At 45.3% G+C, this 57,671-nt stretch carries 35 protein-coding genes (1 of these 35 cut by a window edge); 19 read left to right on the top strand and 16 right to left on the bottom strand.

Translation table 11 applies throughout. From position 1 onward, the window contains the following. The 6 genes from FEM55_RS17070 to FEM55_RS17045 all read left to right on the top strand — a co-directional run. Positions 1–304: the end of an alginate export family protein gene (locus FEM55_RS17070; protein WP_138282540.1), read on the top strand. 1,052 nt of this gene lie to the left of the window's left edge; only the last 304 of its 1,356 coding nucleotides appear in the window; the start codon falls outside the window, past its left edge; its stop codon occupies positions 302–304. Between the two features lie 190 nt (positions 305–494). Further along, positions 495–1,808: a NarK family nitrate/nitrite MFS transporter gene (locus FEM55_RS17065; RefSeq protein ID WP_138282539.1), complete on the top strand. Its 1,314-nt coding sequence runs from the start codon at positions 495–497 to the stop codon at positions 1,806–1,808. Between the two features lie 20 nt (positions 1,809–1,828). Continuing rightward, on the top strand, positions 1,829–5,392 hold the full coding sequence (locus FEM55_RS17060) for a nitrate reductase (protein ID WP_138282538.1): 3,564 nt from the start codon (positions 1,829–1,831) through the stop codon (positions 5,390–5,392). 13 nt (positions 5,393–5,405) lie between these two features. Next, on the top strand, positions 5,406–6,872 hold the full coding sequence (locus FEM55_RS17055; RefSeq protein ID WP_138282537.1) for a rubredoxin: 1,467 nt from the start codon (positions 5,406–5,408) through the stop codon (positions 6,870–6,872). 6 nt (positions 6,873–6,878) lie between these two features. Further along, positions 6,879–7,346: a nitrate reductase associated protein gene (locus FEM55_RS17050; RefSeq protein ID WP_138282536.1), complete on the top strand. Its 468-nt coding sequence runs from the start codon at positions 6,879–6,881 to the stop codon at positions 7,344–7,346. A gap of 209 nt (positions 7,347–7,555) precedes the next feature. Continuing rightward, complete coding sequence (locus tag FEM55_RS17045; protein WP_138282535.1) at positions 7,556–8,173, top strand: NTP transferase domain-containing protein; 618 nt, start codon at positions 7,556–7,558, stop codon at positions 8,171–8,173. 69 nt (positions 8,174–8,242) lie between these two features. Here the strand turns inward: FEM55_RS17045 and FEM55_RS17040 are convergent, their stop codons facing one another. After that, a complete protein-coding gene (locus FEM55_RS17040; protein ID WP_138282534.1) occupies positions 8,243–11,110 on the bottom strand; it encodes a PVC-type heme-binding CxxCH protein in 2,868 nt (955 codons plus the stop codon). A 233-nt stretch (positions 11,111–11,343) separates the two neighbouring features. On the opposite strand from FEM55_RS17040, the gene FEM55_RS17035 reads away from it, so the two are divergent. The 4 genes from FEM55_RS17035 (at position 11,344) to FEM55_RS17020 (ending at position 14,609) form a co-directional block, all read left to right on the top strand. After that, complete coding sequence (locus FEM55_RS17035) at positions 11,344–11,595, top strand: hypothetical protein (protein WP_138282533.1); 252 nt, start codon at positions 11,344–11,346, stop codon at positions 11,593–11,595. 667 nt (positions 11,596–12,262) lie between these two features. After that, on the top strand, positions 12,263–13,312 hold the full coding sequence (locus tag FEM55_RS17030) for a chemotaxis protein CheB (RefSeq protein ID WP_229209307.1): 1,050 nt from the start codon (positions 12,263–12,265) through the stop codon (positions 13,310–13,312). Between the two features lie 166 nt (positions 13,313–13,478). Further along, the gene (locus FEM55_RS17025; RefSeq protein WP_308420204.1) at positions 13,479–14,060 is read left to right on the top strand and encodes an HPP family protein; all 582 of its coding nucleotides are present in this window, start codon (positions 13,479–13,481) and stop codon (positions 14,058–14,060) included. 234 nt (positions 14,061–14,294) lie between these two features. Then, positions 14,295–14,609 (top strand): hypothetical protein, encoded by a 315-nt coding sequence (locus FEM55_RS17020; RefSeq protein ID WP_138282532.1) that lies wholly within the window; start codon positions 14,295–14,297, stop codon positions 14,607–14,609. A 71-nt stretch (positions 14,610–14,680) separates the two neighbouring features. Here FEM55_RS17020 and FEM55_RS17015 read toward each other — a convergent pair whose 3' ends face one another. Beyond that, on the bottom strand, positions 14,681–15,082 hold the full coding sequence (locus tag FEM55_RS17015; RefSeq protein ID WP_138282531.1) for a response regulator: 402 nt from the start codon (positions 15,080–15,082) through the stop codon (positions 14,681–14,683). A 151-nt stretch (positions 15,083–15,233) separates the two neighbouring features. Between FEM55_RS17015 and FEM55_RS17010 the strand changes: the two genes are divergently transcribed. Beyond that, positions 15,234–16,316: a GAF domain-containing protein gene (locus FEM55_RS17010; protein WP_138282530.1), complete on the top strand. Its 1,083-nt coding sequence runs from the start codon at positions 15,234–15,236 to the stop codon at positions 16,314–16,316. 169 nt (positions 16,317–16,485) lie between these two features. Here FEM55_RS17010 and FEM55_RS17005 read toward each other — a convergent pair whose 3' ends face one another. From FEM55_RS17005 to FEM55_RS16985, 5 genes are all read right to left on the bottom strand, one after another. Further along, positions 16,486–16,896, bottom strand: a complete 411-nt coding sequence (locus FEM55_RS17005) for a hypothetical protein (protein WP_138282529.1) — start codon at positions 16,894–16,896, stop codon at positions 16,486–16,488. Between the two features lie 1,118 nt (positions 16,897–18,014). Beyond that, positions 18,015–18,980: an alpha/beta fold hydrolase gene (locus FEM55_RS17000; protein ID WP_138282528.1), complete on the bottom strand. Its 966-nt coding sequence runs from the start codon at positions 18,978–18,980 to the stop codon at positions 18,015–18,017. A gap of 217 nt (positions 18,981–19,197) precedes the next feature. Further along, positions 19,198–20,364 carry a glycan-binding surface protein gene (locus FEM55_RS16995; protein ID WP_138282527.1) on the bottom strand — a complete coding sequence of 389 codons (1,167 nt, stop codon included), beginning with the start codon at positions 20,362–20,364 and terminating at the stop codon, positions 19,198–19,200. A 17-nt stretch (positions 20,365–20,381) separates the two neighbouring features. After that, entirely contained in the window at positions 20,382–22,007 is a 1,626-nt protein-coding gene (locus FEM55_RS16990) for a RagB/SusD family nutrient uptake outer membrane protein (protein ID WP_138282526.1), read from the bottom strand. A gap of 68 nt (positions 22,008–22,075) precedes the next feature. Beyond that, on the bottom strand, positions 22,076–25,240 hold the full coding sequence (locus tag FEM55_RS16985) for a SusC/RagA family TonB-linked outer membrane protein (protein WP_171036590.1): 3,165 nt from the start codon (positions 25,238–25,240) through the stop codon (positions 22,076–22,078). Between the two features lie 635 nt (positions 25,241–25,875). Between FEM55_RS16985 and FEM55_RS16980 the strand changes: the two genes are divergently transcribed. Continuing rightward, positions 25,876–29,940, top strand: coding sequence for an FG-GAP-like repeat-containing protein (locus tag FEM55_RS16980; protein ID WP_138282524.1), 4,065 nt, complete (start codon positions 25,876–25,878; stop codon positions 29,938–29,940). Positions 29,941–30,084: 144 nt separating this feature from the next. Here the strand turns inward: FEM55_RS16980 and FEM55_RS16975 are convergent, their stop codons facing one another. From FEM55_RS16975 to recD2, 5 genes are all read right to left on the bottom strand, one after another. Beyond that, entirely contained in the window at positions 30,085–34,236 is a 4,152-nt protein-coding gene (locus FEM55_RS16975; protein WP_138282523.1) for a two-component regulator propeller domain-containing protein, read from the bottom strand. Positions 34,237–34,531: 295 nt separating this feature from the next. Then, positions 34,532–36,262 carry a CBM96 family carbohydrate-binding protein gene (locus FEM55_RS16970; RefSeq protein WP_138282522.1) on the bottom strand — a complete coding sequence of 577 codons (1,731 nt, stop codon included), beginning with the start codon at positions 36,260–36,262 and terminating at the stop codon, positions 34,532–34,534. Positions 36,263–36,566: 304 nt separating this feature from the next. After that, complete coding sequence (locus FEM55_RS16965; RefSeq protein WP_138282521.1) at positions 36,567–41,111, bottom strand: T9SS type A sorting domain-containing protein; 4,545 nt, start codon at positions 41,109–41,111, stop codon at positions 36,567–36,569. 340 nt (positions 41,112–41,451) lie between these two features. After that, positions 41,452–43,275, bottom strand: coding sequence for a mechanosensitive ion channel family protein (locus FEM55_RS16960; RefSeq protein WP_138282520.1), 1,824 nt, complete (start codon positions 43,273–43,275; stop codon positions 41,452–41,454). Between the two features lie 159 nt (positions 43,276–43,434). Continuing rightward, complete coding sequence (gene recD2 / locus FEM55_RS16955) at positions 43,435–45,927, bottom strand: SF1B family DNA helicase RecD2 (protein WP_138282519.1); 2,493 nt, start codon at positions 45,925–45,927, stop codon at positions 43,435–43,437. A 275-nt stretch (positions 45,928–46,202) separates the two neighbouring features. On the opposite strand from recD2, the gene FEM55_RS16950 reads away from it, so the two are divergent. The 6 genes from FEM55_RS16950 (at position 46,203) to FEM55_RS16925 (ending at position 53,013) form a co-directional block, all read left to right on the top strand. Continuing rightward, on the top strand, positions 46,203–46,682 hold the full coding sequence (locus FEM55_RS16950; protein WP_138282518.1) for a hypothetical protein: 480 nt from the start codon (positions 46,203–46,205) through the stop codon (positions 46,680–46,682). 988 nt (positions 46,683–47,670) lie between these two features. Then, entirely contained in the window at positions 47,671–49,569 is a 1,899-nt protein-coding gene (locus tag FEM55_RS16945) for an acyltransferase family protein (RefSeq protein WP_138282517.1), read from the top strand. 361 nt (positions 49,570–49,930) lie between these two features. After that, complete coding sequence (locus FEM55_RS16940; RefSeq protein ID WP_171036589.1) at positions 49,931–50,734, top strand: tetratricopeptide repeat protein; 804 nt, start codon at positions 49,931–49,933, stop codon at positions 50,732–50,734. A 24-nt stretch (positions 50,735–50,758) separates the two neighbouring features. Next, entirely contained in the window at positions 50,759–51,424 is a 666-nt protein-coding gene (locus FEM55_RS16935) for a YiaD family glycine zipper/OmpA-like lipoprotein (protein ID WP_229209311.1), read from the top strand. 21 nt (positions 51,425–51,445) lie between these two features. Further along, the gene (locus FEM55_RS16930) at positions 51,446–51,973 is read left to right on the top strand and encodes a hypothetical protein (RefSeq protein ID WP_138282514.1); all 528 of its coding nucleotides are present in this window, start codon (positions 51,446–51,448) and stop codon (positions 51,971–51,973) included. Between the two features lie 98 nt (positions 51,974–52,071). Then, positions 52,072–53,013 (top strand): hypothetical protein, encoded by a 942-nt coding sequence (locus FEM55_RS16925; protein ID WP_138282513.1) that lies wholly within the window; start codon positions 52,072–52,074, stop codon positions 53,011–53,013. Positions 53,014–53,053: 40 nt separating this feature from the next. On the opposite strand, the gene xth is transcribed toward FEM55_RS16925, so the two are convergent. From xth to FEM55_RS16905, 4 genes are all read right to left on the bottom strand, one after another. Beyond that, on the bottom strand, positions 53,054–53,830 hold the full coding sequence (xth, locus tag FEM55_RS16920; RefSeq protein WP_138282512.1) for an exodeoxyribonuclease III: 777 nt from the start codon (positions 53,828–53,830) through the stop codon (positions 53,054–53,056). 445 nt (positions 53,831–54,275) lie between these two features. Beyond that, positions 54,276–54,710: a MarR family winged helix-turn-helix transcriptional regulator gene (locus FEM55_RS16915; RefSeq protein ID WP_138282511.1), complete on the bottom strand. Its 435-nt coding sequence runs from the start codon at positions 54,708–54,710 to the stop codon at positions 54,276–54,278. 44 nt (positions 54,711–54,754) lie between these two features. Beyond that, positions 54,755–55,174: an organic hydroperoxide resistance protein gene (locus tag FEM55_RS16910; RefSeq protein ID WP_138282510.1), complete on the bottom strand. Its 420-nt coding sequence runs from the start codon at positions 55,172–55,174 to the stop codon at positions 54,755–54,757. 148 nt (positions 55,175–55,322) lie between these two features. Beyond that, complete coding sequence (locus FEM55_RS16905; protein WP_138282509.1) at positions 55,323–55,880, bottom strand: maltose acetyltransferase domain-containing protein; 558 nt, start codon at positions 55,878–55,880, stop codon at positions 55,323–55,325. A 358-nt stretch (positions 55,881–56,238) separates the two neighbouring features. Here FEM55_RS16905 and porV point away from each other — a divergent pair, with 358 nt between their 5' ends. Further along, the gene (porV, locus tag FEM55_RS16900; protein ID WP_138282508.1) at positions 56,239–57,342 is read left to right on the top strand and encodes a type IX secretion system outer membrane channel protein PorV; all 1,104 of its coding nucleotides are present in this window, start codon (positions 56,239–56,241) and stop codon (positions 57,340–57,342) included. Positions 57,343–57,671: the final 329 nt, after the last annotated feature.

Below are 57,671 nucleotides of genomic sequence, written 5' to 3'. Positions count from 1 at the left end.
TACCGACTTTTACATTCATTCCAGCATCCGCGCCTCTGCAAAACTTTCCATTCAGGCCGACCTGCACCAGTTTTCCGGCGCAGCGGACATTGTGAATGCAAATGACGAAAAAATGCCGGGCAATTTCGGAAGCGAACTGGATATCATCGGAACCTATAATCTGACCAAATCCGTCAGTTTCCAAGGCGGCTACTGCACTTTCCTGCCGACAAACACTTTGGCACAGGTAAAATCGGTCAGTAATCCCCGGAAAATGGCGAACTGGGCATATGTCATGATCAATATCCGGCCGGAGTTTTTTTAGCGGTTAGCTTTTAGCGGTTGGCTGTTTGGGAGGAAGGAAAAAGGGAGGAAGGAGGATAGGAAAAGGGAATTACAACCAGAATCTAACAGCTAACAGCCAACAGCTAGAAAACTCCCTTCCTCCCTACTCCTTTCCTCCTTTTATCCCAAAACTCATTTCGCATCTCACATTTTACCAAACCACATTCCACATGTACAGTAGCAACAAACCACTTGAAAAATTAAACATTTTCAGTTTCAGAGGCATTCAGATGCGGACGTTTCATCTGACCTGGATGGCGTTTTTTCTTTGCTTTTTCGGCTGGTTCGGACTGGCGCCGCTGATGACGGTGATCAAAACGGACCTTGGCCTGACCAAAGAGCAGATCGGCAATATTGTGATTGCGTCGGTTGCTGCGACAGTAATTGCACGCATTGCAATCGGGAAACTTTGCGATTCGTGGGGTCCTCGGAAAACGTATGCGGCGTTAATGGGAATTTGTTCCGTTCCGGTAATGACAGTCGGGCTTGTGCATTCGTACGAAGGTTTTTTACTGTTCCGGCTTGCTATCGGCGTAATCGGCGCATCGTTTGTGATTACGCAGTTTCACACATCGGTGATGTTCGATAAAAAGATCGTGGGAACGGCCAATGCGGTGGCGGGCGGCTGGGGAAATCTGGGCGGAGGCGTTACCAATATGGTGATGCCGCTTATTTTCACAGGATTTATCGGAGCGGGTTATCTTCCTGAATCTGCATGGCGGCTGGCGATGATCGTTCCGGGTGTGATGCTGCTGATATTCTCCTTTTTGTATTACCGCTTCACTAAAGACACGCCCGCCGGAAACTTTGATGAAGCAAGCATTTCCGGTGCTTCTGTCGTCAAAACGAAAGGCACACTGGCACTGGCTGCCAAAGATCCGAGAACGTGGGCACTTTTCCTGGCTTACGGCGCATGTTTCGGCATAGAAATCACTTTTGACAACATCGCTGCTTTATACTTTTTTGAAAACTTTGACACAACACTTGCAGTGGCCGGTATGCTGGCCGGAACATTTGGTTTCATGAACCTTTTTGCGCGTGCTGTCGGCGGGATTGTTGCGGATAAAGTCGGCAGAAAATTCGGCATGGCGGGCAAAGGCCGTCTGCTTGCGCTTTTGCTGGCGCTGGAAGGAATCGGTATTGCCATTTTTGCACAAAGCGGCAGTCTTGCAGTGGCGGTTATCACGATGCTTGCTTTTGCCATGTTCCTGAAAATGGCGAACGGCGTTACGTATGCCATTGTACCTTTTATCAATCCGAAAGCCATCGGCTCGGTAAGCGGAATTGTGGGCGCAGGCGGAAATGTAGGCGCGGTACTTGCAGGCTTTTTGTTCAAATCCAGCTCCATCAGTTATTCACAGGCATTTGTATACATCGGCGTCGCCATTGCCTGTGTTGCCGCCGTTGTGGCTTTGATCAATTTTAACAAAAATACAGAAACAACCGCCAGCGAAACGGCTGCGCTGGAAACCGTCAAAGCCTGATTTAAAACAGATTCATAACCATGAAAACCTCTGTCAACTCATTCAAATCGACGTGCTGTTACTGCGGTGTGGGTTGCGGCGTCGTTGTGCACAAGGAAAACAACGGCAGGCTGACGCTGGAAGGTGACGTAACGCATCCGTCGAACAAAGGCATGCTGTGTTCCAAAGGCATGAACCTGCATTACACGGTTATGGACCAATCGGACAGGCTGCTTTTTCCGCAGATGCGGCTGAGCCGTTCCATGCCGATGCAGCGTACAAGCTGGGACGAGGCACTGGAAAGAACAGCAGCCGTTTTTAAAGCTTTGATCAGGAAATTCGGTCCGGATTCGGTTGCGTTTTACGTTTCCGGACAATGCCTTACAGAAGAATACTATCTTGTCAACAAGCTGATCAAAGGATTTATCGGTTCCAACAACATGGATACCAATTCGCGTCTTTGCATGAGTTCGGCAGTAGTAGGCTACAAGCTTTCGCTGGGCGAAGACAGCGTTCCGGTCTGTTATGACGACATGGAAGAAGCGGACGTTTTTTATGTGACGGGCGCCAACCCGGCATGGTGCCATCCGGTTTTATGGCGGCGCATTGAAGCACACAAAGCGGCAAATCCGGATGTAAAAATCATTTGTGCCGATCCGCGGCGGACAGACACGGCGCGTTCAGCCGATCTGCATCTTGCGATCAATCCGGGAACGGACATCGTCCTGAACAATGCGATCGGCCGTTTGCTCATTGAAAAGAATTATATTGATTCTGATTTCATAGAAAACCATACGAACGGTTTTGATTCATTTCAGGCTAAAGTATTTGAAAGAACCACTGAAGAATCCGCTGCCATTTGCGGCATTGCTGCCAGCGACATTGAACTGGCGGCAGACTGGATCGGAAAGTCGACAGGGTTTCTCTCACTCTGGACCATGGGCCTCAACCAATCGGTTATCGGAGTAAACAAAAACCTTTCGCTCATTAACCTGCATCTGATTACAGGCCGAATCGGCACGCCGGGAAACGGGCCTTTTTCCCTGACCGGACAACCCAATGCCATGGGCGGACGCGAAACGGGCGGATTGGCCAACATTCTTCCGGCGCACCGCGAAGTGACCAATCCGGCGCACCGGGAAGAAATGGAAACGTTCTGGAACAGTCCGGTGAAAATCGCGGACAAACCCGGACTGACCGCAACGGAAATGTTCGATGCGCTCGCTGACGGACGTCTGAAAGCGATCTGGATTATCAATACCAATCCGCTCGTGAGTATGCCGGACCTGAACATGGCAGAAAAGGCCCTGAAAAATGCGCGGTTTGTTGTCGTACAGGACGTTTCCAACCGTGCAGACACGGTTGCCTATGCCGACGTAGTCCTGCCCGCCGCGGCGTGGCTGGAAAAGGAAGGCACCATGACCAATGCCGAAAGAAGAATCACGCATTTACCCAAAGTACTGGACGCACCCGGCGAAGCATTGCCCGACGCTGAAATTATCTGGCGGTTTGCAGAGAAAATGGGATTCGGGAACGAATTCAACTACAACAATCCTTCGCAAGTTTACGATGAGTATGTGAAAGTTACAGCCGGCACGAATGTGGATGTTTCGGGTGTCAGTTATGATTTGCTGCGAGAGCAACGAAGTGTGCAGTGGCCTTTTAAAGGAAGAAAGGAAGAAGGAGGAAAGGAAGATTTGGCAAGTGCTGAATTTTACGATTCTACTGGTACTAAAAGATTGTTTGCGGATTGGCGGTTTTTTACGGCTGACAAACGGGCGCAGATTTTTGGTGTGGCGGATGAAAATACTTCGGAACCGGTTGATCCTGATTTTCCGCTCGTGCTTACCACGGGCCGGATACGCGATCAATGGCACACGATGACCAAAACCGGACGGGTAGCCAAGCTTAACCAGCATATTCCGCAGCCTTTTCTGCAGATTAACCCGCAAGATGCCCAAATGAGAAATATTTCGGATGGACAGCTTGTAACCGTACTTGGACGGCGCGGCGAAGTGCGTGTGAAAGCACAGGTTACCGAAGATGTAAAGCCGGGATTGTGTTTTATGCCGATGCACTGGGGAAAAATCCTCGGCAGCAGCCTGAACCGTGCCAATAACCTGACGAACACGTTGGTGGATCCGAAATCAAAAGAACCGGATTTCAAGTTTTCCGCCGTTGAAGTTGTTGCTTATCAAAAACCGGCTGAAAAAATCATCATCATCGGGGCGGGTTCTGCCGGGCTGGGGTTTATCAATTCGTACCGCATGCTGAATCAGGAAGATGAAATCCATGTCTTCTCGAAAGAAATTTACCCGTTCTATAACCGCGTGCTCCTGCCCGACTACATCAGCGGCGTGCAATCCTGGGAACAACTGGTGAAGCTGCGCGAAGATCAGTTTAAAGCCAATCGCATCATTGTTCACAAAGGCGTAAGCATTGTTCATATTGACCGTAAAAACCGGGTACTTACGGACAATAACGGCGAAGAACATCATTACGACAAACTGATTCTGGGCATGGGAAGCCGTGCCTTTATGCCGAAAGGCGTTCCTGATCTTGCCGGAATATTCAACATGCGCTCCCGGCTGGATGCGGATTCGCTGCTGCCGTTACTGAAAGAGCCGGATGCCCATGCGGTAATCGTCGGCGGCGGGATTCTCGGTCTTGAACTGGCTGCTTCTTTCCGGGAAATGAATGTAAAGGTTTCCGTTATCCAGCGGAGCGGACGATTGATGGAACGCCAGCTTGATCCGGTTGCCAGCGAGCTGCTTTATCAGGACCTGAATGAACGCGGCGTGAATGTTTACTTCAACGACGAGGTTTCCACTTTTACAGGAACAGGAAAAATAGACGGCATCCGCTTGAAATCAGGACGGAAAATCGCTTGTCAGGTTGCCGTAATGACCATCGGAACCGTGCCGGCAATTGAACTCGCAACAGCCTCGGGGATTGAATGCAAACGCGGAATTGTTGTCAACGATTACATGCAAACGTCTGATCCCGACATTTTTACAGCAGGAGAAATCGCGGAATGGCACGGACAAATGTGGGGCATCACCCTTGCCGCAGAACAACAGGCATCCGTCATCGCACATTACCTTGCCGGCGATATTTCGCAGCCGTATAAAGGCAGCACGTCCATGAATATCCTGAAAATGGAAGGACTGCATCTGTGCAGCATCGGCCTGACCGATGCACCGGCCAATGATCCGGCGTACGAGGAAATCGTGTTTCTCGACAAATCAAAGAAGTATTACAAGAAGTGTATTGTACATCAGGATAAGCTCGTAGGCGCGATCCTGATCGGGGACAAAAATGAATTTCTTGAATTTAAGGATTTGATTTCCAACGGTATAGAGCTTTCCGAAAAGCGCCTGCAACTGCTGCGTTCCAGCCAGAAAGCCGAACCGGTGGAAGGCAAACTGGTTTGCTCGTGCAACAGCGTGGGGAAAGGGAATCTGGAAGCGGCGGTCAGGAACGGATGCCAGGATTTCCAGTCACTATGCCAGAAAACAGGCGCCGGTACGGGCTGCGGTTCGTGCCGTCCGGAGGTAAAGGAAATCCTTGAAAAGATGAAAGAAGCAGCTTTGGTAGGAGCCTGACAAAGAGATATATATGCGCGATTATTATTCAATCAAAATCAATTTGCCCGGTGGCATTGCCTCGCCCGGATATTTAAAGAAAATACTGACAGCCGCACAGCATGCACAGGTTGCAAAAGTACGTTTCGGCGCGCGCCAGCAACTGCTGATGACGGTGCATTATGAGGATATGAAATCCTTTGAAAAAGAACTGAAGCAACTGGAAATTAGCTATGAAGTGAATACCGAACGCCTGCCGAACATCATCAGTTCCTATTGCGGCGAAGACGTTTTCCGTACCGGCCAGTGGCTTCATGCCGATGAATACCACACGGTGCTCGACAGCTTTGACTATACACCTACTTTAAAAGTCAACATTTCCGACTCGCACCAGAGTTTTACGCCGTTTTTTACCGGTAACCTGAATTTCATTTCTTCCGGCGATCCGCATTTCTGGTATTTATACATCCGTCCGCGTCAGCATAATATTTTGTACAAATGGCGTGATCTGATTTACACCAACGAAATCGGCGCTGTTTCCAGAGCTGTGGAAGATTGTCTTTTATCGGGAATCAATCCGGAGGACGAATCCTTTTATCAGGAAGTGCGGAGCAAGATCCATTACATTTCCCTGAGTGCTTCGCAGGAACTGGAACTGCCGTCTTTTGCGCTGCCCTATTATGAAGGATTTAACCGCTACGAATCCAGAACGTGGCTTGGGCTGTACCGCCGCGACGAGCTTTTTTCTGCCGATCTGCTGATGGATATCTGCAATCTGTGCCTGAGAACAAGAATTGGTGAAATATGCACAACACCTTGGAAATCAATTATTATAAAAGGAATAGAAGATCAGCACCGGAAAGAATGGAGCCATGTTCTGGGAAAACACAACGTGAATGTAAGGCACGCAGCCAATGAACTGGCGTGGCAAACGGAAGATCATACCGAAGAAGGCATGGTCCTGAAAAAAGACCTGACGCGCTACCTTGAAAAGAACGACACGCGCACGTTCGGGCTTTGTTTTGCAATTCAGACGCGCCCCAAATCCGAAGTTTTCGGCTCGGTACTGATTCGTAAACGGCCATTGCTTTCCATCGGGCAGCTTGCCTTGTTCAGCGTTTACGATCTGTTCTATACCGAAAATTTCAATCCGAACAGCCGCGTACAGATTCCGTTTGAAAAAGGGCTTTTCCACATTCATTTGCCCGGACAGCTTGAAAGACTTTGCAGGAAGTTCAATAAAAAGCAGTTATCCGAAAATCTGCCCGTTTTTAAAACAGAACCGGAACCGGCAGATAATTTGTCCGATGCCATGCGCGTGCATCAATGCCTTCATTGCTTTACTGTTTATGATCCGGATTACGGCGATTTGTTACGAAACATTCCCGCCGGAACTCCCTTTGAAGATCTTCCGGAAACCTATACCTGCCCGACCTGCGACGCGGAAAAAACAGCCATGCAGGAAATCCTTTTATCCAGTCCAAAGCTTAAAACTTCGTAAATACATATGAAAACGGTACAGATCCATCCCGAATTTTTCAGATTTGAAAGTGATTTTGTCAGCACGCTGAAATGCATTCCGATGATTGTCAGATACAAGCTCGACAGTTGCGGTGTGAAGCTGAAACTGCATGAATGGGTAAAATTCACACTGGCGGACAAGGAAACACTTGCTTTTCTACCTTGCTATTCGGAACAGGAAATCGAGCAGTACGGAGTATTTGTAAGCGGCCTTGTTCAGCAATATTTCGGGATCAGTGCCAGTTTGCTGACGCATGTGGACGATTCCTGGAACGAGCTCCATCAAGTTCCTGCCGAAGTTCAGCAAAAAGCTTTTGAATATCATTGCGGAGAAATTTTATTGAAACACTGGATTGCAATGCCTACGCTTCAGCGTTTTGCGCTGGTAAAATTATGCCGCTCCGGACATGAAGGAAAGAATTTTCCGGTGGCTGTGAAGGAGTTTTTGGGGTGATTGGGAGGATTGTAATTTTTTTTGTCATGGGATGTTGTTTTTTGTCATTTTTAGTCATGTGTTGTCATGTGTAGTCATGTATAGTTACTGTTTGTGATTTATGGTGATTGGCTGTGAAAAATGGGGTTGAGGAGTTGATTGAGTAATTAAATTGAGGAGAGAATATTGCTAATTGCCGAAAGCTGTTTGCGGAGTTAATATTATCAAAAATGATCAGAAAAGGGCTTTATGGAATGGTGGTTTGTGGCGGTCAAAGTACGCGGATGGGAACGGATAAAAGTGAAATGGTTTACCATAAAAAACCGCAGCGGGAACACGTTTCGGAAATGCTGTCTGATTTCTGCGAAAAAGTTTTTGTTTCCTGCAACAGCAAACAGGCAGGCCGTATTTCAAATCCTGATTCTTTATTGATTGATTTGCCTGAATTCAGCAATATTGGCCCGATGGCTGCTTTACTGACTGCGAATTTCTTTTTCCCGGATCGTGATTTTGTGGTTCTGGCCTGCGATTATCCGTTTATTATAAAGAAGGATTTGGCATCGTTTCTTCAAGCCATTGATGAAAAAAGTTTTGCAGCGGCTTTTTACAATGAACAACATGGCGTTTACGAACCTTTAATCGCGTGGTATTCAAAAGATGCGTTACTTGAAATTCAAAACCGTTTTCACAGCCAGCAGTATTCATTGCAAAAATTCCTGAAAGATTCCGAAGCACAGCAATTCAAACCTTCAGACACGGAACATATGAAAAGTGTGGATACGCCGGAAGATTCATTCCAGGCCAAGCAAATTATCTATCATAAAATGCATTTTCAAACTTGCCTCTGATTCAAAAAAGCAACACCGGATTTCAGCATTGCTTTTTGATTTTTGTAATATCATTCGGAATTCAAATTTTTACTTTTCCAGCACTTTCCCGATCAGCATCCGGCTTTCGTGGTTTTCATGCGAATCCGATTTACCGAGACGTTCGTTTAATTCTTTCAATGCTTTTTTGGAATCCTCCGTTCCCAGCGCAGCCACACGCTGAATGGTGTAAGGCAGGAATTTGGGGAACTTTGATTTTTCGGCCATTTCCATGAATCTTTTCATATCCAGTGCAGCCAGCGGTTCGGCCGCATACCAGACCATCAGCGGCAGATTGTGATCATCCTTGTCCTGCGCTTTCTGAACGAGTTCATTCATGACGTCCCAACGCTGGCCGGGTTCAAGCCGCAGCATGGCCGATGTCAGATACAGTCTTACCAAAGCAGAACTGTCGCTTTGTGCCAGTGCTGTAAAGCGTTTCAATGTTTCGGGTGACACTTTCCTGCCTTCTGCCAGCAACTGAATGGCCCAGCTGCGAACGTACTCATTTTCATGTGCCAGCAAGTCCGTGAGTTCTTTTTCCGTAAACCCTTTGGTTACATGCAGCGCCCACATGGCGCGGAGTTTACGTGTAACGTCCGGATTGTTTGCCAGCATTTCCTTCAATGCCTTGTGCACTTTCTTGTTCGGGCCGCGTTCCTGCAAAATAGTCCTTGCCTGCCTTACGTACCAGTCATTGTTGTTGAGCTGATAATTTACCAGTTCCATGTCCGTTGCTTTGCTCAGATCCACCTGCACCCATTTGTCATTTTCGTGCGTGATCTTGAAAATACGGCCCATGGTTTTGTTATGAACGTCCGGGTTCGGGCTGTGACACTGATTTTTATCGTACCAGTCGATGGCGTAAACGGAACCGCTCGGATCGTATTTCATATTCAGCCACTGCGACCAGGAATCATTCATTGCCAGGAAATCGTTTTTGTGCGTCGCTGCATAACCCGAGCCGGCGCGTTCGAAATGATCAATATTCAGCCGGGCGCCGTTGATGTTGTTCATAAATATTTCATTGCGGTATTCTTTCGGCCACGTATCGCCGCCCAGATAAATCATTGCGCCGGCATGTGCGTGGCCGCCGCCGGCCGAAGCCGAACGGAAGTTGCCGGCATGCGGGCCGCGTTCTCCTACCCAGTGCACATGGTCTGCAATGGTTTTTATATCGTCAAACGTATAAGGATTGAAATGCTCGCCTGCCTGCCGCTGATACCGTGCACCCTGAATGACGTGATACATATGCGGAATCACGCAAACGGTAATAAAAGGATGACCGTAATCATTGAAATCGATTCCCCACGGATTGCTCGAACCTTCTGCAAATACCTCGAATTGCTGTGTAACCGGATGAAACCGCCATACGCCCGCATTGATCTTCGTCCGCTGCGCGTCGGTTGCACCGGGCTTTCCTACGTTGGAATGCGTAAAAACGCCGTGTGTTCCGTAAAGCCAGCCGTCCGGGCCCCATCGTAAATTATTGAGCACTTCATGCGTATCGTCCAGCCCCCAGCCATCGAGCAGCTTTTGTACGGGGCCGGCAGGTTTGTCGTTTTTGGCATCCATCGGTATAAACAGAAGATACGGCGCTGCGCCGAGCCATACGCCGCCCATTCCGACTTCAATTCCGCTCACGAGATTGAGCCCTTCGGCAAAAACTTTCCTTTTATCCAGCGTTCCGTCTCCGTTGGTATCCTCAAAAATCAGGATGCGGTCTTTACCCTGACCTTCCGGCGCGGGCACCGGATACGTATGTCCTTCCACTACCCAAAGCCTGCCGCGCGCATCGGTTGTAAAACTGATCGGACGTATGATTTCCGGTTCGGCGGCGGCAAGTGTGATTTTAAAACCTTTCGGCAAGGTCATCACTTTGGCTGCTTCAGTGCCCGAAAGTCCGGCATGCAGAACAGGATCAAGCGGCGGAAGTATAATGATATCTTTTTGTTTCAGCTCATTGGGAAACTCCGGACGACTTGGATAAAACATAAAATCATCGAAGTTAATATGCGCCCATTTGTCGTTCGGAATGTACGGAATCTGTGAAATACCGGTTTCGTTATCAATGATACGAATGAAAATTTCCTTGTTCAGATAAGGCTGCAGATCCACAACGGCCGGCTGAAGCGTAGCCCGTCCCTGTCCGGTAATATGAAAAATCACGCTGTCGAAACCTGCCAGCACCAATTCCACGCGGGTATCCTGCAGTGCCCCGCCTGAAACCCGGAAAGCGGCAAACGGCTGCGTTACTTTGAAAGGTACTGAAGTCAGCGTACCGGTCAGCTTGTAATTGGTGGTGCCGCCGCTGCTGATGAAATGCTTTCCTTCCAAACCGATATGCATTTCTTTTTCGTGAACGGGCGAAGGATCGGCCGAGAATACCGGATTGACGAATGCATCGCCCGTTGCGGTCCAGTCTTTCAGCGTTCCCGCTTCAAAGTTCAGGTTCAGCGGCTGACCGTTTTTTTCGGGCAACCGGCCTGCAATGGTAACATCGGAAATGGCACCTTCCACAACTTCAAAATTCCCCACCATGCCCGCGGCACGATGCCCGGGTACGGAACAAAAATACGTATCGCTCTGGTCCGCCTTGAAAATGATGCTTGTGCTCGCACCTTTTTCCATGATCGTCTTGCTCTTGATCCCCATTTTTTCCAGTGAAATATCATGCGTCATCAGCTCGCCGTTTGTGATCTTTATCCTGACACGGTCGCCTTTGTTGGCGCGGAGAACCGGATTGCGCGACCCGTCCTTTGCAAAATAACCCAGCATGGTAGCTTCCAGCGCATAATCGCGGTCAAACCGGGTTGTATCCTGAACGCCGGAACTCTTGCTTTGCTGCGCCTGAACGCAGTTTCCGGGATGTATGAAAAGTAAAACAAGTATGAAGACAAACAGTCGAATAAGGTTCATGATTTCCGGATTTTCATGTTAAAAATGTGCATATAACCTAGCAAAGAAAAAAGAGCACTTATTTTACTATATCCATTTTCAAACGGTATCAGCAGCACTTTCGGCCTGTGAATTTCCATGATCCGGTCTGCTGCAAGTGCAACGGACAAGCCTGTTTTTGCCTTAAAGCATTTGTTTAAAACACCGGAAAACGTATTTTATGTTTAGCTTTAAGCTTTTTCACATAAAAACCCATGGACAAAAAAACACTTCAGGAAAAATACCGGCACATGCTGGAATGGCATCAGTACAGACTGGAACAAAATCAGGAATCGCTGGACCGGCTGACGGAGCTTTTGCCTAAACTCGATCATGAACCGGGCGAGGACGCCGTATACCGTGCAGATTATGAAGAATTGCTGTCGCTCAAATTGATTTACGAAACCAGTCTGAGGAATTTCGAAGGTAAAATAGCCAAATACGAGCAGTTGCTTTCCGAACTTTAAAAGGCGTTTTGCTTTATGTCATTCATTGCCAGGCATTGATCGTTCCTTGTCAGGTAGCTGTTAATTGGCAAATGCGTGACAAACAGACCCTGCTGATTGAAATCAGTTCATGTTCTTTCTTCCATATTAACCGGCATATCAAACAGTTCCGGTAAAATCTACACTATTGCACGAATGTAACCCGGGACGATTTTTAAGGTTATATGAATAAAAATCCCTGTGCTGACCTTTACAGCTGCATTCACAAAAACCACCTCCGATTCGGTCATGTAGCGAATGTTCCTCATGCTGCGCTTTCAAACAGGACTGTATACAAAGCAATTAACCTATACGTTCGGGGCTTGTTTCATATCTGGGGTTCGGCATTCCCCAATATGTGGCGCAATGCGGCTGGCATTACAATTGTAAATGCGGCGCCATTGACTGATGTAATTGTTAATTTGGTATAAGGAGGGTTAATACATAGATGCCGGGCGTCATGCGCCCGGTTTCTTTACTGTCCTGTTTATGCTTCAAACAACTTGTAAATGGCTACCTTCCGGTAATTACTTGTCCATTTCTGAAAGGAAGGCAATTTAAAATACCGGTCTGCCTGTTTAGACAACTGATAAAATGGTGCGGATGGCAAGTATAGCGACCGGAATTGTTACTTGTAACCTTTTTACGGGTGAGTTATTTCAAAAATATGCAGAGACGGGACATTATAGTAATCGGCGCTTCGAGTGGAGGTGTTATGGCTTTGAAAGAACTGGTAAGCAATTTGCCTGCCGATTTCAAAGGTTCTGTTTTTATCGTTTTGCATATACCGGCCTATTCAGAATCACGACTTCCCTGGATCCTTGAAAAAGCAAGCAAACTGCAGGCCGTACACCCGAAAGACGGCGACCAGATTGAGCCGGGTAAAATATATGTGGCTGTCAATGATCATCACCTGATCGTGGAAGAAGGAAAGGTCAGGGTTAAAAGAGGGCCGAAAGAAAACCGGTTCCGGCCTTCCATCGATGCGTTGTTCAGGTCTGCCGCATATGTATACGGCTCCCGCGTTATCGGAATTATCCTCTCCGGCGTGCTGAATGATGGCGTTTCCGGATTGTGGACCATTCAGCAGCAGGGCGGCATGGCCATTGTTCAGGACCCGGATGATGCCGAGCAGCCGCAGTTGCCCGAAAACACACTGGAATACGTTCATGCGGATTATACCATTTCTGCCCTGGACATGGGACCGATTATTTCGGCACTGGTTACGGAACCCGCACCGGAGCGAAACAAATTCACATCTCAGCAGTTAAAACTACTGGAGTTAGAAGTCATTATTGCCACCAAAGGAAATGCTTTTGAAATGGGAATCATGGATATGGGAGAATTTACACCCTTTACGTGTCCGCAATGTCACGGAGCACTGGTCAGACTGGTTGAAAATAAATTTATCCGATTCAGATGCCATACCGGACATGCCTACACAGCCAGTTCGTTGCTTGCCGAATTATCGGAAGTGGTGGAAAACAAATTGTGGCAAACCATGCGCGGACTGGAAGAAATGGATATGCTGCTCTCCAGCATCGCAGACCAGTATAAAGAACTTGGCAATGTGCAGGCTTCCAACCTCTTCCGAAGCAAAGCCGATGAAAGCGGCAAGCGCGCACAGCTCATACATGACTTGGTATTTGAGCAGGAACAATACAGTGAAGATGTAAGGCTGAACAAAGAGGACGTTTGATAAAAGCCACTTGCATCTGGTAATTCACCCGGCACGTTTTATTGCCGAAAAAATCATTTGTCTTACATTTGCTGCCATTTGCAACGGCATCCCCGGATCGTTACTCCGGCAGAACTATTCAGGATCCGTTCTAGTTTTCAGAAAAAGATTAACCGGCTTAGAAGTTTTGCGAAGACGATTCAGAAAGCACATGCGCATGGCGCGCTATGTCGTATACAAGGAAACCCTTATTGATTTCAGGGAACATTTTTGGACTTTCATCGGCTCATTTCTGGGCATAGCACTCATCGGGTTTATAAATAAGGGCAGTTTCAGTGCAACGGATAACATCTTCCTGATCGGTTCTTTCGGAGCTTCTTCCGTACTGATTTACGGTATCGTCAACAGCCCGCTTGCACAGCCCCGCAATCTGATCGGTGGACATGTAATCTGTGCATTGATCGGCGTTACGGTGCATTACATCATTCCCAACGAGATTTGGCTATCGTCAGCCTTTGCGGTTTCCCTCTCGATCGTATTCATGCAGATTACCAAAACGTTGCATCCGCCCGGCGGAGCAACGGCATTGATTGCCAACATCGGTTCTGAAAAAATTACCAGCATGGGCTATTTGTATGTGCTCAGCCCTGTACTTTCCGGCGCAGTGATTCTGCTGCTTGTAGCCATACTCGTCAATAACCGGGCAGCACACCGGAATTATCCTTCCAACAAAAACTGGTACAAGTTCTGGCAACGACGTTACAGGTAAACAAGCTTTAATCAATGCCATTCAGCTGAATTCATTCCTGAAAGGTACCTGACAGGCCCGCTTAATACCAGTAACACCTTACAAGCTGCATTTCACAAAATCCCGAATTAATTCTCAGTTCCGTAACGATAACGTATATTAATTCATTAAGCTATAACAATATATAGTTACAATAGTGCTTTGCATATCATATGGAGTTATCTTACAGTAACATTGAACCTTACCTTCATAAAAATGTTTACATCAAACGCAATTGTACAGCAGCATCTGCTGCTGCTGCGACTTCATTGTCAGGAATGGAAGTCATTTTTCAGAACGGAAATTCAGGAAAGAAACCGGATGGGCATCCGCCACCAGATCGAGAAAAGTTATTATTGTTCCGCTCATAAGAACTGCTTTGTTACGGCGACCCTTTTAAGGCGGCAAACAAGGGAACTATGGGAATTGAAGATCAGCTATCAGGAGAAACGCACGTTTCTCAGTGACAGGCAAAGCCGGCAAATGTCGGATTCTCTCGAAGTATTGCGCAGGTCAGGATTCCTGTTTTAGCAACGGAATGCCTGGGATGAATTGATCCAGTGCAAAAGCAGGCATTGTTGCGGGTAACAGGTTGGGTATGATCAATCGATGTATGTGGCAGCCAGAATATTTTTAAGTTCCTCTCTTGAAATCGGTTTTACAATATACCCGATAAGTTCTTCGTACGTCTTCGACATGTTTATGTCCGTACTGTCAGTAGAAGAACTTGCCATGTATATAACCGGAAGATAATGACCGGTATGTAGTAACCTGAATTCGTCCAGAAACTGCCAACCGTTTAGCTCGGGCATGTTGATGTCCAGAAATATCAGTTGCGGAAGCTGTTCGGCATTTGCCAGATTACCTTTTATAAACTCGATAGCCTGAAGGCCGTCAGAAAACTGCAGAAGACTGTAATTATCTAACACCTTGTCAATCATCCGCTTTGTAACATACTGGAACAGAGGATCATCATCAACTATACAGATTATTTGCTTAGCCATTTGAAAACAGTAGAAGAGATCAATATTCACTATGTGAAGGCATTATACTGTATGTAAACATATGAAAAAATTATATGTCAAATAGAACTACTTCTAAAATCTTTTTTTGTTAATTGCCTGACTGGAGTAATCAACAAATGTATTTACCGGCATGCCATTAAGAGAACTAGAACGTTTACAGGCTGTAAACCGCTTTCTTACACTTGAAATTGACAAGGAGAAAGAACTGAATGATATTGTAAGAATGGCAGCCGAAATCTGCGGCACCTCTACAGCGCTTATCACGCTGCTGGACGACAAAACGCAGTACATCAAGTTTAAAGTTGGTTTTGACAGGGAAACAACCAACAAAAAAGATGCGTTTTGTGCCCACGTTATTGAACAGGACCAGGTTATGATGGTGCCCGATGCTTTACTCGACGGGCGTTTCTCAAGCAACCCGCTTGTGACGGACAATCCGAATATCCGGTTTTATGCCGGCGCACCGCTGACAACACAGGACGGGCACAATCTTGGCAGCTTGTGTGTAATTGACCAAAGTCCAAAGTTGTTGTCGACGCTGCAGTTGCAAATGCTGGAAGTACTCTCACGGCAGGTCATTTATATCCTGGAATTTGAAATCAGTATCACGATCCTGAAAAAGCAGTTTACCGAAGCCAAAAATTCAGAAATCAAGCTCAGATCCTTTTTTGAAAGCTCCAAATCCTGTCACCTGCTGCTGGGTAGGAATTTTGAAATTCTTGCGTTCAACCAATCACTGGAAAAGTTTATTTCAAGCACCTTTGACCACACCATTTCCGAAGGAGCAGACATTCGGTCTTTTGTACACAAGGATCACTTTCAGAGCTTTATCGAAAACTACAAAAATGCACTGGACGGAAATTCTGCGGTGTCCGAAAATTACCTTCATTATGAGCATGCTGCGATCTGGTGGTATATGACGTATGAACCGGCATACAATCCGGCAGGAGAAATCATCGGCGTATCGTTTAACGCTACGGATATTACCAAAAGAATCAGTCAGGAAAAACTGGTCATGGCCCAGAATGATTCCCTGAAGAAAATTGCCTTCATGCAGTCACACGAACTCAGGCGTCCAGTTTCAACAATCATGGGAATCATGGAACTGATCAAAAGTGAGGATTACGTCACAGACAGGGAAGAATTGCTGGTGCTCGAAAAGGCAGTGGAAGAACTGGACGGCAAAATCCGGATGATCGTTAATCATACCTGACAATAAAAAAAGCTTTATTTTCATATTCCGGTATATCGAGCAGGCATAAAGACCAGGCAGCCTACCATTCAAAATGAAACCCCCGAAAGATTCTGAATTATATTTCAGAATCTTTCGGGGGTTTCATGCTTTATCAATAAATCAGATTGAAGGAATCAACTTCTGAAACTCAAATATTGGTCGGCTTCTTTTTGGCTTTTATCAATACTTTTGATCCGTCTTTGTTGACATATTCCACTGTAAGTTCATTCCCTTTTATATAACCGAATTCACTTCTTCCATTCAGCATACGAATTTTGTCATCTGAACTTTCCAGATTCAACTTACCTGACGTTTCATTTTTCACACCGGAAATGCTGGTCATAAGTGTACAATCTACAACTTTGACATCCACCCGATCCAAGCGGAGACTGATATCAATTGCATCCGTCGGCAATGCGGAAGCCGTTTTATTAATGTCAGCATAAGTTGCCCGATAAACACCGGTTACTTTGGTAGCTAAATCAGGATTCAAATCCGGTTCTTTTGAACAGGAAATGAATAATAAATAAGGCAGCAATACAAGAATAAACTTTTTCATTTTTTTAATTTGAGGAAGGAAAATAAATTAATTTCATCAAAATTAATAATTCAATTTAAATACCCAAACACAAATTATCCATTCACTTTTGAAAAAAAGAATGAATTGAAAATGACTCTATTAACCTGATTAAAGCATTAAATTTCTTTACAAATTTGAACTAAAAAAGTGTTTCAATTAAACTATAAGTAAATCAAATTGATCTTTTAATTTATTTTACACGAAACATTAAAAAACGTTTGACAAATAGTTATGACATTTATTGACAACCATAAAATATGTATAACTCCTGATTATCAGAACATCCTGAAATAAGCTTATACTTTAAATAACAATCAATTAAGAAACAACAAGTAAATCTTACTCAAACCGGTAAACTCCTGTATTTACATCTATAATCACATAAGAATTAATACGAATGAATGAGTTAAACCTTCATTAACGGAAAACATGATGTTCTATCCAACTTAACTAATAAAGAACAATGGATTTCAAATTATAAAAACAAATAAATAATTTAAGTTATTAAAAATAATAACCTGACAGCAAATCAATATAGAAGAAATCTTACACTAAATTTTTTTGTATTTTTAATTTTTCTTCTTTAAATCTTATAACATGCGTATTATAAAATAAAAAAAGAGCCGAAAAAATTCGGCTCTAATCAAAACACCCAAAATAATTAAATCATTAAAAACATCATCTGTTGTCCAGCCATTGATGAATCTGTTCTCTAAATACCCAAACAGAAAATGTAATAAAAAATGCGATGGAGATAATGATCTGGATCATATTTAATATACTGATTTGAAGTAAAAAGATTGATTGATGTATATGTATATTTGATTGCTCATTTCGCTTTGAATCTGAATTCATAATCTAATTTAATAAATCATCTAGTTAGTTGAATAACCAGCGAAACTACTTCGTGGTATAGTAGCTGATTCTTGTGGTAAACACAGGGATAAATGAAATGATCAAACAAGGCATTTACATGAAAAAGCAAGCAGCATTTATCAGAATACATTCCTGCTTTGCACGATGACGGATCCGTCAGTATTTTGTATACTGCGGTTATAAAGCGCAAGCAATCAAGAAGAATTCAGCAGAAGGCGATGTTACAAAAAGTGTATTTTGTCAGAAAGGATTTCATTGACAATAAGCTTGTTAAACTTTTCAGTTTCTTCAATGAAAGGGGTATGGGCGGAGTTCTCAAACCAGTACCATGACTTTTCCGGCGCAACAAGATTATGAAAATACTCCTCTGCGCATGCAAACGGAATCTGGTAATCGTGACGCCCCGTAATGAAACAAACCGGAACCTGCAGTTCAGGAGCAAGCAGATTCAGGTCAATGGCAAGGCATTGTTCCCATAAGGAAGCTGTTGAATACCAGCTACCGGCCGTCACCTGCGGAATGCGTAAAAAGGAAGATTTGCCCCAAAGTACATATTCCGGAATCATGTTCAGCGCCGATTTCCCGCTGTACATTCCGCCGCCAAACCGGATCAGTAAAGTTCTTTGGATCAGAAGTTCAACTATATTCTTGTAAGGCGGCGGACCTATTTTTTCCAGTAATTTCAAAGCAACAGACTTCTTTCTTCTGATCGCCTGATCGCATGTAAAATGGTACGAAATGTGTTCTCCTTTCAGCCAGTTACCGACCTGGCCAATGCCTATGTATTTGTGAAACAGCCCGGGAGCCACCTTGCACATGAGTACGCCTAAGGCAGTTCCCCACGAATGCCCAAGCAAAATAACCTTCCTTTTATTAAACTTCTGACACAAAACCCGGGAAAGTTCAATGCCGTCATTTACCAGAATCTGTACGGTAAGGTCTGTTTTATCCAGAAAATGGTAACTTCTCCCTGCTCCGCGCTGATCCCAGTGTACAAGCAAAAAATGTTCATAAAGCGACTGGCAGTATCTGGTGAGCATGGGAACCTGCACAACACCGGGACCACCGTGAAGGAACAGAATAAGCGGTTCGTGAAGACGGGAATCGTTATAGTGAATCCATTGTTCCGTTCCGCCAATCATCAGGCTTTCACTTTTCAGCTTTCCGTTTTTGCCTTTGTTACTCATTGGTCATACCATTATACAAATCAGATCATTTCCAATCTGGACGTGTACAGGCAAAAATCATGCGCTTTAATTTAAAGGAAAGAAGGGAGAAGGGAAAAAGGAGAAGAAAAAAAAGGAAAAAAAGAAAAAAGGAGGAAAAGAAAAAAGCAAAAAATGACCATATCATGTCTCTTCTGTCTTCCTCCTTCCTCCCTCCTGCCTTTCTCCCAAAAAAAACCTACTTCGCTACAATCCGGAAATTGTCCACACTTGTATTGAAAGAATCGATCACCTTGTCCGGCGTTCCGAACGAAACTTTCAGGTCGGTGATTTTGGATACATCGGCAATCGTTGCACCGGATGAACTTTTGAATTCGGCCAGCTCAATTACTGCCGTTTTCCAGCCATTTGTCATGTAACCGGTTGATTGGTATTCTGTTGAATTCCAGGGCTGGAAAGAATAAATATAATCCGTTGCACCGGCGTTCAGCGTGATTTCATACCTGCCCGCTTTCCATGCTTCGGCAACATTGTGCTCAAATTTGAAAAGCCGGTCTTCTGCTGCGCCGGCAGAAAGTTTAAAATTGAAGTTACAGCTTGCCAGCACCCATTTATCGTCATAGCCTGTTGCAGGAAGCTTGGTTTGTTTGATTCTTGAATACTTGCCTGAAATGGCGCCGGGATCTGTTGCGGGGATAATCGGGGCACTTCCGTAGCAAACTGTCGCACCCCACGTTGTTACCGGCACATCGAAATTCATCATGTAAACGGTTGTATCGTTCAGCTTGAAATTGGTTTTTGCCGTACCGAATTCTCCTTCTACCGTAATGTAATCAATGCTTCCTGCTGCGGGCATTCTGGCCCTTATTTCCTTTTCCGAAGTACTCAGAATTTCCAGGTTTGCAGCGCCCAGTTTTACATTCTTGATATTATAGAAATAATCCCCGTTGAGAATAATGGTACCGCCGGGTTTTACAAATTCGGAATACAGTCCGTCCAGACGAGGCTCAGGCGAAGTCAGGCTGAAATCGTAAGTAGCTTCACCGCCTTTTGTCACCACCCGGATCTTGTTGGAAACATCTGCTTTCACCGCCTTGGTCGGAGCTTCTGCGGGTATTTCGATCACAATGTTTTTATCACTTCCGAGCGCTGAATTAAAGGTGGCTTCAAAATCATTGAAATACACTTTCAGTACGCTCTGAAGGTTTTCTCCCTGAATGACAACCAGACTGCCCGGCAATGCGCCGTTCAGAGAACTGTCGGCCGCGGCCGGGTCCAGCAATCTTACATTATTGATGACCGGAGTTCCGTCCACATCCTTGTTTTCACAACTCTGAAAACCCAGCAGCATGCCCAGTGCAGCAATTAATCCGAATCCGGCTTTATATACATTTCTTAAATTCATATCTTTCTTTTTTAGGGTTAATCAACAAGTTTGCTGAAATCAAATGCGACAGGCTCGCCGTTCAGGGAAGGTGCATTCACGATTTCCGCTTCGGGAAACGGCAGGTACAATGTGGCAGCTGTAAGCGGGTAAAATTCAGCCGGCGAATACGTTACCGTATACTTTTTAGGATTGGTCGTACCCGGAACATAAGATATGGTATAATTTTCTTTGTGCTGCGCTGCCGTGTAAGCAATGGCTTTTGCCGGATTGAAATAGTACCAGCGCACGATCTCGTTCCATGAATTGCCTTCAAATACGGTTTCAATCCGGCGTTCCTGAAAAATCTGTTCAAAAGTCAGCGAAGTCCGTGCGGGAAGCCCTGCCCTTTTGCGTACCGCATTCACGTAAGCCAGCGCTTTCGGATCACTTGTTGTGGTATTGTTGCCCAGAACGGCATCCGCATAAATCAGGTAAACTTCTGCCAGGCGAAGCATGTAGGAATTGATGTTTGCAGCCATGAAACCGCCCAGACCGCCATTATCTGCAGGTGAGCCAATGATGTACTTCTTGATTGCGGACAAAGCTGCCGGCCTGTTATATTTAAGACCGCCGTTTGCCTTGTTGATTTCCGGGTATACATCACCGTCAAACATCCCGATTGCCTTTCTTCTCAGGGAATCAGCCGGGTTCTCGGTAAAATACTTGACCAGATCTGCCGATACGCCCTGTGCCGCGCCCCAGCCATCGCCCGTTGTTGTGATCGCAGATTCATAAGCAAAATAAGCCTGAAACGAATTGTTGATTCCCCATGGACTGCTCAACGGCATCCATTGCAAGGCAAAAAGACTTTCCGGATTGTTTTTCGTGCTGTTGTTGTTGGCACTCATAAACAGTTCCGAGTAAGTCGGTGCCAGCGAAAGGCCGCTGTTTGTAATGACATCCTCAGCATAATATTTCGCACTGTCCAGATCCGACTGGTTGCGTGTTCCGTTCTGGTTCAGGCCCGCACGCATCAGATACATTCTCGCAAGCATTCCTTCTGCCGAATATTTGGTCAGACGGCCTTGTACGGCTGTGGCAGGAAGCGTGGCGGCAGCATAACGGAAATCATGGATAATTACTTTCCATACATCCTCAATCCGGTTTCTGACAGGCGCTTCATTGATCTGCGCTACGTTGTCATACACGATTGGAACAGCTCCCCAGTTGGCTACAAGGTAATAGTAGGCCGTTCCGCGCATAAAGCGGCACTCGCCCAGACCCTGATTTTTAACCGCAGCAGAAGCCGTACTTCCCGAAGCTTCCTTGATGGCTTTGTAGGCGTTGTTGCTCTGCGCGATGATTTTGTAAAACGATTTGTAACCCGGAAGCAAAGTACCCGCATCGGTAGAGGCAATTGCATGCTTGACATAAGCCGTACGATCATTGGAATTCAGGTTCCCGGCGCGCGCTTCCTGAAAAGCCATGTTGGCCTTGTCATTGAAATCAAACCAGACGATGTTATAAAGCGGCGCTGTCCCGGCCATGATTTCCTCGTCTGTCTTGTAAAAATTACCGGAAGTCAGCGCGTCCACCGGCGGACGGTCCAGAAAGTCTTCGCTGCATCCCTGCATGAGCATCATTGCTCCTATTGCTGCTATGAGTTTTATCTTGAATTGCATGAAAATATTTTTTTATACTGTTTGTAAGTGGCTTTTAGCTTCCAGCTTTTGGTTTTTGGCTTTCGTTTTTAAAAATCTGCGAGCAGGCCAAATGAGTACATACGGACTGAAGGATAACGGCCTGTATCAATGCCGGCCATGACGGTACCGCCGTAATTCACCATACCGATCTCGGGATCGTATCCTTTGTATTTGGTGATCGTAAACAGGTTTTGTGCGCCTACAGAAGCCTTTAACCCTCTGATGAAGAAGTTTTTCAGCATTGTTTTAGGGAAATTGTAGCTGATCGTGATATTTTTCAGACGGACATAAGTACCGTCCTCGATGAAGTTGGTGTTCATACGGCTGTTTCCGTTCGGGTCGCCGGGAGCAATTCGCGAAATGTTGTGTCCGGGATTAGTCAGCGTTACCGACTCGGCATCTCCAAGCGTGTAGCTGCTTGGCCGGGCATAATCTGCCACGGAAAGCCATTGGTTTCCAAACGTTCCGCCATTTCCAGGGATTTCGGCACGGTAACGCGGGTAATTCAGTACATCATTTTTAAAACTTCCGGTCAGAAATGCATTCAGCTCGAAGTTTTTGTACATCATGTTGTTATTGAAGCCCAGCGTGAATTTCGGCCATGGATTGCCGATTACGGTACGGTCTTCCGCATCGATAACGCCGTCCCCGTTCAGGTCTTTGAATTTGGTATCGCCCACCCAGGTTCCCGTTGCCGGATTGATCGTCAGTTCACCGTTTGAAGTCTGTATAGCATGATTTTTAATATCGTTCGCATCCTGAAAAATTCCTTCTGCAATGTACCCAGTGATCATACTCGCCGGCTGACCGACTTCAGTCTTGAATCCGACGGAAGTGGCATTCCAGATCGGTGTGATCGGGTTCAGAAGGGATGTTACCTTATTGCGGTCAATGGATAAGTTAAGCCCTGTTTTCCAGTAAAAACCGCCTTTGTCGATGTTGACCGTGTTCAAGGTAAAACCGATTCCCTTGTTGCGCATGGAGCCCGCATTGACAGACGGCCAGCTCAGATATCCTGGAGAATAAGCAATGTCGCCGCCGTAGCTGAACGGATAGGAATTGATCGTAATCAGACTTTTGATGTTTTTGATATAAGCATCCACAATCAGTTCGACGCGGTTGCTGAACATATGCAGGTCCATACCGCCGTTGATCACATCGTCTTTTTCCCAGGTCAGGAACTCATTTGCAAAATTGGATGCAAGAAATCCCGTTCCCCAGCCCGTAGGAACCGTTTGCAGCGTGGAGTAAATAGCATTTCCGCCACTTCCCTGATTTCCGGAACGGCCCATTTCAAAACGGAACTTCAAATCATTGATCTTGCTGACACCTTTCAGGAACTCTTCTTCGGAAACTCTCCAGGCCACGGATACGGCAGGAAAATTGCCCCAGCGGCGACCTTGCCGGAAAGCAGAAGATCCGTCCATCCGGTATGTTCCCTGTACAATGTAACGGTCTTTGAAACTATAATTCAGACGCGCAAAATACGACTCGCGCGAGCCCGATCCTTTACCGCTGTTGTTGCTTACATTGGAAATTACAGAACCGTCTCCGCCCGAAAGTTCTTCAATCGTGTTGGTAATGAACTTTCTGCGTGTTCCCGTCAGGGATTCGTAAGTATACGACTGCGCTTCATGCCCGACCATCAGATTAACCGCATGCTGGTCCAGTTTCAGATCATACTGCATCCGGCTGTGCAAACTCCACCAGGTATTGGTATTTACCGAACGGGTGGAAGTGGCCGCATCCTGAGAAACCACGTAGCCTCCGATGGTATAAGACGGGTGATAGGAATAGTATTTCAAAAACTCCGAGCTTCCGTTGGCTTCGGTATGCCATGTCAGGTTTTTGGCCAGTTTTACATCTGCATACAAGCTTCCCAGAATGGAAGTACGGCGGTTGTAATCATTGTTTATTTTCGAGATCATAACCGGGTTTGAAAACTGAAACTGCGTTGTAGCCGGTCCGCCCCAGCTTCCGTCCGGGTTTGTTACCGGCACACTCGGGTTCTGGTCAAGTGCCAGCTGAATGATGCCTCCATTGGAAGTATTCACCTTTTCTTCCGTAATACCCACGCTCAGGTTTGCGCCGATTTTAAGCCAGCTGCGTGTCTGGTTTTCAAGGTTCAGACGGGAATTGTACCGTTTGAAACCGGAGCCTTCCACAATTCCTTTCTGGTTGAAGTACTCGCCGGACAAGTAGTAGGTTGACTTTTCCGTTCCGCCGCTCAGCCCAAGGGAATATTTCTGTAAAGTTGTCGGGCGGAATAACGCACTTTGCCAGTCGGTGCCTTTTCCAAGTACGGATGGATCTGCAAAGGCAGGATCTGTTGCTGTTCCGCCGATGGCTGCCAGTTCGTTCCTGAACTGGGCATACTGGCTCAGGTTCATCACGTCAATGTGCTTTGGCTCAGCCTGCAATGTCAGCAGCGAGTTGAATGTGATTTTGGCCTCGCCCGCTTTTCCTCTTTTTGTCGTGATCATCACGACTCCGTTGGCACCCACCGCGCCGTAAATGGCCGTTGCCGAAGGTCCCTGCAATACGTTGATCGTTTCAATATCGTCCGGATTAATGCTGGAAAGAATGTTGGAAAAACCCGTCGGGCGGTTGTTGGGATCATCCCTCATATTGTCCGGCTTGATCTGTACACCGTCAATGACGTACAATGGCTGCGTTGTGCCGGTCAGCGAACTGAGTCCGCGGATCAAGACTGACGGCGCTGCTCCCGGCTGGCCCGAGTTCTGCTGAACCATTACGTTGGCAGCGCGGCCCTGCAGGCCCTGTTCCAGCGAAGTATTGATCGTTTTGCCAAGATCCTTTCCGGAAACCGTCACCTGCGAACTGGACACATCCGTTTTTTTCATTTCACCATAACCTACCACCACCACCTCGTTCAGGTTCGCAATGCTTTCTGTCAATCTGATCTCTATGTTTGTTTTGTTTCCGACAACGGCTTCTTTCGATTCATATCCGATGAATGAAAAAACAAGCGTGCTGCCCGACGATGCTTCAATGGAAAACTGTCCTTCCGTATTGGTTGTGGTTCCGTTGGAAGTTCCTTTTACGACCACGCTCACGCCCGGAATTCCGTCATTTCCGTTTTCGGACAATACCGAACCGGTTACCGTTTTCCGGACGTCCTGCTGGGCAAAAAGATTTCCAGCGGCCAGCATCATTCCGAGGAACAAAAGCGGAAGCCGAAGAAATTTCATTCGTAAAACAGGGCATTGTTCCGCCCCTCTTGCTGTGTACACGTTTTCTTGCATGTTGTTCTGAGTTTTGAGAAATGCACTTTCCAACAAACCCGGTTTATACATTTTCAATAACAGCGTCCCGACCACCATCTTTTAGTATAATTCGAATTTATTATTGAACAAATGTGACTGATAAAATGCTATCCGTGGGGCACCAAATGTAAACAGATGGGGGTTCAAATGTAAACTGACCTCAAAAAAGGGGATTATTTCCGGATTAAAAGGGTTTTATCCGGCGTATGAAGCGCTGAAAACTATATTCAGGCCATTAAGAGCAATCCGCACCCGACTAAGAACATTATCGCTATTAATTGTACTATTCCGGCAAAACTATCTTCTCAGGATACAATATTTACTTTATAAAATCGGGTCTATTCACCTTCTTGTAAGAAGTTATTCAGGAGATTTCAGATTTAGGTGATTACAACTGCAATTCCATTTATTATAACTATTAGCCTAGGATTTATACCCGTTGCTCATTGGTGCCTTCCTGTTGCTCATTGTGAAAACTTACAATTGGCTGTTTTTTGATATTTGTCAGGCAGAACCTTCTGCTAAGCTATTATTCAATTTTTAATTGTAAAAACAACCACATGAAACAACACTATAAGACAGGGATCTATGTCCTATTTTCTTCTTTGCTGGTTGCAGTGCCATACCTGACTTGGATGCACGAATCACCGCAGGTAAAAAGGGATACTACGGTAATGACCGCAAAGAAAGTGGAAAAGGCACCATCCGGTACGGACGCCTTGCCCGACATTCAGCAGCAGCTGGCCCGACGCGAATACAACATCACGTTCGATAAGCAGAAGGCAGCGATGCAGAGTCCCAACCGCCGGCATGGACTGCGCGCCTGTTACAAGCCGGGCATATTAGCCCTTAAAAACCGCATTGATTCGGCAGGTCATAACTTTTCACTGCAGCTGGTCAATGAAGGTGTTTATGCAGACGGTAAAAAGATCCTTTCAGCCCAGGCCAGTGCAGCACTGGAAAGTCATCAGGATACCCTTTTGATCAGACATGCAGGCTTTACCGAAGAATTCATCAACAATGAAGACGGCGTGCGCCAGAACTTCATCATTGACGCTGCTCCGCAAGCTGCCAGGGAGCTGCAGGTAAGGCTGTCGGCAAAAGGCTTAAAAGTCAAGGACCTTGAAAGCAATGCATTATTGTTTCATAAAGACAACGACAAAGGCCAGCGCATGGCCAGTCTGGTTTACAAAGACATCCGGTGTTGGGATGCCCATGGGAAAACCTTGCCCGCAACCCTGGGTTATACGGATGGACTGATCCGGTTGAGTGTGGATGTGCACGATGCTGCTTATCCTGTTACCATTGACCCGATCATAGCCAATGGCAACCCGGCCAATGCTAGCACGTCTGTGGAATCAAACCAGGCCGAAGCCTGGCTGGGCAGTTTGGTGGCCAGCGCCGGAGATGTCAACGGGGACGGGTACAGCGATGTGCTGGCCTGCGCCTCCAAATACGACAATGGCCAGGTTGATGAAGGTGCGGTCTTTGTGTATTACGGCAGTGCTGTGGGCATCCATGCAGCAGCGGCAACCATTCTGGAATCCGATCAGAAAGAGGCACGTTTCGGGGCTTACGCCTCATCGGCAGGCGATATCAACAAAGACGGGTACAGTGATATTGTGGTCGGTGCCAATATGTATGACAAAGGAGAAGCCAATGAAGGGGCGGCATTTGTGTACCTGGGTTCGGCTCAGGGCATCAGCAAGACCGCATCGCAGATTCTGGAAAGCAACCAGGCCGAAGCCAACATGGGCAGCAGTGTCGGGTTGGCAGGTGATGTGAACGGTGACGGGTACAGTGACGTTCTTGTCGGAGCATCTATGTATGACAAAGGACAGGTCAACGAAGGGGCAGCATTCCTATACCTGGGATCGGCTACCGGCCTGAACACCAGCCCCACGCTGCTGGAAGAAAATCAGGCAGATGCCTTGTACGGTTACCGGGTCAGCGGCGCCGGAGATGTGAACGGCGACGGGTACAGCGACATCCTGGTCAGCGGACGGCAGTATGACAAGGGCCAGACCGATGAAGGCGCGGTCTTTGTTTACCATGGTTCGGCTTTGGGCATCAATGCCGCGGCGGCAAAGGTACTGGAAAGCAACCAGGCCAATGCATACCTGGGCCATAGCCTCAACACAGCCGGGGATGTGAACGGAGACGGATACAGCGACATAATCATCGGAGCCAGCATGTATGATAACGGGCAAGCCAACGAAGGAGCAGTGTTTGTGCATTACGGTTCAGCGCAGGGGGTCAATGCAGCAGCAGCCATGACGCTGGAAAAGAACCAGGCCGAAGCACAGTTTGGCAACTCGGTGGCCAGTGCCGGGGATGTCAACGGCGACGGGTACAGCGATGTGATCATAGGAGCACTTTTCTATGACCTTGGCGAAAGCAATGAAGGTGCAGCCTTTGTTTATCATGGCTCTGCTGCAGGCCTGTCAGCAAATTCTGTTTCCACTTTGGAAGGCAATCAGGCCGCTGCCCAGCTGGGCAATATAGTTGCCAGCGCCGGGGATGTGAACGGCGACGGTTACAGCGATGTAATTGCCGGCGCACCCTTGTATGACAAAGGACAGGTTAATGAAGGAGCCGCCTTTGTATGGATGGGCAAAGCGGATGGGATTGTCAATGAAAACAACTTTGCTGCTAAATTGGAGGTTGGATATCTAAGTATGAAGACCTCAGATGCTGGTGATGTGAATGGAGACGGGTTTAGCGATTTGATTGTAGGGGTACCAGACTACAACTATACCGGGATTGTTTTTATCTATCATGGTTCTGCACAAGGACTTGGCAGCAATCCAAGCACAACAATTGAGTATAATCCGGTAACTAGCGCATTTGGAGAAGATGTGTCTGGTGCCGGTGATGTAAATGGGGACGGATTTGATGATATTATCGTTGGAGGTGCCTCTTATCTTATTAATGGTAAACCAACTGATGATGCATTAGTATATTATGGCTCCGCTCAAGGAATTAACAAAAATGTAAGCACGAGCCTTAAAAATAGTATTTATTGGACATCTGTCTCCGGTGCAGGTGATGTCAACGGTGACGGTTTTGATGATGTTTTAACAGGATGCTCAATCTATGCTAACGGGCAAAAAGATGAAGGTGCCATTTTTGTTTATCATGGATCTGCAACGGGTATTAATCCAGTTGCAGTCACTATATTGGAAAGTGATAAGGAATCTGCACAGCTAGGCTCGTCAGTGTCTAATGCTGGGGATATCAATGGGGACGGATATTCTGATATTATCGCAGGAGCACCCTTTTATTCTAATGGGCAAACACAAGAAGGGGCAGCTTATGTGTATTATGGTTCGCCTTCAGGAATCTTAAAGAATTCAGTTTTAAAATTGGAGAAAGACAATGCAGGTGCTTATATGGGGAGTAAGGTTTCTTCTGCCGGCGATGTGAATGGTGATGGATATAGCGACATAATTGTTGGGGCGTTTGGATTTAGTAACGGGATATTTCAGGAAGGTGCAGCAATAATGTACTATGGTGCTGCTACTGGTTTAAATCCTATTGCTTTTATTATTGAGGGTAACGTGAATAATGCTCGTATAGGGCAATCTGTTTCAAGTGCAGGTGATTTGAACGGGGATGGGTACAGTGATATCATTATAAGCCAAGATATTGAGATTTCATCTTTTCTATATGGTAAATTATTGATATACTACGGGTCATTCTTAGGTATTAATAGCAACACTCCATCCTACACAATAAACAATATTCAACCTGGTGCTGACTATATCACTGATTTAAGTTCCGTAAGTTCCGCAGGCGATATCAACGGGGATGGATATGCAGATTTGGCCATTATATCGAATTCTCAAGATTACAATGCTAGTGACTTGGTAGGAAAAAGTACTTGTCGAATTTATCACGGCAACAACTCCAATAAAAATCTGCAAAACAACCTGCGGCTGTACAATTCCAATCTGACAACCATCATCAACCAATCTCAAAAGGCTAAAAACGACTTTGGGGCAGGGCTTTATGCCAAATCCTTTTTGGGCGGCGGCAAAGGCAAGCTGGTTTGGGAAACAAAGCCAAAAGGACAGGCCTTTTCCAAAGGCAGTAACAATGTGATTACCAACAGCACGGCATCTTCCGGCTCGCAGAACGCGTATGCCAGTCTGGGGCTTAAAGGAACTGAGCTTAAAAACATAGTCGTCAAGCAGGGTGCCTCTACCAAAGTACGCACAAGGATAAAATACGATCCTGCACTTGCACTGACAGGCCAGCTTTATGGTCCATGGCGCTATGTGCCTGATTACCTGACCGGCAGCAGTAATTCGCCTGCGCGAGAAAATGTCATCAGTAATATGTCAGAAACGATCAAGGCCAAAACACAACCTGAAGGGGACAAACCTGCAGATGCAATCAGTGTTTATCCAAATCCGGCAACTGACAAACTCCTTATTGACTCTGAAAGTATGAACGGGATCAAAAGTATACAGTTGTTATCTAATGAAGGCAAATCCGTTTACCAATCCACAACATCCGTAAAACAGGTGGATGTCAGCGGACTTGCAGCAGGAAGTTACATCCTTGTGATTACACACCAAGACGGCTTACAGAACAGCAGGAAAATTCTGATTTCCAAATAGCACAAATCTGCCCGTTACATAGAAAGTGAGTGCATTGTTGTTATGAGCGTTTCAAGTTTATTGACTTAAAACCAATATTTTCTACAATGCTCTCACTTTTATACTAAACTTCTAACATGTCTTATAAATTTTGCTTAAGACCTTTTACTCACCGACTGCTTCCTTTTTCCGGAACTCCGTCGGCAGTACTTTGTATTCTTCCTTAAACTGTCTGGCAAAATATTTCGGATTGTTGAAGCCCACCTGATACGCGATTTCAGATACGGTAAAATTGCTTTTTTCCAACAGCGCGGCAGCTCTTCGAAGACGGATGATCCGGATGAATTCGACCGGCGTTTTACCGGTCAGTGACAGCAGTTTCTTATAAAGGTACATGCGGCTCATGGCCATTTCCGAACTCAGCTGTTCCACCGTAAACTCCGAATCTCCGATATGCTCCTCAACGACTTTTACAGCTTTTGATATAAACTGTTCATCCAGAGAAAGGACGGTAATTTCACTGGGTTCAATGCGGATATGCTTCTGAAACTGTTTCTGAAATTGCTCCCGCAGTCTAATCAGGTTCCGGATCTGCGCCTGAAGAATATCCAGCCGGAACGGTTTGATAACGTACGCATCCGCGCCGGTTTCATAGCCCTGCAGTTGCTGTTCATCTTCGGCGCGTGCCGTCAGTAACAGGATGGGAATATGCGAAATCCGGTTGTCTGTTTTTACACGCCGGCAAAGCTGCATACCGTCCATTTCAGGCATCATCACGTCGCTTACGATCAGGTCGGGAATAATATCCAGTATGATCGCAAGACCGATCCTGCCGTTGGGCGCTTCATAAATCTGATAATCTTTCTGAAGCACTTCTCTGAGGTACTCGCGAAACTCGTCATTATCTTCTGCCAAAAGCAATACCGGTTTGTTCCTGTTGTTTTCAGTGTCCGGCTTTTCCGCATTAGTCAACTCTTCTCTTACATCAATTTTTTGTACAGGCTCAGCTTCAATATGGCCGGAAGGAGCAGCATGCAGTGGTAAATACATCGTAAAAGTACTGCCTTTCCCTTCTTCGCTTTCTACCTGTATAGTTCCGCCATGCAGCTTTACAAATTCTTTTGTAATAGCCAGACCGATTCCGCTGCCCTGATTGACCATATGGTCCGGTAAAGTATGCTGAAAAAAACGGTCGAATACCTTTTCCTGCGCTTCTTTCGGAATGCCGATGCCTGAATCCGCTACGATTACTTCCAGTTGCTCCGCATTTTCCACATTTATTATCCTGATTTTTACAGATACTTTTCCATGCTCCGGCGTAAACTTGAAAGCATTGGATAACAGGTTGTACATGATCCGGGAAAGTTTCTCCTGATCAAAAAGGGCAAAGCGCGAATCTTCATCCGTTATGCAAGTGAAATCAATATGCTTCCGTTCCGACAAATAGGAAAAGGTATGCGCGATTTCCCTGATAAAGTGAATGATATCGCCTCTTTCCGGCCTGAACTCGGTTTCCTCTACTTCCAGTTTTTTAAAGTCCAGCAATTGCGTGACCAGATTCAGCAGCCTGCGCGCATTCCGGTGAATCATGGACAACTGGCTGCGGACGCCCGAATCTGCATGAATGCTGTTCAGCAGACTTTCCAGCGGCGTGAGCATCAGGGTAAGCGGCGTGCGGAATTCATGGCTTACATTGGTAAAAAACTTGATTTTCATCAAATCCAGTTCATGCAGCTGCAAAGCTTCCCTCCTTTCCTGTTCAATTTTGAAATTCAGCCGTTCCCGTTCCAGCAATACCCAGCGGGCAACAGCAAGCGCACCGATCATCGTCAGAACATAAAGGATATAGGCCAGCGGCGTTTTCCAGAAAGGCGGATCAATCCGGATTTTCAGGATTCTTTCTTTTGAAACAGCATTGCCTTCCTTAATCCGAACTTTGAAAACATAATTTCCGGGATCAAGATTGGTGTAAGTGACTTTTCGGGTATTGTTATCGGCCTCAAACCACTGATCATTAAACCCTTGAAGCGTATACAGATAATGATTTTTATCCCAATGCAGGAAATTGAGCGCTGCAAACTCGATTGTGAAAACATTCTGACTGTATTCAAGCCGGATTTCATCCGTTACCGAAATTGACTTTTCCAGCACCACTTTTCCGTTCAGTTTTTCATCCGGCTTAATGCTTTTGTTAAAAATCTGGAAATCAGTTAATACCACATCGGAATTTACAGGCTCATCCTGCCATTTCTCAGGCGAAAAGATTGAAAAACCATTGGCTCCGCCAAAGATCAGTTCGCCCGAGCGAAGGCGGATGGCCGCATTTTCATTGAAACTCCTGCCCTGCAATCCATCCACTTCATTATAGGTACGGATATCAAATTTCTCCGGAAGCGTTCCGTTCCTTTTACCAATGCGAAAATGTACCAATCCCTTTGATGTTCCCAGCCATAAATCCTGTTTGCTGTCTACCGCAATGGTCAGAATGGAATTATCGGGCAAACCGTCTTTTAAATCATAGGAAATAAATCTGTTTCGTTTTTTGTCGTACAAATTCAATCCCTGCGCGGTTCCGACCCAGATATTACCCAATGCGTCCTCTTCAAGCGAAATCACGTTATCGCTGCTTAAACTGCCAGGATTGTTCGCATCGTGCCCGAAATGCACAAACCGGCCGGCATTCCGTTTCAGAACATCAATCCCGTAAGCGGTACCGATCCAGATATCGCCGTCTTTATCCTCAATCATGGCTGCTATGTAGTCGGAACTGATCGAATTGGGCGCAAACGGACGGAAATGGCGGAATGTATTTTTCTGACGGTCAAAAAGGTCAAGCCCGTCGCCAAGCGTACCAATCCAGAGCCGGCGCTCTGAATCTTCGAAGATTTCCCAGACGCGGTCGTCGATCAGACTCGTTGAATCAGCCGGATTGTGCAAGTACCGCCGGAATGTTTTTCCGTCAAAGCTGTTAAGTCCGCCAAAATAGGTCCCGATCCACAAAATATCACTTTTATCCAACAACAAACTTACAACCACGTCATTGCTCAGACTGTTCGGATTGCCCGGAATATTCCTGTATTGCCTGAAACTGTTATTTTTACGGTCGTAATAAATGAGTCCGCCGCCATTTGCACCAATCCAGATATTCCCTTTTTTATCTTCTGCAAAAACATTTACATCATTGAACGGAAGGCTGCCGGGGCTGGAAGGCAGATTCCGGATGAGGGAAAATTTGAAGATGTTTTTATGATAATTGCAAAAACCCGTTTTGAAAGTACCCGCCCAGATCATGCCCGTCTGATCCTTGTACAAGGCCAGAATACTGTTCTGGCTGATCGTTTTCGGATCGTTCGGATTGTGCTGCAATACAGAAACAGCCTTTTTTTTCTTATCGACCATGTTGATCCCGCCGTGATCCGTTCCAATCCATATTTTCCCGTCCGGACCTGAAATGATGGCGCTTACAATATTATTGTTCAGTCTGAAATCCGGTGCTGCCTTGTTGACCGGAACGAGTTCATTACTTTCAAGATCAAAGTAAAAAGCCCCGCGAACTGCTTTGATGATGTAAACCCAGGGCTCGCCGTCCTGATCTACAAAAACCCGGTGGTTATCAGAAATTCCGGTCTGTTTTTCCTGTAGCAAACTGCTTTCAAATGTCGGTTTGTAATTCTTCGAGCCCAGCCTTGCAAGGAAGCCGTCGTTGTAAACGATCCATAAATTACCGTTTTTATCTTCGTTAAAATCTGAAATAACCGTTCGTGCTTTTTCTTTCTGCCTGGCCCGCTTTTGCGTTGGCGGGTTGTAATTTATTTTTATCAGCTGCTTGCCGGAAGGCATGTATTTCAGCAAACCAAGGCGGTTGTGATGGATCCAGTAATTTCCATCGCTGTTTTTCAACACCCGGTTAAAATCCGCATCCGGCAATCCCAGCCGCCGTGCAGCTTTATTTGCCTCTTTGTCCATCCGTTCAGTGGAAGGATCATAAATATTGTAGCCTTTTCTTGTATGAATCCAGATATAGCCGTCCGGATCTTCAAACAGATCCAGAATATGATGGTCGGAAAGCGTTGTGGTATCAGCAGGATTGTGTTTGAATATTTTAAAGGAATATCCGTCAAAACGGTTCAGTCCTTCGGCCGTTCCGATCCAGACAAAACCTTTGCGGTCCTTCAGAAAACAATTTACCTGATTATGGGAAAGTCCTTTTTCCGCACTGTAGCGCACGAACTGATAGGAATTGGACTGTGCCAGAGCAAGTTCACCTTTGCCTGAAATGCAGACAACCAACAACAATCCGTACAGCCAACTTCGCATTAAAAGAATGTTTATAGAAGTTACAAAATAACTATAATCGGTTCAAAATAATTGTATGGAATCGAATGTACAGATGGAGAGATAATCGTGCCTGAAGCTTTTGAAAAAGGGAAAATGGAGGAAAGGGATGAAGGATTTAGAGGAAAATGGCTGGACTGTAAATGCCAGGATTGATAATCGGGTTAATGGGTCAATTGTGTATAGAACGTCAAAAAGCCGGCTGCAATTTTACATCCAGACGGCTTTTTGACTACGTGCTTACGTTCCTGTTTATGAAAATAACGAATCCTGAAAGTTACTCCGTAATCAGCAATTTGATCCTTTCCGTTTCGGTTTCTGATTGTATTTGCAGCATATGGATTCCTTTGCTGACGGCCAGTTTTGAAATATCAATTTCGGCTTTTGACTTTGCAATGCTTTTCTCTACTGTTCCGACTTGGATGCTTCTGCCCTGCCGATTGATAATATTCAGGGAAATAGCGCCGGTATGCTTTTCAGAAAATGTGATGGAAAATTGCCTTTGGGCAGGATTTGGGTAAATGACGGATTTCTCCAGTTTTGCTTCGGAAGGTAAAGCAGAACTTGCCAATTCCTGATTTAATCTCGTATTGGAATTTACAGGAGCATCTGCATTGATAATTAACTGTGGCGGATTCGCAATGCTTTCACGGCTGTTGTAATTGCTTCTGGTATCACGTGCAGTCCATTCCAGTAACAGTGTAGCAATTCCGTCTCCGTTAATCTGCTGCTGAATAAATTCCGTTACATCCAGATCATGATATTTAGGATTGTCGGTCACAACAGTATGGCTGGAATAACCAGTTACATCCGTTGGCGCATTATTCCAGGTGATTTCATTTTCTGTCCAGCTGTCATCGCTTATACCCCTTGCTATCACGCCGCTGCTGTACAGGCAATTACAAGAACCATAAATACGCAGTTTGGCGGAATTGACCTGACCTAAACCTGACAGTGAAAATTTAATATATGCACGCGCTTTATTCATACCGCTTTTCACAAAAAGCGAATCGGCAGAGCCGTAATTGGTGTCGGCATAATGATCGCTGCGTACATAGGAATCGGCAATTGCGGGCAGGCTTGCTTTGGTTATTCTGCTTGTCATCAGCACTTCAAGGGCAGCCAGCCGGGGCATATCCGCAGAACCCTGGTAAAAACGGATATTGATTACGCCGCTTGTGATTGTTACGGGAATCGTTACCTGCGTGGCTGTCATCGCTCCGCCTGCCTGAGCAGTTATATCAAATTCTTCGAGTTTCCGAACGTCATTGATATTGACATTGAACCGCCGTTTGCCTTTTCTCCCACCCGGAGCGCCAAACCAGATTTCGGCAAAATGCAGCACTACATTGTATTCTCCATCGGGTACAGGCATCCGGTAAACAAATTCACGAGAACTGCGGCCCGAGCGGTACAGTTCATCGTCCGTTGTGTTGAGGATATCGCCGCTTTCGATGGAACTGGTTCTTGGATCGGCTGCTGAAAAATAGGCATCCGCCCTGAACTTCCGGCCGTCAGCCGTAATATAGTCCTTTCCTCCGGCATTGATGCGGATGGTATCGTTAGCATATATATCCAGCACATTAATCGTTACCTGTTTTTCATCCGACAATGCTTCCGGGCTGCTGTCGGTCACTTTCACGCCAAACGTAAAAACACCCGGAGTTTGCGGCGTCCAGCTAAAATTGCCGTTTCCGGGATTAATTAAGGTACCTGCCGGCGCATTGACCAGTGAAAACGTACGTCTTACACCAATATCCGTGGTAGCATCGGCATCAAAAACAACCGTATGGCCTACAATGATTGTTCTTTTTCCAATATGGGCGAGAACCGGAGCGGCTGCCGCGCTTGACCATATACCGCATAAAGTAAAAAGAAGCAGTCCTGTAAGCAGTGACTCCAGCCATTTTCTACGTCCGACACAATCATTTGTCATTTTGAGCCATTGTAAAAACTGACTTGCATCCTTTGATAACAGACAAGGGCGATTGAGTAAAGTTATATTCATGATTTCAGGTAGCCTTAGAATGTTGGGTACTATTGAACAAGGTAAATCTTTCCAATCTTTTTGTATGAATAAAGCATTACTTACTTACCGGTTACTTTTTATTAAATCATTATAAGTCCGCTTTATAGCCGGGCAGGAAGGCTGGCGATTTGTAAAAGATGAAAAAATGCCTATAAAAGAAGGATTTGACCAAAACAGCATGTTCTTATTTAAAAAATTACCCGCATCAAAATTCAATTCTGGAATTTGATGCGGGTATGAAATCATGGCAATACATGACTGCCAGTTGCAAGCAAGTCAGCTTTTATCTCGCAATAATCATTTTCTGAATCAAAATCGTTTGATCCGTTTTGGTCATTTTCAGGAAATACAAGCCGGTTTGCAGCTTTCGGACATCCACATGCGGAGCCGGATTGCTGCCGGAATTATATACCGGAATTGCGCTGCTGTTCAGGAGCTGTACGTTCCTTACCTTTTTCCAGTCGTGATACTGAATGGTCAGCGTTTCTGAAACGGGGTTCGGGAACAGGACAAGCGATGCATCCACACCAAAGGTCAGATTCCTGATCTTGCTGAACGTATAGCTTCCGTCTGTATCCACCATTTTCAGCCTGTAAAGGTTTTCAGATCCTAAAACCGGACTTTCATGTAAATACTGATAAGATACGGAATCGCTACTTTCTCCGCTCGCACTGATTTTGGCAAGTGTGTTCCAGGATTTGCCGTCGGTGCCATGCTGCACTTCAAAATGATCACTTTGGGTTTCCCATGCAGTTGTCCATGCAAGCAGCGCCGTATTTTCCTGCTTCCGGGCTGAAAAACTTGCAAGCGTAACCGGCAGCGGAGGCACATCCGGCCCAATGATCATTTTGGAATGAACAATCGACGGCCTGTCTACGGTACCGGCCCCGCAGGCATTCTGAACGCTGAAAAGGCGGTAGTACACATCCGGCGATGCCTGAAGCAGTTCAATTTCCTGTTTTGGCTCAGACGAAAAAAATTCCTGAACACTCAGATCGGTACCAACACGAAATCTCCATGGCGCGCTTCCTTCGAGCAAAACGGTTATTTTTGGATTGCTGTTTTCATCAAAAACAACATTTTCAGAGGCAAACCGGGCACGGGCTTTATGCATGATGTTAATCAAATCCTCGAATGCGCCCGCGCTGGTATTAGGGTCTGAAGCAACTACACGTATACGGTACTGCGTCCCATCCGGAAGACCGGAAGGAAGAATGGCGCTCAGCGGGCTGGAAGTGCCCGTTGTCGGGATGTTCCGGAAATTTCTGCCCGTCGTGTCGGAAATCTGCACGGTCATTTTGTTTCCTGCCGTAAAGGTGCCGCTTGTCTTGTAACCAACCAGAATGGTGTCGCCTGTACAGGTTGCATTCTGCATCTGGTCATATATTTCGTTCACCGTAACACTGCGCTGGCTGACCGGATTTACTTCCACTCTTGCAGTCCCGGTTGCAATGCCGGCTCCGCATACATTGCTAAGCGATTTAATGGTATAATTGGTGGTAACCGTCGGCATAACCGTTATAAAGTCAACTGCACCCGGATAGCCGCCTGCATTGCCTTTGGTTCCGTCAGACAGTATGTAATTGATAAAAGAGTAACTGCCATTTACCGTAAGCAGCTGTATTTTCGCTTTTTCTCCTGCATTGATCACCGTATTTCCACTGATGATTACCTCCGCTTTTTTGGTAACACCCATATACATCGTTTCAGAAAGGTTATACTTGCGGACAACGCAACGGAGCTGGTAACCGGATTCAGGCAGCGAAGCAGGCAGCTGCAATGTCCTTGTACCTGTCAGAGACCGTGTGGAATCCAGCAGGATACCTGTATTTTTCTTGATATCAAAAAGCTCGAACCGGATATAATCATCTGATAAATCCACATCTCCGCCAAGATTGTAAGTTACCGGTACGGTTGCACCTTCGCATAAAAGGTTTGAGTTGACATTAAACCTGAGCAAAGGTGTAACTTTTACTTTCACGCTGCCGGTTGCAGTTCCGTAACCGCAGGAATTTGAAACCGATTTTATCGAATACTGTCCGCTTCTGACCGGCATGATCCAACGAGTACTCTCGTCACCGTAGACGTTCTGGATCGAATTGTCTTCATACACCAGTGTGTAATTGGCTCCGCCTGTAAGTTTGGTTTTCAAATATATCTGTTCTCCGGCTTCGACAATAACCGATCCGGACTCATTTTCACTGCTGATCGTTGCCGTTGGTACTGCACTGATGGTTATCTGCATCGGGTCTGTTGCAACTCCGTCCGAGGACACCACGCGTACAAAATAACTTCCTGCCGCTGTTTTGGCCGGAATGGTTGTCGTTATGGTCCTGCTTTTTTCACCGCTTAATAATGTAACATAATCTTTGGTATCCGTTTTGGCCATTTGCAATGAAAACGTTGCATTTACATCATGCACGTCAAGCACAACGGATAATGGAGCACCTGCACAAAGCCGGTTGTAATACCCTGCATTCTGTATGGACATTTCATAGGGCTGAGGTAGAATATGGGTTTTAAGGTTTACGGGAAAAGTACCGCATGCGTTGGTAACCGACTTGATCTCGTACGCATTCACCTTTCCGACAACCATTTCCAGCGGTATGGAGGCAGAATAATATTCCTTGTTGGCTACTGTTTTTGCTACGCCGTTTTCCAGGTAAGCTATGGACGCAGTTGCGCCGCCTTGTGAACTGAACCGGATGGAACCCGGAAGCTGATAGGAATGAAATACCACGGGATCATCTTTGGTACCCTCCGGATAGATCGAAAAATCATGCGGCTTGGTTTGCACGCTAAACGTTTGCGGCTGGCTGAAAACAACAGGGTTCGTGGATGTAATGCGTATCTTGGCTTCGGGAGTATACTGGTCGGAGCTGATGCGGAACCTGTAAGTTCCGGGTTCTGTAACAATGCCGATTGTCTCATAATCGCAGCAGTTCGCGTGAGCCTGTACAAGGTATTTATTCCCGCTGTTGAAATTGCCTGTTTTTCCAAATGTAACTTCAATGCTGTCACCGCTGCAGACGGTATTTTTAACAGGTTCTACAAACAGGCCTGTTTCAGTAGTTGGTATAATCCGGAGCGGCAGGGAAGCCAGGTTTTCATTTTTGAAACAACTGTTGCTGACCGATTTCAACTTAAAGTCAAGATTCTGCTTAAGATAAAAATTGATACTGTAATCATATTCATAGTTGACGTTGATTTTAAGTCCGTCTGCCTGTTCAACAACATAAGGTCCTCCACCGCGAAGCTGATTATACAATGTCACGTTGGTCGGCTTGTCAAATGTGGTTACATTATTATCGGAAAATGAAATGTCAGGCATACTCTGGATCTGGATATTATCGGCACGGCGGGAAACAAGGCCTGGATTTTCTGTAACAATGGTATAACCCATATGTGAATATCCTCCGGCGCGCTGCGGAATAACAAACTCGAGTTTATCGCCCAGGCGTGTTGCAGGCAAACGCAGCTTTTCGGGCGTATAGTCGTTAACGGCTTCTATCCAGAACTTTGTTGCATCCGTAAATGCGGCATTGGACTGAAACTGTACCGAACCTTTGCTGCCGGCACAGATCACGTTCGCTTTTTCAGTACCGGCAATGATGATTCCCGTATTCATTATGACTTCCACCGACTGGTTTCCGGTATAAGCAGGATTCTGACAGCCAGTGTTCACAGACTTTACCGTATAAGTCGTTGTCTGGGCAGGTTTAAGTGTAAAACTGGTTGATCCCGGCTGAGAAAAAGTTTGTTTTGATCCGTCGCTCAGTTCAACCGTAATGGGCGCAATTCCCTGCACATTCAGGCCAAGCGAAATAGCCTCGCCAACCGTGGAAGTAAAGCTCTGCGTGGTGAAAATGGCCTGAGGCTGCGGCCATACAAAAAAGCGCAATCGGGAAGTATTGTCTGCAAGTGAAGGATTTTCGGTTACGACGCTGGCTGTAAATTCCGAACTGTTCGACAAGCCGAAAGAATCAGGGAACTTTGCAACAACATAGTTTCCGTGACGTTCTGCCGGCACATCTACGTAAAAGCCTTTTTCATCATTGTAATTCAGCTTTGCAAAGCGCACCTTGAAACGCGTTTGTGCAGTAAGTTCGGGACCTGCTGTGGAAAAGCTTAATTTTACCTCTGATCCCACGCAAACCGCTGTGGGCATGACCGCAATCGTCCGCAATGAGGTTTTGTTAACAACCACTTTTACCTGTCCGGAAACCTGCATGGCCCCGCAACTGTTTTCCGCATGTGCAATCGTGTACGCTTCCTGTCGTGTAACTGCAATATTCGAAGTTGTATTGATTTCTGTCCACGAACCGGAAAAATCAATGCGTGTACTATCGTTCAGCGTAACCCGCCCTGAACTTGTTGAAAAGCCGCCGAGCCGTACGGGCATAGGATCAAATTCATTCAGCGTATCTGCATCGGAAGGTGAACTCAGGATTACATTTCCTTTACTGAATACTTCAAAAGTGTAAGACGTCCATCCGCTTTGCGTTTTGGGAGCAGTAGTAACAATCCGGAACTTGATGGACGGATTGAGGTAGCGGCTTGCATCCGTAAAGGTAAATTTCAGGTAACCATCTGAAAGTACAGCCGGTATAACAGCAATTTCCTTGTCTGTATAATAATTCCTGACCTGAATGGAAAATTTGTTCTCGGCACTGAACTGGCCTTTGATCATTACAGGAAGCGAAAAAGGTGCGTCCACACACGCTTTCCATTCCATACGGTCATTGATCATGGAAATGGAGGGTGTTTGTGCAAAAAGAGTGTGCATGCCCAATGAGCATGCCAGAAGCAGCGTAAAGAATTTAAACATGTTGAGGAGGGTAAAATATTCGTCAAATATAGCAATAATGCAATATGGTAATCCGGAGAATGCGGCAATTATTACGAGTTAAATCCTGTATAAAACTAGTTAATCAACCTTGATCACGGATCGCTCGAACTATCATGAATCGTCCCCTTCCAAGTATTTTTATATTCAGGATTTCGGGTAAAAAGGCAGAAATTGGGTGGTTTCAAAAAAATCATCCTGCCTTTGCGGACAGGATGAATCAGAAGAATTTTAAAACTTTGCGACATTATACTTTCTTACCTTCATCCATCGGCCTCCGCCGTGTCCGGGAACTCCCTGATAAAGCTCAAACGGAGCCTCTCTATTGAACAGATTCTTGCGTAGCATTTTTGCGCATGCTTGATCCTTCTGGCGGATAAGGAATGGTGTCTTTCAGGCTCTCGATTTTTTCGGGTTCAAATGAAGGAATGGAAAGTGCATCGGCATCCTTCCACTGACGAACCTGATCTGCGGCTTCTGTGGCCAGTTCACTTGAAAAACCCTGATCTCTGGAATAATAGATCGTCTGCGAAGGAAGTGCAAAACCGGTTCCGCTTCGGGCAATAACTTCCATCATCCGCAGAAGCAGATCTTCCTGAACGGCAAGAAACTGGTCAAAATCGGAAACATCTACATATGCAAAGACTTCGAGTTTCAGCGCGTCATCACCAACTCCGACAAAGCGTACGCGTGCAGGCGACGGACTGACTTTGGAATGGGCATACAAAATGGTGCGCAGCTCGACCAGCAGATAGCGTATCTGGTCCGGTGTAGTTTCCATCCTGAGCCGGAACAAGGGATGAAACCAGAACTTTTCCCTGTGCGCATAGTTTTCGATTTTCAATGAAGCCAGTTCACCGTTCGGAATGCTTACAATGGTGCGTTCGTTTGTTCTGACGCGCGTAGCCCGCATCCCGATCTGCTCGATCGTGCCGGTGATTTCTCCTATTTTGCAGAAGTCTCCTACCCGCACAGGCTGATCAGCGATCAGGGTTACACTTCCGATAAAGTTCTCGACCGTTTTCTGCGTTCCGAGTGCAAGCGCAATCCCTCCTATCCCCAGCGCTGCCAATCCGGTGGTGACATCAAATCCGAATGTATCCAATATGAAAATGATACCAAATACAACAATAGCCACCTTTAATGCTCTTCGCAGGAATAATAATGCAGAAATGGCCGCCTGATTTTTGCGGCTGGCCAGTGTTTTCTCACTGATGCTGCTGATGACATTGATCAGTTCCCACGCAAGCAGAAGAACGGCCACAATCCCGACGATCAGTGTAAGATTACCGAACCATTGCCGCACTACGATGGATATTCCTGCCTTCCGGCTGCAAAAAACAAACAGCCATACGGCCAGGTACAAACGCAGCGGAAGCGAAAACGCCCTGATAATTCCGAAAAGCGGATCTTGTCCGGCCTTGTAATATACCAGTGGAATCAATCGTAAAACGAGTTTGGTCAGCAGTGACGCAATCATAAATGCAAGGACAATCAGCAGCAGCATGGCCAGCCAGTGCGCTACGGGCACGCCGCCCCATTCATTGTCTTCCAGCAACTTTGGTGAAAGTTTACTCAGCAGCGTACTCGTTTCTATTTGGGTGGAATCCAGCGGAACACGCTCAATGGTCTGCGTTGAGAAAACCCATAACGGGTTGCCGGCAGCATCCTTGATACTTTCCAGAATGAGATCAACGGATTCATTGTTGACCTTGACCGCACCGATCCGGTCCAGGTTAGGTCCCAGATCGTCATCTTTCTTTCCTTCATAATTGTCGCTGATCCAGGAATACGGATAAATATTTCCGTTTACTTCCAGTAATGCTTTCAGTGCCCGGGCCTGTTTCACCCGGTTCTGTTTCTTTTTGATAGCCGGATCGCGCCGGAGATATAAAGCTGCTCTTTGAAAATTTCCCTGCGCGGCTGCTCTCAGAAAACCGTCTACTGTTCCGCGCGGGGTACGTCTGCCCAGAGAATCGGGTGGATATACAACCGCTTTGGATGCTGCTCCTCTGGATGTATCGGCAGAACTTGCAGCGAATTGTCCGTATGTAAATGGACCGGTAAGCAGGAAAACAAATGCCCAGAACCATACAGAGCAAAGGATTTTAAGACTTTGATATTTTTTAATTTTATGAACTGCCATGTATTCGGAATGTGGGTTAAGCTTTGTTATCCAGAATTGGCCCTGCAATAACAATGCCGCTTCCTGAAAAGCAAGTGACATAATTCAGGATTACAAAAACTGAATGACGCCGGGCCGCAACCTTGCATAGTCCTGAAAAGGACTCCTTCAAATGGGTTGCTATGCATTATTCTGAAGGAGATATGCAAGGGCCGTTTGCCGTATGGCCGTATTTTGCTTGTTGACCGCCATGGCCAGGGCTTTTCGGGTTCCAACAAATACGACCAGCTTCTTTGCTCTGGTGATGCCGGTATAAACCAGATTGCGGAACAACATGCCGAAATGCTGCGTCACCAGCGGGATGATGACGGTCTGAAATTCGCTGCCCTGTGATTTGTGGATGGTTATTGCATAGGCAAGATCCAGTTCCAGCAGGAATTCTTTGGAGTAACTCACATCCTTTGCCTGCTGCCCTGCCTTGAAATGGACCATCAACTCCATTTCTTCATTGTCAACATCGGTGATGACGCCGATGTCGCCGTTAAACACATTCAGGTCATAATTGTTGCGTTTCTGAATCACCCGGTCTCCTTCCCGGAAAATCCTTCCTCCTATCGTAAGCTGCGCTTTACCTTCAGTACCGGGATTGATCTTTTCCTGAATTACTTTATTCAGACTGGCTGTTCCGAGACTGCCCTTGGTCATGGGCGAAAGAATCTGTATTTCTGCCTCTTTTCCGTAATATTTAGGGATTATCGTTTCATAAAGCTTCTCGATCATGCTCACGGCTGAAAAACCATAATGAAGGGAAGACCAGGGGTGAATTCTCTGCAGTACTTCTTTTAATTCTTCACTATGCCCGCGCGCCTGCACCAGTGCATCCAGATCCACGTGGCTGAATTTGGCCGGAATGGACAAACTATTGTCCTGGCTATACGGATCAGCAGCCGGATCTTCCGTAAGGTTTCCAGAGGCCGCAGTTTTTCCCGCAGTTCCGGCAGTAAGCCGCTTTACTCTGGAAATGAATTTGAGCTGATCGGCAGTGGCTTCTTCAGAATCAATAAACAAGCAGTCTTTCTTTTCCTGCCAAACGTGTGGTTTGTGAAATGGCGATTCTATTCTCGGCACCTCCCCTTTATTGATCTGATGCGCATAGGAAATGATCGCAGATTCCTGCGCCTGCCGGAAAATTTTGGTCAGCTTCATGCAGGGAACAACGCCGGAAGCAATCATGTCTTTCAATACATTGCCTGCACCGACTGCCGGCAACTGATCCGCGTCGCCGATAAATACCACTTGTCCGTGTGCCGGAACTGCCCTTAGCAAAGCCGCCGTAAGGTGCACGTCCAGCATGGAACATTCATCCAGAATAAGGATATCGGTCTGTAGCGGATTGTCCTCGTTGTTTTTGAAACCGCCGTTGGCCGGATCAAATTCCAGCAGCCGGTGGATGGTTTTGGCTTCCAGCCCGATTACTTCACTCATGCGCTGGGCTGCCCGGCCTGTCGGCGCGGCCAGCATTACTTTCTTTTTCATGAACTGCAGAATCGCGACCAATGCCTTTGTAGTTGTCGTTTTACCACAGCCGGGTCCTCCGGTAAGGATCGAGATTCTTTTGGCTGCAATCTCAAGAACACTTTGCCTTTGTTCCTCGCTTAAAGTAACCTGATGCAGCTGACAGATGGTGTCCAGATCCTGACGCAGACTACGCTGGTCCAGCTTAACGGGAAAACCGGCCAGCTGTTTCACCTTGTTGGCAATGTACAGTTCGTCGTAGTACAGGGAATGGGCATAATAACATTTTTGCCTGACGCCATGTTCATCCGGCAGCATCCTGATTTTGAGTTCTTCTTGTTGTTCCTGCGTTCGCAGGATCGTTTCAATGGCACCTGTATCCGTTAAGGAAAGCAACTCGGATACCGAGTCGATAATCTGCTGCTGGGTAAGGTAGCAATGGCCGTCATCCCGGGCATTCTGCAGCGCATGCTCGATACCGGCCTGGATACGCTGCGGAGAATCGGCTTCCAGGCCGAGACTCAGTGCAACTTTGTCCGCTGAAAAAAAACCGATGCCATATATATCCGTTGAAAGGCGGTAAGGATTGTTCTGAACCACTTCAATGGCATCATTGCCGTAAGATTTGTAAATTTTGACCGCAAACAACGTCGAAATATGATGGGATTGCAGGAACAGCATGACATTCCTGATTTCCTGATGCTCGGTCCAGGCCCTGCTGATCATTTCCAGTTTGAGCCTCGCAATGCCTTCTACTTCGGTGAGTTTTTCAATGCTGTTTTCAAAAACATCCAACGTTTGATCCCCGAAATGCTTTACGATTCTTCTGGCAGTAACCGGGCCAACACCTTTGATCAGGCCGGAACCAAGATATTTTTCCAGTGCATTGGTCGTTGCAGGTTTTTTTTCAACGACTTTGCTCGCTTTGAACTGAAGGCCATAACTCGGATGCGTAATCCATTCACCGTAAAAGTCTATAGTAGCGCCGGCAAATACCTTGGACTGATGCACCACGACCGTCAGCTCTTCATTGGGCCTGTGCATGCTGTTTACCTTGAGAACCGAATAGCCGGTTTCCACACTATGGAAGGTTATGCGCTTGACAATCCCCGATAGTTTTTCTGACTCCGCAGTAGTTGATTTGTCCAATGCCGGCATATACAAGGAAAATAAAGCTTAAGATACAGGTACTTCAACAGGAATAATAAAAACGAAGGTTCCCTTTTACAGCTTTTAACCTTAACGAACCCCGATTGCATCCCGATTATTTCCCCAAACTAACCTGTAATCTTTGTTTTTGTTTTAATTCATGCTGTCTGGCATGAAAATTACCCATGAAGGCTACCTGCAGTCAAATTGCTCCGCATTTAGTAAAAGGTACATTGGAAGCTGCATTGTAACGGTTTATCAAAATACAAAGTTGCATGCACATCATGATACAACTCCCATTTGCAGCTGAGTCTTCTCCGGATTTTCCCCGGATTCCGGAAACGGTCAGCATGGCCATGCGGAACTGGATTTTGACATTCAGCCGCAAGATTCCGGAGGTTGAAAAGCTGAATATGCTTTTCAGGCAAAATGCCGGTTGGAATTCCGGACAGCAATTTCTTCGGTCCACTTCGGATAATGGCATTGACTTTCAATTTCCTGGACTGCGAAACAATGCTGCCGATGCGGTTGTAGCCTGGTCGGTTATCCATAATGAAAAAGAAATATTGTTTGCGGTAAACCTCAATCCTGAGAAAGAAGCCGTTGCTTACGTGACAATCGATGTTGCTTTACATGCAGTTGATTCCCGAATGCGCAATCGGTACGCTTCGGCAACTTGTCCGGCAGAACTGAATGTTGAGGTCAGAAATGGGAAAGCCATCCGGCTCACCATACCTGCATATGGATTTGTAATTTATGAATAGAAAGGTGCTGATCAATAAGCCCACTTTCGAACAATTAAACTATATCTATAATCTTCGCAAAAACATGTACGTATATTGTAGTAGGTTATTTAACTAATTGCAAAATCATACTACAAATTAAAGTGTCAGTAAAATAGCTGTTATTGGATTAATTTTATAATCAAGGCAAAATGAGTGATTTTGTCAGGTTTATGCATCGCCTTGCATCCGGAATTTACTGCAAACACGATTATTCTGTTTCAAATTACTTTTTACCAATCATGAAACAGCTATAACAAGTTAAATAGCAGTGTTTCTGATGATCGTTATCCATCAAACGCTGCAATCTATTCGTTTCAGCAAAGCCTGACTTTGGCCTGAATTGTTTGAATTGTGTATTATTTTCCTTCTTATGCGCCGATTTTTCTGCTTTATATCCAGATTTGTCCGTTTTATTGAAATATGCATTTTTCAAGACGTGCATTTCCGGAACTTTGTTAGTATATGGTAATTAGTTAACGGTATTATGAAACAAATACGATACTATCCTATCATTCCGTTTTGCAAGGATCATTTTGCAACAAAGCAATCCAAATCAAAAATATTCATTTAGACGAAGCAAATAAAGCATGTGTAAAATGAATTATAGAGAAAGTAAGCAGCTAAAATACAGCTTTCTGCATTTGTGATCCGTCTGTTTTCAATGAATGCATTTTGTTGCTTATCAAATAAGGTCAAGATCAGAATACTCTCCGCAGGCATGTTACAAAATTTTTGCGGCAGAGAATAACAACAACGGAGTGCAGGACCATTCACTGTGAAAGTCGGACGTAACTGAAAAGGTACTTTTTAAATAACGGTCAAAAACAGGTTTAACAACAAGGACATTTTTTTACCGGCCCGTTACGATACTGAACTTTAAAACCAGCATTGAAAACACCCCGGCATTTTAACCATCATTTTCAAACTCATAACAAGCAAAAGACTTTACCAATTACCAATTAAGAATATGAATAATTCTAAGCTTAGTTTTAGGTACGACATCAATGCACTTAGAGCGATTGCCATACTCGGAGTACTTTTTTTTCATTACAAAGTCGAACTGCTTACCGGAGGTTTTGCCGGAGTAGACGTGTTCTTTGTAATTTCGGGTTATTTGATGAGCAGGATAATTTTCAATTCCATTAATAAAAATGAATTTTCATTTCTGGATTATTATGGAAAGAGATTAAAAAGAATAGCACCGGCACTGCTGTTTCTCGTCTTAATATTAAGTATTGTTTGCTTCTTTTTTTACTTGCCGGAAGAATACAAGCGAAACCAGAAAAATGCCGCAGCGAGTCTGCTCTTTTTATCCAACTTCCTTTACTGGAAAAGTTCCAATTATTTTGATGCAGCCTCAGATACGAACATACTGCTGCACACATGGTCTTTATCCGTGGAATGGCAATTTTATCTGATTTATCCGGTCATTCTGCTGATCTTAAACAAGATATTCAAGAATAAATCGGTATACTTTATATTTTTTACCGGCACCACTATTGCGCTATTTGTCGTTTCTGTAATTGCCAGTATCAAAGAACCAACGGCTTCTTTTTATCTGTTTCCAACAAGGTCCTGGGAAATGTTGTTTGGAGGCGTTGCTTTCTTTTCAGAAGGTTTTATAAAAGATTACAAATGGAGAAAAGCAATTGCGATAGCTGGTTATGCCGCTATATTCGCGTGCTTTTTACTGCTGAATACTTCCATGTTATGGCCGGGTATGTACACGATGATTCCGGTTCTTGCTACCTATCTGGTGATCGTTGCCAACTACAATGACTTTGGCATAATCAGGCATACTGTAATTCAGTTTATCGGCAAGATTTCTTACTCGTTATATCTGTGGCACTGGCCTATATTTGTGATTGCCATGTACTTTGGAGTAAGCGTTAATGTTCAGTCGATACTTGTATTTACGGCACTGGCTACAACACTGGCCTATTTGTCATTCAAATATGTCGAATCGGTTGAAATCAGAAACAGCCAGACCATTCTGGCAGTGGCAACTGTCTTTGTTATAGCCACTTCCGCTTTAAGTTATTTTAATACAAACCATACTTTGTTCAAGGATAAAACCCTTGAAATTGCAGATTATTCCAAAAATCATCCGTATGATACCAAAAACCGTTTGTCTGTTGGAAACTGCTTTGTAAGCTCCGGAAAATCTTCCAAGGAATATAATAAAGAAGAATGTCTGTGCATTGAAAAGAACAAAAAGAATGTATTGCTGATCGGTGACAGCCATGCGGCACATTTGTTCGGATCGCTGGAAGAAAGTCTGAGTAAAAACGGAATAAATCTGTTAAAAGCAGCAGAAAGCGGAGATTTACCAACTGTTGAAAATAACCACAATGGTCGCAACAGAGACATTATCAATTTTATTTACCATGATTTCATTAAAAATAATGCGGATAAAATTGACGGGGTTATTATCAGTGCAGTCTGGTCAAAAGATGACAGCAATACACCTGAACAGGTTTTAGGCTATATTAAAAATACAATCGATTATTGTAACAAATACAATATCAAAGTAATGGTCATCGGAGAAAGTGAAACCTATAATATTCCTTACCCGAGTATTGCGGCAAAAGAATATGAATATGAATCCGAAGAGAGCGAAAAATACCTGATAAGCAGCTCGTATACATTTGATAATTATTTGAGTGAAAACCTCAAACCCTATTATGTACGGATTATCAACATGGATTCCTTTCCGCCTTTGTCCAAGGAAAATACTCCTTACATGTTTGATGAAAATCATTTCACCAAATACGGGGCGGATTTGACAATCAATAAAATTTTATCTGATCCTATATCCAAATCTTTTTTTGGTCTTGGCAATGGCAATGTACTTGCTACCAATTAAGAATTAATTTCAACTCCGGATAACCGGATTGATAAAAAAGTAATTGCAAAAACCTTCCCGTTCAGCAGCTGGAAATCCGCATCTAACATGCTGCACGAGCCTCAAATGGTTGCTGTACAATGGAACTTAACCGCTTCCATTGTGCTGCAACCTTTTCTTTTTTGCCCCTTCCATGACTTTGGTTTATTATTACCACTGGTAAAAATGGAATGATCCGGGCCAGCATATTTCCTCAATTTACAGCTGGCATCCTATTTTAAAGTGTTCGTTCCAACGATACAAACATGCGCGGATGCAAGCTGTTTTGTACCGGAAAATGTATTTTTTATCAGATGGATATTTTATGACGAAAAAAGCTTTTATGTTTTTTGCAATGCTGCTACCGCTTTCTGTCCCGGCGCAGCAACTGCTGACAACCTCCAATAAGTGTTTCAAACAAATTCAGGCCGGCAACAAGCAAAACGATCAGGGACAATATCAGGAGGCGCTGGATACTTTTACAAAAGTTCTTAAAGATTGTTCGGCCAAAGATGCCAAAATTGACGGCAATATCGGAGTTGCGGTTGCCTCCAACGGCCTTAAACAATACGAAGACGCGGTAAACTTTGCTAACAGAGCCATCAAGGCAAGCAAGCAAACCAATGTAACTGCTTTGTATGCCAGAAGTTATGCTTACAATCATCTGGGGCGTACCGAAGATGCCAAGTCGGATTTAATCAAAATCACCGGTCTTACTAAAAAGAACAAAAATTTGAAAGCCCGCGCAAAGATGTTTGCACAGCTTGCACAACTGAATTTCCAGCTTGATATGCTTGCCGATGCGGACACCAATCTTACCAAGGCCATAGAACTGGATCCTGAAAACCCTTTATTTTTTATTCAGAAAGGGGATATGATGATCAAGATCAATAATTATGACGACGCATTTGCTGCTTATGACAAGGTTCTGGAATTGGGGAAAAATGATCTCGAAATATATCAGATCAGAACGGAGGCGCACCTGAAGCAGATGCAGCAGAAATATGTAACAACCGACATCAAGGAATTTTCCGGCAGAATGACAAAGCAAGAAAAGGAAGCGACTTGTAAAGATATAAAAAAGGCGCTTGAACTGGGACTTAAAAATCTGCAGCTGGACTTGTTGTCGAGCATGATTTGTGAATAATCCATTAAACATAAAATAACCTGCATTGTGAAAAAAAATAGCTTGATAATCGTAGTACTGGCCTTCATGATTGGCTGTAAAAGTTTGAACAACACACAAAAAGGAACAGGTATCGGTGTAGCCGGCGGAGCCGCAGCCGGTGCCGCAGTTGGTGAACTGACCGGAAAAAACAGTGTGATCGGTGCTTTGATCGGCGCTGCTGTCGGAGGTTCGGCCGGGTACCTTATCGGCAGGCATATGGATAAACAGGCGCAGGAATTGAAAGAGGCCATTCCGGATGCTACTGTAGAAAGAGTCGGCGAAGGCATTAACCTGACTTTCAACTCAGGCCTGCTTTTCAAACTGAATTCTTCCGATCTGAGTGAAGATGCCAGACAGGAACTGCAAAAAGTAGCAGGAATCCTGAGTAAATACGAAGATACCCAGATTCTGCTGGAAGGACATACGGATGATACCGGCTCTGATAAATACAACATGAAATTATCGGAGCGTCGTGCAGAAGCAGTTTCCTCGTATCTGGAATCGCAAAATCTGCCTTCATCGCGGCTTAAAACCAAATGGTATGGCGAAGCACAGCCAAAATTCCCCAATGACAGCGAAGCAAACCGTGAAAAAAACCGTCGCGTTGAACTCGCCATTTATGCGAACGAAGAAATGAAAAAGGATGCAGAAAAGGGTGAACTGAAGTAAGTACAGATTGGTGGTATTGACTTGCTGTTTGTAGAAAACAAAAATGGTGTTTGTTATTTAGATGAAGGAGCCTCGTTTTCAGCGTACGTTTCAGGAGGCCCCGCCGGGGCCACGTGCATAATAGGTATTGTTTTGCTAGAAGCAGGAGGCCGCTCTGCGGCCAAGCATCTGCTCCGGAGGAGCTTTCTGTTTGTAGCCGCAAATGTAGCAAAGGGTATTTTTGGCTCCAGAGGAGCTTCCTTTTTAGCATACATTTCAGGAGGCCCCGCCAGGGCCACGTGCAAAATCAGTGTTGTTTTGCTAGAAGCAGGAGGCCGCTCTGCGGCCAAGCATATGCTCCGGAGGAGCTTTCTGTTTGTAGCCGCAAATGTAGGCAATGGCATTTTTTGGCTCCAGAGGAGCCTCCTTTCTAACATTTGTTATTCAAGAATGCTCGCCGAAGCAACTTGCAGAATCCGCTTTGTTTTGCTGTTGTCGTTTGATGAAGTGCATGTCGGAAAAATGACTTATTATCAAAATAAACTTCAACTGATTTTAGCCATTGTCTAATTCTAAAATCACGAAGTAGCAGGTGACTTACGGGTATTATTGAGACCGTTCTGTCTTAACTGAATGTAAAATCTGACTTTACACCTGTCATTTCGTTTATGCGGATCAGTGAAAACTATATAACGAAACTCAAACACGTTCTACCGGCATTTTCCCTTTCTGCATGGAGTTCCGTGATTTTACTGAGCTTTACAAGATGGTTATTCTTTTTGGGCAAATACCCGATTCTGGAACTGGATGAAGATCTTTGGAATATCTGGATTCCTTTGATTTTTCCGTGGATACCTGTATTGATATGGCTCAGACCGTGGTTCAATGCATTCACTTTCAAGAAAGACAACGACAAAGGCAGCTGGCAAATGCAGGTTTTAGGCTGGATAACGATTACAGCCATGCTTGCTTTTTCTCAACATTTCCTGACTACCCATACCGGAAAATTGCTTGAACTTCAAACTGTCAAAGATATCCGCAAACATGAGCGTGTAAGGTATTATCGGATCAAACAGTTTTCTGTATACAAATATATTGGAGGTGTACATTCCGCATTCCGGACAATGGGACGGTATAATGAAAAGCTTGAAATAGATATATATTTTGCAAATCCCATTCTGACTCATAAAACCCAGCCAATTACCATGACACCGCTTTACTGGTATGGCGTTAAATTTAACAAGCAGATAAGCAACTGGGGCAGCAATGCTAACAAGGAAAAACGTTTCAAGGCATTTCTGGAAGAATGTATTGTCAAAATGCAGCATTATGATTTTTCCAATCTCGATCATTTTGAACACAAACCCGCATCTTACGACCGGGAAAATTTCCGGATAGCCATTCAGTATGCATTAAGGAAACGCGTAACCAATGATTTTGTAATCCTTCAACCCAGAACCAAATCTTACGAATCCAGAAATGATTATAAAATGGCCGGGACTATTATCAGCTACGCAATCGGTATTATTATCTATATGCTTTTGCTTATCGGACCCCGTTTGAAAAGTAAGCCGGAAGAAATTGACATTCCTGATGCAGTTCATGATTAACCGTAAATTGCAGATTTATCAATTTTAGCAGTTTCCAGATTTAGTCATCTGACAGTTCAATCCAAACCGGCGCATGGTCGCTGGTCTTTTCCCAACCCCGCACCTGACTGTCTACACCCGCAGCCGTAAGGCGTTCTGCCAATAACGGACTCAGCAGAAAATGATCAATGCGCAAGCCGGCATTGCGCCTGTACGCATCCCGGAAATAATCCCAGAAAGTGTAAATGGTTTCATCCGGATGCAGTTTCCGCAAGGCATCCGTCCATCCCTGATCCACAAGTTCCTTGAAAGCTGCACGCGTTTCAGGCAGAAACAAGGCATCTTTCAGCCAGCGTTCGGGTTTATACGCATCCATTTCCGTAGGAATGACATTGAAATCTCCCGCAAGAATGACAGGCATTTCTTCGGCGAGCAAGTAGGCAGCATGTGCTTTCAGCCTTTCAAACCATTGCAGCTTGTAATCGAATTTCGGCCCGGGTGCCGGATTGCCGTTTGGTAAATAAAGACAGCCAATCCGTTTCTCATCGACAACTGCTTCTATGTACCGGCTCTGGTCGTCATTTTCATCCCCCGGAAGTTCATTTTGAACCTGTCGAATTTCTTTTCCCTTTGCCAAAATGGCAACTCCGTTCCAGCTTTTTTGTCCATGCCAGATTGCATGGTAGCCTGCATTGAACAACTCCTTTTCAGGAAACTTTTCCTGCGGTGCTTTGAGCTCCTGCAGACAAACTACATCCGGTTTTGTTTCAGCAAGCCACCGAAGCAGTACCGGCAGGCGGGCGTTCATACCGTTAATATTGTAAGTAGCAATTTTCATCAGGTAACTTTCAGATTTATCCGTCGTTCATTCAGAACTGGATATTTTATAATGATTTTAAATTCATCCAAAAGTGTTCCAATTATGCTGAAACGCTCTCATAAATTTGCCGGCACTTCATTATTTCTGCTTTTTAAACCTTTAAAATCCTGATTCTACCTCGCCTGAAACATTGGAAAGGTAAATTCCTGAAATCGGAGTTTGGATTCTACACGCTTTTTATTTGAGTAATAATTAAGAACATTATCCGTAAAGCCACTCTTTTCTATAATAATCCGCATGGGTTCAGGCATGTTGGCATTTACCTGCCTGTGCCATTCCTGCAATGCAGGAAACATTTCCGAAGTTATTTCCGCCTCCCGATTTTCGGACGATTTTATGAAACCGTAAAAATGGGTAAAATCAGAAATCAAACAATCCGGTCTCAGCCAGAACCAAACCTGTTTCAGGCTTTCAGGTTCTCGATCAGTTTATAAAGCAGACCGTGCAAAACTTTTCCTTCTTCCTCCGTAATGCCGATGCTGTTGGCCAAACGGTTTTGCATTTCAGGTGCTCCGGACTTTAACTTCTGCCCTTTTTCCGTCAGTGAAATGATAATACTTCGTTCGTCCTGCTCGGAACGCACCCGATTGACAAGATCCATTTCCTGCATCCGCTTCAGCAAGGGCGTCAGCGTGTTGGATTGCAACTGCAGTTTCCCGGAAAGCACGCGCAGGTTTACCGAATCTTTTTCCCATAATACCAGCAAAACCAGATACTGCGGATAAGTAAGTCCCATTTCATCCAGAACAGGCTGGTAACATTTGGTTACCAGCCTGGATGCTGCATAAAGCGGGAAACACAACTGGTTTTCCAGTTTCAGAAATTCATCTGTTTCCATGCTTTTAATCCTTTTTTTATGCACTAAGCCTGGTTAAATGCAATTTATTCAATGACTTCCAGCTGTACTTCAATGTTTCCGCGTGTTGCATTGGAATACGGACATACCACATGCGCTTTTTCAACAAGTTCCTGTGCCTGGGCTTTTTCAATTCCGGGTATGTTCACAGCCAGAACAACGCCCAGTACAAATCCGCCTGCACCATTGGACTTCAATGCAACGGTAGCTTTCACCGTGGATGGAGATGCAGGTTTTACTTTTTCCCGATTCATAATCAGGTTCAATGCGCTGTCGAAACAAGCCGCATAACCTGCCGCAAATAATTGTTCAGGATTAGTATAACCTTCTTTTCCACCCAGTTCCTTTGGTGTACGCACTTCCAGTTCGAGCACGCCGTCTTCACTTCTGACTTTTCCGTTACGCCCGCCGGTTACTGCAACGGTCGTTTGATACAATGCTTCCATTTTAATAGCTTTTTTATCGTTTACGATTATATCGTATGCGATACAAATGTAAAATAATTTTCTGGTTTTCCAATATGCAGCTCCAATATTAAAAAGCTTGTGGTTGCAGGAAACGATATACCTCATTTACAAACCAGGCGGACAAAAGCTACACCAATGACCTGATTACGCGACAAGGATTGCCGGCTGCAAATACATCCGCCGGAATGTCCTTGGTTACAACGCTGCCCGCACCGATAATTGAACGGTCACCAATGGTTACGCCCGGATTGATTACGGCACTTCCCCCAACCCAGACATCTTCTCCGATTGTGATCGGCTTGGCCGATTCCACGCCCGAAGCCCTCGTTACAGGATCAATAGGATGCGTTGCCGTATAAATCTGAACGTTAGGCCCGAAAAGCGTCCGGCTGCCGATCCTTACATAAGTAACATCCAGCACTACGCAGTTGAAATTGAAAAATACTTTTTCACCCACAATCATATTACTTCCGTAATCACAATAAAACGGCGGCTGCAACCACAAGTCTGCTCCTGCATTGGGAATCAGCTGTTTCAGTATTTCAATCCTTTTTTCAGGCTCGTCTTCGCGGCTGTTGTTTAACTCAAGAAGCAGCAGGCGCGTCCTTGTTCTTTCTTCGGTTAATTGCGGATCAAGGGCAACGTAGAGTTCGCCATCCAGCATCTTTTCTTTTTCGGTCTTCATGAAATGTTCGTTTTACGTTTTTCAGAGTAAAGATTCTGAAAGTATAAATTTAGTACCACCGATAAAGTAAGGTATTTATCGCCATTGCCCGTTCATGCCTGAACTATAAACAGCACAATGTTCAATTGTACAAACAGAACCATTCACTTCCGGCCATACTTGCCAGAATTACTTTTTAATGGATAACAGATCAACCCCGTTTCAGAAATCATCATTTAATTAATAATAGTTACTTCTCTGCATTGGATATAATACTAATCTTTAAAAATATTCCGTTTTCAGAAAAACCGTTTCATTGCAAGATTTCAGTCCGTATTCATTTGTCAGAACCTGTTTCACCAGTTTAAACCCTTTTGCCATGAAGCTTCTTCCGTCCGGCCTGTTCTGCTTGTTCCTGTTTTCAAATGCTGAATTGTCTGCCCAGTCCCTGAGAATTCCGTCAAGTCAGCTATCATTTTTGCAACGTGCACCGGATGCCAGAAGTGCAGCCATGGGAGAAGCGGGCGTTGCGCTGAGTGCCGATGCCAATGCCACTTTCTGGAATGCTTCCAAACTTTCTTTTGCCGATAAGGATTTTTGTGCATCGGTATCGTATTTGCCATGGCTCCGCAAGGTTGTCCCGGAAATGTGGCAGGGTTACGGAAGTGCCTACAAGAAATTGCCAAATGGGCAAGCTGTGGCTTTGTCTTTCAATTACATGAACAATGCTGAAGTTGATTTCCCGGCTTATGCCAATTTTAGATTTTATGAAGCAAATCAGTCCGCCATCAGCGGCACTTACAGCCGGCGGCTCGGAAACAACTTCTCCATGGGCTTTACACTGAAATACATTGCTTCCCGGTTAACAGAAAACGTTTTATTAAATGGAATCGAACTCCGGAACGCACAAACCACGGCCGGTGACCTGAGCGTTTATTACCGTAAACAATTCACCAGCGAAACAACGGGAGAAGAGGTTACATGGTCACTGGGTGCGGTACTTTCCAATGTAGGCGGTAAAATCAATTACGGTAAGGGAACTGAAACAAACGATTTTCTTCCTACAACGCTGAAAGTGGGCGGCGGATTTTCTTTCACAAAAAATGGCGATCACAGGTTTAACTTCATTCTGGATGCCATTAAATTGATGGTGCCCACTCCGCAATATGCATTAAACGTAAACAACAAACCTATGCTCAGCGGTGTATTGGGTTCGTTTACAGATGCGCCCGGCGGATTCAGGGAAGAAATGCAGGAAGTTGCACTGGCAGCCGGCGGTGAATACTGGTATAAAGACGTTCTGGCATTACGCGGCGGGTATTTCGGAGAAAACAAAAACAAAGGCAACCTGAAATATTTTACAGCCGGAGCAGGTCTTCGTATCCTGAAAAAATACAGTGCTGATTTTGCCTATCTTTTTCCGGTTGAGCAAGGCAGTCCGCTGACGCAAACATTCAGGCTAACTGCGTCTGTACATTTATAAAGGTTCATTTAACCTGCTGCTGGTGCTTACAATCCACTTTTTGGTGCTGGCTGAAGTTAGTTCTTTGATCAATTACAATTTCTCCGCATTATGTCGCCCGGCCGCGGAGCGGCCACCTGTTTATAGCGAAAATCAATGAAGTGCTAAATGTAGATTTGATGAGGCCTCCTCATACATGTAAGAAACCAGGCGGCTCCTCCGAAGACAAAAAATCATTGCCCCACCCCTGTTTTCTACAAATAGAAAGCTCCTCCCGAGCTAGATGCCCGGCCGCAGAGCGGCCACCTGTTTATAGCGAAAATCAATTGCCAAAAAATCATTCTCCACCC

Source organism: Dyadobacter sediminis, assembly GCF_005860765.1.
Classification (GTDB): Bacteria; Bacteroidota; Bacteroidia; order Cytophagales; family Spirosomataceae; genus Dyadobacter; species Dyadobacter sediminis.
Note: the sequence above shows the minus strand (reverse complement) of the source record. Positions and strands in the feature narration are given on the sequence as shown.

Coding starts and splice junctions, on each gene's coding strand:
- FEM55_RS16970 (WP_138282522.1), bottom strand. CDS start 36,262: ATGAATATAACTTTACTCAATCGCCCTTGTCTGTTATCAAAGGATGCA.
- FEM55_RS16960 (WP_138282520.1), bottom strand. CDS start 43,275: ATGGCAGTTCATAAAATTAAAAAATATCAAAGTCTTAAAATCCTTTGC.
- FEM55_RS16915 (WP_138282511.1), bottom strand. CDS start 54,710: ATGGAAACAGATGAATTTCTGAAACTGGAAAACCAGTTGTGTTTCCCG.
- FEM55_RS17055 (WP_138282537.1), top strand. CDS start 5,406: ATGCGCGATTATTATTCAATCAAAATCAATTTGCCCGGTGGCATTGCC.
- recD2 (WP_138282519.1), bottom strand. CDS start 45,927: ATGCCGGCATTGGACAAATCAACTACTGCGGAGTCAGAAAAACTATCG.
- FEM55_RS17015 (WP_138282531.1), bottom strand. CDS start 15,082: ATGGCTAAGCAAATAATCTGTATAGTTGATGATGATCCTCTGTTCCAG.
- FEM55_RS16925 (WP_138282513.1), top strand. CDS start 52,072: ATGCGGATCAGTGAAAACTATATAACGAAACTCAAACACGTTCTACCG.
- FEM55_RS16945 (WP_138282517.1), top strand. CDS start 47,671: ATGAATAATTCTAAGCTTAGTTTTAGGTACGACATCAATGCACTTAGA.
- FEM55_RS17065 (WP_138282539.1), top strand. CDS start 495: ATGTACAGTAGCAACAAACCACTTGAAAAATTAAACATTTTCAGTTTC.
- FEM55_RS16975 (WP_138282523.1), bottom strand. CDS start 34,236: ATGCGAAGTTGGCTGTACGGATTGTTGTTGGTTGTCTGCATTTCAGGC.
- FEM55_RS17045 (WP_138282535.1), top strand. CDS start 7,556: ATGATCAGAAAAGGGCTTTATGGAATGGTGGTTTGTGGCGGTCAAAGT.
- FEM55_RS16940 (WP_171036589.1), top strand. CDS start 49,931: ATGTTTTTTGCAATGCTGCTACCGCTTTCTGTCCCGGCGCAGCAACTG.
- FEM55_RS17000 (WP_138282528.1), bottom strand. CDS start 18,980: ATGAGTAACAAAGGCAAAAACGGAAAGCTGAAAAGTGAAAGCCTGATG.
- FEM55_RS17050 (WP_138282536.1), top strand. CDS start 6,879: ATGAAAACGGTACAGATCCATCCCGAATTTTTCAGATTTGAAAGTGAT.
- FEM55_RS16980 (WP_138282524.1), top strand. CDS start 25,876: ATGAAACAACACTATAAGACAGGGATCTATGTCCTATTTTCTTCTTTG.
- FEM55_RS17005 (WP_138282529.1), bottom strand. CDS start 16,896: ATGAAAAAGTTTATTCTTGTATTGCTGCCTTATTTATTATTCATTTCC.
- FEM55_RS17020 (WP_138282532.1), top strand. CDS start 14,295: ATGTTTACATCAAACGCAATTGTACAGCAGCATCTGCTGCTGCTGCGA.
- FEM55_RS16910 (WP_138282510.1), bottom strand. CDS start 55,174: ATGGAAGCATTGTATCAAACGACCGTTGCAGTAACCGGCGGGCGTAAC.
- porV (WP_138282508.1), top strand. CDS start 56,239: ATGAAGCTTCTTCCGTCCGGCCTGTTCTGCTTGTTCCTGTTTTCAAAT.
- FEM55_RS16985 (WP_171036590.1), bottom strand. CDS start 25,240: ATGAAATTTCTTCGGCTTCCGCTTTTGTTCCTCGGAATGATGCTGGCC.
- FEM55_RS17040 (WP_138282534.1), bottom strand. CDS start 11,110: ATGAACCTTATTCGACTGTTTGTCTTCATACTTGTTTTACTTTTCATA.
- FEM55_RS17060 (WP_138282538.1), top strand. CDS start 1,829: ATGAAAACCTCTGTCAACTCATTCAAATCGACGTGCTGTTACTGCGGT.
- FEM55_RS16995 (WP_138282527.1), bottom strand. CDS start 20,364: ATGAATTTAAGAAATGTATATAAAGCCGGATTCGGATTAATTGCTGCA.
- FEM55_RS17010 (WP_138282530.1), top strand. CDS start 15,234: ATGCCATTAAGAGAACTAGAACGTTTACAGGCTGTAAACCGCTTTCTT.
- FEM55_RS16905 (WP_138282509.1), bottom strand. CDS start 55,880: ATGAAGACCGAAAAAGAAAAGATGCTGGATGGCGAACTCTACGTTGCC.
- FEM55_RS17035 (WP_138282533.1), top strand. CDS start 11,344: ATGGACAAAAAAACACTTCAGGAAAAATACCGGCACATGCTGGAATGG.
- FEM55_RS16965 (WP_138282521.1), bottom strand. CDS start 41,111: ATGTTTAAATTCTTTACGCTGCTTCTGGCATGCTCATTGGGCATGCAC.
- FEM55_RS16990 (WP_138282526.1), bottom strand. CDS start 22,007: ATGCAATTCAAGATAAAACTCATAGCAGCAATAGGAGCAATGATGCTC.
- xth (WP_138282512.1), bottom strand. CDS start 53,830: ATGAAAATTGCTACTTACAATATTAACGGTATGAACGCCCGCCTGCCG.
- FEM55_RS16950 (WP_138282518.1), top strand. CDS start 46,203: ATGATACAACTCCCATTTGCAGCTGAGTCTTCTCCGGATTTTCCCCGG.